53 protein-coding genes and 1 tRNA gene (1 of these 54 running past the window's edge) are annotated in these 57,335 nt (G+C 63.4%); 25 read left to right on the plus strand and 29 right to left on the minus strand.

Features of this window, described 5'->3' with window-relative positions:
- Positions 1-230, plus strand: a 230-nt coding sequence (locus tag K288_RS0120910) for an ATP-binding protein (protein ID WP_027581320.1), incomplete at its 5' end; no start/stop codon positions are given.
- A gap of 132 nt (positions 231-362) precedes the next feature.
- Here the strand turns inward: K288_RS0120910 and K288_RS0120915 are convergent.
- On the minus strand, positions 363-641 hold the full coding sequence (locus tag K288_RS0120915) for a hypothetical protein (protein ID WP_027581321.1): 279 nt from the start codon (positions 639-641) through the stop codon (positions 363-365).
- Positions 642-968: 327 nt separating this feature from the next.
- Between K288_RS0120915 and K288_RS0120920 the strand changes: the two genes are divergently transcribed.
- Positions 969-1,811 carry an alpha/beta fold hydrolase gene (locus K288_RS0120920; protein ID WP_244443192.1) on the plus strand — a complete coding sequence of 281 codons (843 nt, stop codon included), beginning with the start codon at positions 969-971 and terminating at the stop codon, positions 1,809-1,811.
- A gap of 278 nt (positions 1,812-2,089) precedes the next feature.
- Here the strand turns inward: K288_RS0120920 and K288_RS0120925 are convergent, their stop codons facing one another.
- From K288_RS0120925 to K288_RS0120935, 3 genes are all read right to left on the minus strand, one after another.
- A complete protein-coding gene (locus K288_RS0120925; RefSeq protein ID WP_027581323.1) occupies positions 2,090-3,565 on the minus strand; it encodes an HD domain-containing protein in 1,476 nt (491 codons plus the stop codon).
- A 15-nt stretch (positions 3,566-3,580) separates the two neighbouring features.
- Complete coding sequence (locus K288_RS0120930; protein ID WP_027581324.1) at positions 3,581-4,063, minus strand: hypothetical protein; 483 nt, start codon at positions 4,061-4,063, stop codon at positions 3,581-3,583.
- Between the two features lie 215 nt (positions 4,064-4,278).
- Positions 4,279-4,365 (minus strand) — tRNA-Leu (locus K288_RS0120935).
- Between the two features lie 154 nt (positions 4,366-4,519).
- Between K288_RS0120935 and K288_RS0120940 the strand changes: the two genes are divergently transcribed.
- Positions 4,520-5,509, plus strand: a complete 990-nt coding sequence (locus K288_RS0120940; protein WP_027581325.1) for a complex I NDUFA9 subunit family protein — start codon at positions 4,520-4,522, stop codon at positions 5,507-5,509.
- 119 nt (positions 5,510-5,628) lie between these two features.
- Here K288_RS0120940 and K288_RS0120945 read toward each other — a convergent pair whose 3' ends face one another.
- Positions 5,629-6,435 carry an undecaprenyl-diphosphate phosphatase gene (locus tag K288_RS0120945; RefSeq protein ID WP_027581326.1) on the minus strand — a complete coding sequence of 269 codons (807 nt, stop codon included), beginning with the start codon at positions 6,433-6,435 and terminating at the stop codon, positions 5,629-5,631.
- A 324-nt stretch (positions 6,436-6,759) separates the two neighbouring features.
- On the opposite strand from K288_RS0120945, the gene K288_RS0120950 reads away from it, so the two are divergent.
- The 4 genes from K288_RS0120950 to K288_RS0120965 all read left to right on the plus strand — a co-directional run bounded on the left by K288_RS0120950 (position 6,760) and on the right by K288_RS0120965 (position 12,350).
- Positions 6,760-7,452, plus strand: a complete 693-nt coding sequence (locus K288_RS0120950) for a glutathione S-transferase family protein (RefSeq protein ID WP_027581327.1) — start codon at positions 6,760-6,762, stop codon at positions 7,450-7,452.
- A complete protein-coding gene (gene queG, locus K288_RS46100; RefSeq protein WP_051334643.1) occupies positions 7,401-8,636 on the plus strand; it encodes a tRNA epoxyqueuosine(34) reductase QueG in 1,236 nt (411 codons plus the stop codon). The genes K288_RS0120950 and queG overlap by 52 nt, the downstream gene beginning before the upstream one ends.
- A 123-nt stretch (positions 8,637-8,759) precedes the next feature.
- Complete coding sequence (locus K288_RS0120960) at positions 8,760-10,688, plus strand: hypothetical protein (protein WP_027581328.1); 1,929 nt, start codon at positions 8,760-8,762, stop codon at positions 10,686-10,688.
- 45 nt (positions 10,689-10,733) lie between these two features.
- On the plus strand, positions 10,734-12,350 hold the full coding sequence (locus K288_RS0120965) for a PEP/pyruvate-binding domain-containing protein (RefSeq protein WP_027581329.1): 1,617 nt from the start codon (positions 10,734-10,736) through the stop codon (positions 12,348-12,350).
- A gap of 3 nt (positions 12,351-12,353) precedes the next feature.
- Here K288_RS0120965 and K288_RS0120970 read toward each other — a convergent pair whose 3' ends face one another.
- Both K288_RS0120970 and K288_RS0120975 read right to left on the minus strand, forming a co-directional pair.
- Entirely contained in the window at positions 12,354-12,824 is a 471-nt protein-coding gene (locus tag K288_RS0120970) for a nuclear transport factor 2 family protein (protein ID WP_027581330.1), read from the minus strand.
- A 129-nt stretch (positions 12,825-12,953) separates the two neighbouring features.
- Positions 12,954-13,769, minus strand: a complete 816-nt coding sequence (locus tag K288_RS0120975; RefSeq protein ID WP_027581331.1) for an alpha/beta hydrolase — start codon at positions 13,767-13,769, stop codon at positions 12,954-12,956.
- A gap of 226 nt (positions 13,770-13,995) precedes the next feature.
- Between K288_RS0120975 and infC the strand changes: the two genes are divergently transcribed.
- From infC to K288_RS0121015, 8 genes are all read left to right on the plus strand, one after another.
- A complete protein-coding gene (gene infC, locus K288_RS0120980) occupies positions 13,996-14,535 on the plus strand; it encodes a translation initiation factor IF-3 (RefSeq protein WP_064737340.1) in 540 nt (179 codons plus the stop codon).
- Positions 14,536-14,908: 373 nt separating this feature from the next.
- Positions 14,909-15,109 carry a 50S ribosomal protein L35 gene (rpmI, locus tag K288_RS0120985; RefSeq protein WP_027581333.1) on the plus strand — a complete coding sequence of 67 codons (201 nt, stop codon included), beginning with the start codon at positions 14,909-14,911 and terminating at the stop codon, positions 15,107-15,109.
- A 64-nt stretch (positions 15,110-15,173) separates the two neighbouring features.
- A complete protein-coding gene (rplT, locus tag K288_RS0120990) occupies positions 15,174-15,533 on the plus strand; it encodes a 50S ribosomal protein L20 (RefSeq protein WP_027581334.1) in 360 nt (119 codons plus the stop codon).
- A gap of 112 nt (positions 15,534-15,645) precedes the next feature.
- Entirely contained in the window at positions 15,646-16,728 is a 1,083-nt protein-coding gene (gene pheS / locus K288_RS0120995) for a phenylalanine--tRNA ligase subunit alpha (protein WP_027581335.1), read from the plus strand.
- Between the two features lie 188 nt (positions 16,729-16,916).
- Positions 16,917-17,351, plus strand: a complete 435-nt coding sequence (locus K288_RS0121000) for an endonuclease domain-containing protein (RefSeq protein WP_027581336.1) — start codon at positions 16,917-16,919, stop codon at positions 17,349-17,351.
- Positions 17,348-19,756, plus strand: a complete 2,409-nt coding sequence (gene pheT, locus K288_RS0121005) for a phenylalanine--tRNA ligase subunit beta (RefSeq protein WP_027581337.1) — start codon at positions 17,348-17,350, stop codon at positions 19,754-19,756. Before K288_RS0121000 ends, pheT begins: the two co-directional genes overlap by 4 nt.
- A complete protein-coding gene (locus K288_RS0121010) occupies positions 19,753-20,529 on the plus strand; it encodes a sulfite exporter TauE/SafE family protein (RefSeq protein ID WP_027581338.1) in 777 nt (258 codons plus the stop codon). The genes pheT and K288_RS0121010 overlap by 4 nt, the downstream gene beginning before the upstream one ends.
- Before the next feature lie 151 nt (positions 20,530-20,680).
- Entirely contained in the window at positions 20,681-21,625 is a 945-nt protein-coding gene (locus K288_RS0121015) for an MBL fold metallo-hydrolase (RefSeq protein WP_027581339.1), read from the plus strand.
- Between the two features lie 732 nt (positions 21,626-22,357).
- Here the strand turns inward: K288_RS0121015 and K288_RS0121020 are convergent.
- The gene (locus K288_RS0121020) at positions 22,358-23,782 is read right to left on the minus strand and encodes an NAD(P)/FAD-dependent oxidoreductase (RefSeq protein WP_027581340.1); all 1,425 of its coding nucleotides are present in this window, start codon (positions 23,780-23,782) and stop codon (positions 22,358-22,360) included.
- Positions 23,783-23,972: 190 nt separating this feature from the next.
- Here K288_RS0121020 and K288_RS46105 point away from each other — a divergent pair, with 190 nt between their 5' ends.
- Positions 23,973-24,869 (plus strand): YiiX/YebB-like N1pC/P60 family cysteine hydrolase, encoded by an 897-nt coding sequence (locus K288_RS46105; protein WP_084799670.1) that lies wholly within the window; start codon positions 23,973-23,975, stop codon positions 24,867-24,869.
- Here the strand turns inward: K288_RS46105 and K288_RS46110 are convergent.
- On the minus strand, positions 24,866-26,950 hold the full coding sequence (locus K288_RS46110; RefSeq protein ID WP_084799674.1) for a TonB-dependent receptor: 2,085 nt from the start codon (positions 26,948-26,950) through the stop codon (positions 24,866-24,868). The two genes, K288_RS46105 and K288_RS46110, sit on opposite strands and share 4 nt — an antisense overlap.
- A 261-nt stretch (positions 26,951-27,211) precedes the next feature.
- On the opposite strand from K288_RS46110, the gene nikR reads away from it, so the two are divergent.
- Positions 27,212-27,652 carry a nickel-responsive transcriptional regulator NikR gene (nikR, locus tag K288_RS0121035; protein WP_027581341.1) on the plus strand — a complete coding sequence of 147 codons (441 nt, stop codon included), beginning with the start codon at positions 27,212-27,214 and terminating at the stop codon, positions 27,650-27,652.
- A gap of 164 nt (positions 27,653-27,816) precedes the next feature.
- Positions 27,817-28,566, plus strand: a complete 750-nt coding sequence (locus K288_RS0121040; protein ID WP_027581342.1) for a sulfate transporter family protein — start codon at positions 27,817-27,819, stop codon at positions 28,564-28,566.
- A 1-nt stretch (position 28,567) separates the two neighbouring features.
- Here K288_RS0121040 and K288_RS0121045 read toward each other — a convergent pair whose 3' ends face one another.
- The 3 genes from K288_RS0121045 to nth form a co-directional block, all read right to left on the minus strand.
- Positions 28,568-30,196 (minus strand): MFS transporter, encoded by a 1,629-nt coding sequence (locus tag K288_RS0121045; protein ID WP_027581343.1) that lies wholly within the window; start codon positions 30,194-30,196, stop codon positions 28,568-28,570.
- Positions 30,183-31,346, minus strand: a complete 1,164-nt coding sequence (locus K288_RS0121050; RefSeq protein ID WP_027581344.1) for an HlyD family secretion protein — start codon at positions 31,344-31,346, stop codon at positions 30,183-30,185. Before K288_RS0121050 ends, K288_RS0121045 begins: the two co-directional genes overlap by 14 nt.
- A 71-nt stretch (positions 31,347-31,417) precedes the next feature.
- Positions 31,418-32,182 (minus strand): endonuclease III, encoded by a 765-nt coding sequence (nth, locus tag K288_RS0121055; RefSeq protein WP_027581345.1) that lies wholly within the window; start codon positions 32,180-32,182, stop codon positions 31,418-31,420.
- A 22-nt stretch (positions 32,183-32,204) separates the two neighbouring features.
- On the opposite strand from nth, the gene K288_RS0121060 reads away from it, so the two are divergent.
- Both K288_RS0121060 and K288_RS0121065 read left to right on the plus strand, forming a co-directional pair.
- Positions 32,205-32,723, plus strand: coding sequence for a DUF2244 domain-containing protein (locus K288_RS0121060; protein WP_027581346.1), 519 nt, complete (start codon positions 32,205-32,207; stop codon positions 32,721-32,723).
- A gap of 54 nt (positions 32,724-32,777) precedes the next feature.
- The gene (locus K288_RS0121065) at positions 32,778-33,674 is read left to right on the plus strand and encodes a bifunctional helix-turn-helix domain-containing protein/methylated-DNA--[protein]-cysteine S-methyltransferase (protein ID WP_027581347.1); all 897 of its coding nucleotides are present in this window, start codon (positions 32,778-32,780) and stop codon (positions 33,672-33,674) included.
- Between the two features lie 133 nt (positions 33,675-33,807).
- On the opposite strand, the gene K288_RS0121070 is transcribed toward K288_RS0121065, so the two are convergent.
- The 14 genes from K288_RS0121070 to dnaK form a co-directional block, all read right to left on the minus strand.
- On the minus strand, positions 33,808-34,338 hold the full coding sequence (locus K288_RS0121070) for a GNAT family N-acetyltransferase (protein ID WP_244443193.1): 531 nt from the start codon (positions 34,336-34,338) through the stop codon (positions 33,808-33,810).
- A complete protein-coding gene (locus K288_RS0121075; RefSeq protein WP_027581349.1) occupies positions 34,335-34,958 on the minus strand; it encodes a 2,3-bisphosphoglycerate-dependent phosphoglycerate mutase in 624 nt (207 codons plus the stop codon). Before K288_RS0121075 ends, K288_RS0121070 begins: the two co-directional genes overlap by 4 nt.
- A gap of 68 nt (positions 34,959-35,026) precedes the next feature.
- A complete protein-coding gene (gene dapB / locus K288_RS0121080) occupies positions 35,027-35,842 on the minus strand; it encodes a 4-hydroxy-tetrahydrodipicolinate reductase (RefSeq protein ID WP_027581350.1) in 816 nt (271 codons plus the stop codon).
- A gap of 130 nt (positions 35,843-35,972) precedes the next feature.
- Positions 35,973-36,923, minus strand: coding sequence for a M23 family metallopeptidase (locus K288_RS0121085; protein WP_152535606.1), 951 nt, complete (start codon positions 36,921-36,923; stop codon positions 35,973-35,975).
- A gap of 80 nt (positions 36,924-37,003) precedes the next feature.
- The gene (locus K288_RS46115; protein WP_152535607.1) at positions 37,004-38,248 is read right to left on the minus strand and encodes a helix-turn-helix transcriptional regulator; all 1,245 of its coding nucleotides are present in this window, start codon (positions 38,246-38,248) and stop codon (positions 37,004-37,006) included.
- A gap of 44 nt (positions 38,249-38,292) precedes the next feature.
- Positions 38,293-39,657: an HlyD family type I secretion periplasmic adaptor subunit gene (locus tag K288_RS0121095; RefSeq protein ID WP_027581352.1), complete on the minus strand. Its 1,365-nt coding sequence runs from the start codon at positions 39,655-39,657 to the stop codon at positions 38,293-38,295.
- Positions 39,654-41,414, minus strand: coding sequence for a type I secretion system permease/ATPase (locus K288_RS0121100; protein ID WP_084799672.1), 1,761 nt, complete (start codon positions 41,412-41,414; stop codon positions 39,654-39,656). The genes K288_RS0121095 and K288_RS0121100 overlap by 4 nt, the downstream gene beginning before the upstream one ends.
- Before the next feature lie 85 nt (positions 41,415-41,499).
- Positions 41,500-42,798: a calcium-binding protein gene (locus K288_RS0121105; RefSeq protein WP_051334646.1), complete on the minus strand. Its 1,299-nt coding sequence runs from the start codon at positions 42,796-42,798 to the stop codon at positions 41,500-41,502.
- Between the two features lie 390 nt (positions 42,799-43,188).
- A complete protein-coding gene (locus K288_RS0121110) occupies positions 43,189-43,485 on the minus strand; it encodes a DUF1330 domain-containing protein (protein WP_027581355.1) in 297 nt (98 codons plus the stop codon).
- A 21-nt stretch (positions 43,486-43,506) separates the two neighbouring features.
- Positions 43,507-44,217: an orotidine-5'-phosphate decarboxylase gene (gene pyrF, locus K288_RS0121115; protein ID WP_027581356.1), complete on the minus strand. Its 711-nt coding sequence runs from the start codon at positions 44,215-44,217 to the stop codon at positions 43,507-43,509.
- Between the two features lie 6 nt (positions 44,218-44,223).
- A complete protein-coding gene (locus K288_RS0121120) occupies positions 44,224-44,802 on the minus strand; it encodes an NAD(P)H-dependent oxidoreductase (RefSeq protein ID WP_027581357.1) in 579 nt (192 codons plus the stop codon).
- A gap of 130 nt (positions 44,803-44,932) precedes the next feature.
- On the minus strand, positions 44,933-45,535 hold the full coding sequence (locus K288_RS0121125; protein ID WP_027581358.1) for an rRNA adenine N-6-methyltransferase family protein: 603 nt from the start codon (positions 45,533-45,535) through the stop codon (positions 44,933-44,935).
- A gap of 292 nt (positions 45,536-45,827) precedes the next feature.
- Positions 45,828-46,958, minus strand: coding sequence for a molecular chaperone DnaJ (gene dnaJ / locus K288_RS0121130; RefSeq protein WP_027581359.1), 1,131 nt, complete (start codon positions 46,956-46,958; stop codon positions 45,828-45,830).
- A gap of 142 nt (positions 46,959-47,100) precedes the next feature.
- Positions 47,101-48,999 (minus strand): molecular chaperone DnaK, encoded by a 1,899-nt coding sequence (dnaK, locus tag K288_RS0121135; protein WP_027581360.1) that lies wholly within the window; start codon positions 48,997-48,999, stop codon positions 47,101-47,103.
- A gap of 419 nt (positions 49,000-49,418) precedes the next feature.
- Between dnaK and K288_RS0121140 the strand changes: the two genes are divergently transcribed.
- Positions 49,419-50,354 (plus strand): hypothetical protein, encoded by a 936-nt coding sequence (locus K288_RS0121140; RefSeq protein ID WP_027581361.1) that lies wholly within the window; start codon positions 49,419-49,421, stop codon positions 50,352-50,354.
- A 67-nt stretch (positions 50,355-50,421) separates the two neighbouring features.
- Here the strand turns inward: K288_RS0121140 and grpE are convergent, their stop codons facing one another.
- Entirely contained in the window at positions 50,422-51,024 is a 603-nt protein-coding gene (grpE, locus tag K288_RS0121145; RefSeq protein WP_027581362.1) for a nucleotide exchange factor GrpE, read from the minus strand.
- 209 nt (positions 51,025-51,233) lie between these two features.
- Positions 51,234-52,322: a heat-inducible transcriptional repressor HrcA gene (gene hrcA / locus K288_RS0121150; protein ID WP_027581363.1), complete on the minus strand. Its 1,089-nt coding sequence runs from the start codon at positions 52,320-52,322 to the stop codon at positions 51,234-51,236.
- A gap of 159 nt (positions 52,323-52,481) precedes the next feature.
- Here hrcA and rph point away from each other — a divergent pair, with 159 nt between their 5' ends.
- From rph to hemW, 3 genes are read left to right on the plus strand one after another with little or no spacing between them, the layout of a single operon-like run.
- Positions 52,482-53,195, plus strand: coding sequence for a ribonuclease PH (rph, locus tag K288_RS0121155; protein ID WP_027581364.1), 714 nt, complete (start codon positions 52,482-52,484; stop codon positions 53,193-53,195).
- A 10-nt stretch (positions 53,196-53,205) separates the two neighbouring features.
- Positions 53,206-53,835: an RdgB/HAM1 family non-canonical purine NTP pyrophosphatase gene (gene rdgB / locus K288_RS0121160; protein WP_027581365.1), complete on the plus strand. Its 630-nt coding sequence runs from the start codon at positions 53,206-53,208 to the stop codon at positions 53,833-53,835.
- Positions 53,828-54,985, plus strand: coding sequence for a radical SAM family heme chaperone HemW (gene hemW / locus K288_RS0121165; protein WP_027581366.1), 1,158 nt, complete (start codon positions 53,828-53,830; stop codon positions 54,983-54,985). The genes rdgB and hemW overlap by 8 nt, the downstream gene beginning before the upstream one ends.
- A gap of 78 nt (positions 54,986-55,063) precedes the next feature.
- Here the strand turns inward: hemW and K288_RS0121170 are convergent, their stop codons facing one another.
- Positions 55,064-56,281 (minus strand): penicillin-binding protein activator, encoded by a 1,218-nt coding sequence (locus K288_RS0121170; RefSeq protein ID WP_027581367.1) that lies wholly within the window; start codon positions 56,279-56,281, stop codon positions 55,064-55,066.
- A 290-nt stretch (positions 56,282-56,571) separates the two neighbouring features.
- Between K288_RS0121170 and rsmI the strand changes: the two genes are divergently transcribed.
- Positions 56,572-57,335, plus strand: the 5' portion of a protein-coding gene (rsmI, locus tag K288_RS0121175) for a 16S rRNA (cytidine(1402)-2'-O)-methyltransferase (RefSeq protein WP_027581368.1). Its footprint extends 190 nt past the window's final position; the window shows 764 of its 954 coding nt (coding positions 1-764); the start codon lies at positions 56,572-56,574; the stop codon falls past the right edge of the window.

The raw sequence follows: 57,335 nt of genomic DNA on the forward strand, positions 1-57,335 counted from the left end.
AGCGGCGAGATCTACTGGAAATCCTCGAGGACCGCCATGGCCGTGCCTCCACCATCATAACCAGCCAACTCCCCGTGGACACATGGCACGAAGTTATCGGAGATCCCACGCTCGCCGACGCCATTCTGGATCGCCTCGTCCACAACGCTCACCGCCTCGAGCTTGCCGGCGAAAGCATGCGAAAACGCAACGCCAAAACCATCACCCTTGACGAGCAGCCGAAACGCTGACCCTATCACCGCCTCGGCCGGAGCGAGTTGCTCACGATCGTCTGAATTCAGCGCTCATGATCGCGCGAAATCGCTGCTCATCATCAGTGAAATATGCAGACCAGCGTCTACAACGTGGATCGTGGGCTCCGGTCAGACAGGATAACGCCATTTCAAAGCGCGGCGAAGAAGCAGAATGGTCGCGAGGATTACGACGACGGTAGCCCAGAAGAAGGTAGGGATCGGACTTTGGTGGTGAATGCGGGCCATGTACATCACGAGCCCCAGAAGGGTGAACGTGAGGAGGTTTGCCGCCCAATACAACGGCGAGCGTAACAGTCCGGCTGCGGCGTGCTCAGCAGCCCTTTGACGAGCCCTTCTCACGAACCAAATCGCGAGTGCAATATAGGCGCTGACAAACAACCACGTCATGAGGCTTCCCGCTGCCGCGCGAAGGTAGAGGCAGTACGTTTAAGAAACGTCATGCAGCAACGGCAAATTGAATTCAATCCATGTCGGCAAGGGAGTACCGCTCTGGAAAATCCGCCCCGCGTTGTGTACCGCTTTCGCTCAGATTAGTTCTGGCGCAATAGTGCCGATTGTGATGGGGGCCGCCGGGTGCGCAGAACATTCTGGGCTTGCGCTGTCATCTTCTGTTGTTTGGGCTCGGCGGTACAGGCGGCCGGCATCCAGCTTCTCGATTCCAACCCCGCCCTTTCGGGCGCCATCTGGTATCCATGCGCGTCCGCAACGCAGAAGGTGCCGCTCGGCACGCTTGCGGTGCCTTTTTCCGATCCACTTGAAGGCGTGAAGGATTGCCGTGTCACGGGGACAAAACTGCCGCTGATCATCGTCTCGCACGGCCGTGGCGGCTGGTTCGGGCTGCACCGTGACGTCGCCGAAGCCCTGGCCGACGCCGGCTTTGTCGTTGCAGCCATCAATCATCCCGGCGACAACGGCAACGACTCATCGAAACGAGACACACTGCCCCTCTGGCAGACACGCCCGGAGGACATGGTCCGCCTGCTCGACTTCATGCTGAACGACTGGAACGACAAGGCATCCATCGATCCCACCAGAGTAGGCTTCTTCGGTTTTTCTTTCGGTGGCTATACCGGCCTTGTGCTGGCGGGAGCCACGCCGGACTTCGGCAGGTTCGCACACTTTTGTAAGGACAAGACCGGCCCTTGCGCGCAGCTTCACAACGGCGAGACTCCACCCAGCCCACCGCATGATGCGCGTATCCGGGCTGCGGTGATTGTCGATGCGCCGAGCGAAGTCTTCACGCAGGATAATTTGGCCGCGATCAAGATCCCCCTCCAGTTCTGGCGTTCCGAGCGGGGAGGCGGAGGCGTGGGTCCGTCGGGCACCGAGCGCGTTGCCGGCAGCCTGCCGGGCAAGCCGGAGGTTCACGTGGTGCCGGCCGGCCACTACGCCTTCCTTCCACCATGCTCACCCGAACTCGCGACGAACCTGCCGCGCTTCTGCACCGACCCGGACGGCTTCGACCGCTCAGCCTTTCACCGCGAATTCGATGCGAGCATTGTCCGGTTCTTTCAAGCGCATCTCGTTGGTGGTGCGGCGGCCCACTCAGCACCGTAGCCCGGGTGAAGCGCGAGCCTAACCCGGGGCCGCTGCCAACGCGGCCGCAGATGTCCCGGGTTGCGCGTTCCGCTCCACCCGGGCGACGGGGTTGGCACTCAATCACACTGAATATGCTTAAGAGTCAGCTGCCGAGAGTCTATCCCTCGTGCGGCATTGGCCAGCAGCACAGGTCCCCGAAAAGTAACGATGTCGGTCTCTAAGGAAGGCGATGGTACCCAGGAAGGGATTGTCATTGAGGGCACGAGAAACCCGCCTTGGGTCAGCCGAGAGGCCTCTCAAGGTGAAAAGGGGAAATCAGGCAACTCGCGCTGAAAGTAAGACCTGATTTCATTCCTCAAAGAGCTGGCATCTTCCGGCAAATGAACGAACAGCCGGACAGCGTAGTAGCGCGACTGAGACATTTGCTTCATTACTGCGTAGTCCAACTCTACCAGCGGGATGCTCTTGCTCGCCGCATCGCGCGAACTGGTCGTCATTATCCGAACTGACTGAGAAGCCTCCTCTTCGAACGAATCGGATGCCGCTTCACTCAATGGAACACGAGACCCAATCTTCGTCAGGCCCAAGGAGGTCTTCCATAAATGCCAAAGCTCCTGCGGGATCCCGAAGTGGGCCGCTGCTTGAACCATTTTCTCTCGCAGCTGATGAGCTAGATTCTTGTGCGCTGTGCGGGCTGACTTTTCCGAGGGAGCGATCGCCTCGTATGAGGCCACTAGTTTGGGTGGTCGTCGGTTAAGAACGGCTCCTATCTTCACGAAGAGAGGGTCTTCCGGCTTCAACGCGCGCTGGGCGTCTCGTATTTTCGAGATCATGTACTGATCATCGAAACTCGCAAATTCTCCCTTCGTGATCATTTCCTTCATCGCGCGACCGGAGCAATCCAGAAGCTTGCACTCCAGAAGCTGCGCAATGACGTCCCTAAGCACGAGTTCCATCGCCACGACGGTCTTATGGAACACGAGCTGGGTATAGTCGTAATACCTTGAGATAAGTAGATGATCTGCGGCTCTCATGGCCTTCTTTGTCAGGCAAAGATGACCTTCAGAATCGACGCACATCTGGGAGGTTATGTACTCGATATCGACCATCCCATAAGGCAATCCAGCGCAATGAGCGGTGCGTATGAGATAGTCGAGACGGTCGCAGTCAAGGTCGGAGCTAACAAGATTCGTTAGATGGCTCGGATTCTCGCGGCTCAAGACAGCCTTTAAGTCGCTACTTTGGATGCCATGCTTCTTTAAGACACGAGCGATATGAACGTCGTAATCAAGTACAGCCCTGCCGAGTGGCTCATGATGGTAAGCTGGAGGCGGGAGGTCGGAGTTCGCTCCCTGGCTGCTTTCTTTCGGCTCCCCCTCTTCCTTCGTCGATTCATCGTCAGGCGCTAAGAACGCTTCCTGCTTGTAATAGTCGAGTGCTGCAAACTCCATCGCGTGCGAGAAGGGATAATGCCCAAGGTCGTGAAGCAGCCCAGCAAGCCTGTACATCTGGACGTCATCTTCGGAGTACTGCTTGTCGCAATTCTGGTTGATACCTCGCATCATCCGCCCGGCGATGTGGCAAGCCCCAAGGCTGTGTGCAAAGCGCGAGTAGTCCGCGCCGGGATAAACTAGATGAGCCAACCCCAACTGACGAACGTTGTGGAGACGCTGGAACACCGGCGTCGAGATGATATCCGACTCCAGCTCGCTGATACCAAAGGTGCCGTGAACGGCGTCTGAAATTCTTCCGTAATGAAATCTATCCGGCATACATGCCGCTTCTCGTTACAAAAGATGCTGTTCCTGCAAACGTGCTGCGGCTGCTGGAATGAACGGGAGCAGGTTCGGCTTCTGCCGCTCCATCACTTCGCGCGCGCGCGCCTGATCGAACCGGTTGACCTTAAGCAAATAATGCCAAGAAGCGAGTAGCTCCATCCAATCAGGCTTTGGTAAGGCAACCCCGTTAGGGACCTCGAAGAGGCAGGCCAGATTATGAAGCTTTTCCCTTATGTCTCCCTTTAACTTCTTATTTTCAGGCGCCGTGTCGCCACCCGCAACCGCTTCGGACAACGAATAGTAGTCGCGTGTAAGGTCCGTCGAGTACGGCCCCTTTACATACCAACTATATCGGTAGCCAAGATCGCAGCCCGCAACTTGGCCGAGATAAATTGCCTTCTGTATTCGCTTGCGCTGGTCGAAGCTCGATATCTTCCCGTCTTCACCTAGAGCTTCCATGACCTTCTGGAGAACCAATAGACGGCCGTCCATCTTTCCCTCCGAGCGGATTCCCGATTCGTTCTTGCACCCGTTTGAATCAGATCCCTGGCCCGCTGTCACGGGCCATTTCCGACTCAGGTTACGGGTATGACAGGTTAGATAGGCATTCGTTAGCGTTTTGTTAGGGCCCTGCCCCGATTACCTCACCGGGACTTAGCTCTTCGATAGGCCGAAACCTGCCGAACGCATTGGCCCGCCAGACCAAGTGGTGCCCAGGAAAGGACTCGAACCTTCACGGCCGTGAGGCCACTGGCACCTGAAGCCAGCGCGTCTACCAATTCCACCACCTGGGCACGTGGCGGGGTTAGTAAGGAGCGGTCGCGCGCTTGTCAAATAGACGATTGGAAACTCAAATAGTCTGTACAGGGTGACCGCGATGGCGTATCGCGACATCCGGCTCAACAGGCCCCAAAATCGCACCTATTTCGACCCGCAGGAACTGACCCCATGGCATCGAACCTGGAAACGCTCGTCACGGTTTTCGGCGGATCGGGCTTCCTGGGGCGGCACGTGGTCCGGGCGCTGTGCAAGCGGGATTACCGCGTCCGCGTCGCCGTCCGCCGGCCGGAACTGGCCGGGTACCTGCAGCCGCTCGGCAAGGTCGGCCAGATCCACGCGGTCCAGGCCAATCTGCGCTACGCGGACTCGGTGGCCGGTGCGATGCGTGATTCGCATGTCGCCATCAACCTGGTCGGCATCCTCGCCGAGAGCGGCGGGCAGACCTTCGAGGCGGTACAGGCCAAGGGGGCCGAGGCGGTGGCCGCGGCCGCGAGCGCCGAGGGCGCCCGGGTGGTGCATGTCTCGGCGATCGGTGCCGATGCCGATTCGGCTTCCGCCTATGCCCGCGCCAAGGCGGCCGGCGAAGCGGCGGTGCTGGCGGCCTCGCCATCCGCCACCATCCTGCGCCCATCGGTGGTGTTCGGACCGGAGGATCAATTCACCAACCGCTTCGCGGCGATGGCCCGGATGTCGCCGGCCATCCCGCTGGTCGGCGGCGGCCTGACCAAGATGCAGCCCGCCTTTGTCGGCGATGTCGCCACCGCGGTGGCCGATGCCGTTGACGGCAAGACCAGGCCGGCCGCGACCTACGAGCTGGGCGGCCCGGAAGTGCTGACCATGCGCGAGATCATGGAGACGATTCTTGATATCACCGACCGCGACCGCGCGCTGGTCTCCCTGCCGTTCGGCCTCGCCAGATTCATGGCCGCGTTGCTGCAATTCGCGCCGGGCGCGCTAAAGCTCACGGCGGATCAGGTCGAGCTGTTGCGCAAGGACAACGTGGTGTCTGATACGGCCAAGGCCGCCGGCCTCACCTTCGAAGGGCTGGGCATCGCGCCCGATTCGCTGGAAGCAATCGCCCCGCAATATCTCTGGCGCTTCCGCCCGGCCGGCCAGTTCGAGCGCAAAAACGCATATCGTCCGCCGTCCCAGGCTTGAGCAACCATAACCACAAGCTTGTAGCCCGGATGGAGCGAGGCGCAATCCGGGAACACCGCAGACGCTGATCCGCCGATCCCGGATTACGCTTCGCTCCATCCGGGCTACGAAACTGCCCCCTACATCCCTAGCGCCAGTGCGATCAGGCCGAGCGTGCCGACGATCACGCGCCACCATGCGAACAGCGTGAAGCCGTGGCGGGTGACATAGGAGAGAAAGGTCTTCACCACGACCACCGCGGTGACCAGCGAGACCACGAATCCGATCGCGACGATCCATAGATTGTCCGTCGTCATCTCGGCGCGGTTCTTGTAGAAATCATAGGCGAACGCGCCGATCATGGTCGGGATCGCCAGGAAGAACGAGAACTCCGCCGCCGCGCGCTTGTCGGAGCCGAGCAGCATCGCCGCGACGATCGAGGCGCCGGAGCGCGACACGCCCGGGATCATCGCCACGCACTGCGCGATGCCGATCCACAGGTACATCAGGAGCGGATATCTCGTCGCGTCATGTTCGCGCGGCTTGAGCTCGAGCTGATCGACCCACAGCAGGATAGCGCCGCCGACGATCAGCGAGAAGCACACGACCCACGGATTGAACAGCACGCTCTTGATGTATTTGCCGGCAATGAGGCCGACGACGACCGCCGGCAGGAAGGCGACCAGCACGCCGATGACGAAGCGCCGGTCATCCGCATTGGAGAACATGCCGAGCGCGACCCGCCACAGTTTGCCGAAATAGAGTCCGACGATCGCAAGGATCGCGCCGAGCTGGATCAGGACGGTGAAGCTGTCCCAGAAGGCGCCCTCACCGAGCCCGAAGAATCGTTCCGCCAGCAGGAGATGCCCGGTCGATGAAACGGGCAGAAATTCCGTGACGCCTTCGATTATGCCCAGAATAACCGCCCGCAACGTATCGGTCATCATGATGTGGCCTGCTTTTGCTGGAGAAATCGGGTTCTTCTCGCCTATTCCCCGTTTTGCTGCAATCGCTAAAAACGCCAAACATAGCTTGCCTGATTCGTCTGATTGGCTAGAGCATGATCCGCAAAAGTGGGAACCGGCTTTCGAAAAGATCATGCTCAAACTGAGAGCATGATCCGGAGAAGTGGCAGGCCGGTTCTGCGAAAAGATCATGCTCAAACAAAGACCTGGGACCATGATCCGATTTCATCTGATCGCATCGTGAACTAGTGTCCCCGATCTGCCGCGGCTTCGACAAGATCAGGCCGTGAACTGCTGAAGGACTTCATGTACACGCTGTTTCATCATCCGTTCTGTCCGCATTCCCGTTTCATTCGTCTGGTGCTTGGCGAATACGGGCTTGATCTGCGGCTGGTGGAGGAACGGGTCTGGGAACGTCGTGAGGCCTATTTGGCGCTCAATCCGGCGGCAACGACGCCGACCTTGATCGCAGATGGTTTCCCGCCGGTTCCCGGCGTCGGCGTGATCGCCGAATATATCGACGAGGCGCATGGGCTCGATGCCGGCGACCGGCGCCTGATGCCGACCTCGATGGCCGAACGCGTCGAGGTGCGCCGGCTGATGTCGTGGTTCAACGACAAGTTCTTCGAGGAGGCCTCCAATCCGCTGGTGACCGAGCGCATCTACAAGCGCTTCATGAGCGAGGAGGACGGCGGAGGTGCGCCAAACGCGGAGGTGCTGCGCGCGGGCAAGGCCAATGTGCGCTATCATCTGACCTATATCGGCTGGCTGGCGCGGACGCGGAACTATCTCGCCGGCGACCGGCTGTCTTACGCGGATCTCGCCGCCGCGGCGCATATCTCGGCGATCGACTATCTGGGCGACGTGCCATGGAGCGAGGACGACGCAGCAAAGGCGTGGTACGCGCGGGTGAAATCCCGCCCGTCGTTCCGCCCGCTGCTCAGCGAATGGCTGGCGGGCGTGCCGGCGTCGCGGACCTATGTGGACCTCGACTTCTGAACCCACCGACCAGGCTTTCACCGGCTGATCTCAAATCCGCGCTCGAACACGAAGCCCGGGCGCTCGGCTTCGACTGCATCGGAGTCACCGATCCCGGCGCGACCAGCGGCGCGGCCAAATATTTCCACCAGTTCCTCGCCAGCGGCGGCCATGGCGACATGGATTGGCTCGCAGCGCATCCTGAGCGCCGCAGCGATCCGTGCGTGCTGTGGCCCGGCGTGCGCTCGATCATCATGCTCGGGGTCAATTACGGGCCCGACGAGAATCCGCTCGAGATCCTGAAGCGCCGCGACCGCGGCGCGATCTCGGCCTATGCGCAGGGCGATGATTATCACGATGTGATCAAGAAGCGGCTGAAGGCGCTGGCGCGATGGCTGGTCGCGGCCAGCGGCGATGAGGTGAAGGTGTTCATCGACACCGCGGCCGTGATGGAAAAGCCGTTGGCGCAAGCCGCCGGTCTCGGCTGGCAGGGCAAGCACACCAACCTGGTGTCACGCGACTTCGGCTCATGGCTGTTCCTCGGCGCGATCTTCACCGCAAGCGAGCTGCCGCGCGATTCCGCCGATATCGATCATTGCGGTTCCTGCACCGCCTGCCAGGACATCTGCCCGACCGCGGCATTTCCCGCGCCCTACAAGCTCGATGCGCGGCGCTGCATCTCCTATCTCACCATCGAGAACAAGGGGCCGATCCCGCGCGAATTCCGCAAGGCGATCGGCAACCGCATCTATGGCTGCGACGATTGCCTCGCGGTGTGCCCGTGGAACAAGTTCGCGCAAGCCGGGCGCGAAGCGAAACTCGCAGCGCGCGAGGAGTTGCGCGCCCCGGTCCTTGCCGATCTCGTGCGGCTCGACGATGCGGCGTTCCGCGCGCTGTTCTCGAAATCGCCGGTCAAGCGCATCGGCCGCGACCGCTTCGTCCGCAACGTGCTGATCGCGATCGGCAACTCCGATGATGCCGCTTTGGCCGGCGAGGCCGAGCGCCTGCTCGCCGACGCAAGCCCGCTGGTGCGCGGTGCTGCCGTCTGGGCCTTGTCGCAACTGATGGAGCCGCAGGCATTTGCCGAATTGGCATCGCACGCGATCGATGCGGAGATCGATGACAGCGTTCGCGAGGAGTGGCGCGCGTCGGCACCCGTGCCAGTCCCTCATCCCGAGGAGCGCGAAGCGCGTCTCGAAGGATGACGCCACCGAAGATATGGCGGGCATCAGGTCGAACATGACAATCATATGAATGATCTAGCGCAAGGAGGGAACTCCGCGCACCGGGCATAGAGGCACCAATGATGTCTCGCGCCCGGTGGTGTCATGAAAGCTCAGATCATTAGAGAACTCGGACAGGCCGATATCCTGTTGCCGTCGCTCGTTGCCGAAGGCCTCGCTGCCAACGACCGCATCAAGGTCCGCTTGAGCGCGCTGCAGGCCGCCGCCGAACATGCGCGGCAGCCCGATCACCCGATCAACGAGCTTGCCGTCGAAAGCCACGCCGCAGGCATTGCGCCGGCGTCCATCGCCTCGCTGGTCCGCGGCGCGCACATGATCGGCGACTGCCGCCTCGGTGCACCCGCGCTCGCGAAGCTGATGAAGGAGATCCAGGACGACATCGCGACCATGATCCGCGCGGTTAATGCCGGCAGCGTGGCGGACGGCGAGAGGGCGAATGCACGGCTCGACTCGATCCGCGCCGGCGGCCTGCTGGATGCATCCGGCGAGATCGAGCTTGCGCGGATCGCGCGGCTGACCGGTGTCGGCGAGGATTCAGGCGCCAGCCTGCACCGGCTGGTGATGGAATTGCACAAGGCGCTCAACAAACTCGCTGCCGGCTGCGCTGAAGAGGTTATTGCCGGCGCCCATGTGTTCGGCCTGCACGGCGAGGACCGCGCGCCGGTCGAAAGCTTCATGAAGGGCCTGAACGAGACGCGCGGCCTCAAATTCGATCACCCCGGCCTCGACACCATGGCGACGCGGTCCGACGGCCGGCTCCTGATCCAGAACGATATCGGCACCACCGACGCGCATGTCCTGGTGATTGCGGTCAGGAAGAACGCGGTCACCGTCACCTATAGCGACGTGCATCTGGCGCGCGCGAAATTCTTCATCTCGCTGTTCGACAAGTTCGAGGCAAAGTGGAGCGGGCTCGACCGCCATTCGGCTGATGGGCTTGGCGAGGACAGCGCCTTCTTCCTCGTCACCGGCCAGTTCGAAGGAGAAGGCGCCGCGGACCGCAACGATTTCCTGGCCGCGGTCGGTGCCGCGCTGGTGTTTCTGATCGACTGGAACAAGGCGCGCAAATTGCTGCGGAGCTGGGTCGCCAAGGATGATGCGGCGCGGATCCTGGAATGGGCGGCGCGGCACCGGATCGGCCACCGCGCCTTCCTCGAACTTGGCGGCAATGAACTGCTCGGCGCCGCCGTGCGCAATGCCGCGCCGAACCGCATCGGTTTCGGCGAGCGCCTGGACAAGGCGCTTGGGCGCGTGGCCGCGATCGATTTCCTGAAAACCGTACTGCGGCTTTCGACCGAGGCGCTGCTCGCCGGCCAATCGGTCAGGATGGTGCGTGACCAGATCGAGGCCGATCTGGTGCGGCGGCTGGAACGTGTCGAAAGTGCGCTGCTGGCGATGGTGCTGCGCCAGGTCGGACTGGCGCACGATCTCGTCGCCGCCATCTCACATTATGTTGCGACCCTGCAGGCCAACCAGGCCGCCGACGGCAAGGCGCTCGCGGCGCGCGCCAGCCATATCGAGCAGAAGGCCGATCGCCTCGCCTTCGAGGCGCGGCGCGAAGTCACCCGGCTCGATGCGCGCCCCGTCATCGGGCAGTTGATCGACCGCGCCGAAGAAGCCGTCGATGAGCTCGAACAGGCGGCCTTCGTCGCATCGCTTACGCCTGCTGGCTTAAACAAATCGCTGGTGTCTGCGCTCGCCGAACTCTGCGCGGTTGCGATCACCGCGACCGAAGCCGCCGCCAGCGGGCTTGCCGCTGCGATCGAAGTGCCGGAGGGCCGCCGCGCCGATTCCGAGGATGCGCTCGCCGCCGTCGTCCGCCTGGTCGACGCCGAGCACGCCGCCGACACCTGCGAACGCGCCATCACCGCGCTGGTGTTCACCGGCGGCCACGATGTCGCGACTTCGCTGTCCACACTCGAACTCGCCCGCGCCGTGGAGCGCTCGACCGACCGCCTCGCCGGATTCGGACACCTCCTGCGGCGGCACATCATGATCGATCTGGCAGCGTGAGGTTTTCCGACAAGATCATGCTCAGTTAAAAAGGGGGAGCGTAAGATGCAAATCGTCCGTATCGGCGGCGATGAGACCGTCTGTCACCCGACTGAGGAGATCGGCGCCAAGGCTGCGAACCTCGCGCGGATGGCGGCGCTCGGCCTGCCCGTGCCGCCGGCCTTCGTGCTGCCCGTGAAACTCTGCGCGGACCTTACCGACAGGCATGCTCATGCGGAGCGGCGCTTGCGCGACCGGCTGAAGGAAGGCATCGCGTTCCTCGAAAGCGTCACCGGCAAGCGTTTTGGCGATCACCGGCATCCGCTATTGCTCTCGGTGCGCTCAGGCGCAGCGCGCTCGATGCCCGGGATGCTGGAGACGGTGCTCAATGTCGGCTGCACCTCACGCGCGGTGCACGGCCTGATCAGAGCGACGGGCCGGCCGCGACTGGCATGGGATTGCCGCCGGCGTTTCCTGGAAAGCTTTGCCGAGACCGTGCTCGGCTTCGACCTTGCGCCATTCGCGGCGCGGATCGCCGAGCTCACCGCGGAAGAAGGCGTTGCGACCGACCGCGAGCTCGACAGCGAGGCGATCGAACGGCTCGCCGCTGACGAGCAGGCGCTGATCGAGGATCGCGACGACGGCTGGCTCGAGGATGCGGAAGCGCAGCTCGAACGCGCCGCCCGCGCCGTCTATCAATCCTGGATGAGCGAGCGCGCGCAGACCTATCGCCGGCTGCAGAAGCTCGAAGATTTGAAGGGCACTGCCGTGACGGTGCAGGCCATGGTGTTCGGCAATGGCGGGCTCGCCTCGGGTGCGGGCGTTGCCTTCTCGCGCGATCCTTCGAACGGCGCGGCGCGGCCGATGATCGATCTCGTGCTCGACGCGCAAGGCGAGGACGTCGTGTCCGGGCGTCGCACGCCCGACAATGAAGCGACGATCGCCCGCGCACTGCCCAGGCTCACGAGCGAGCTCGGCGACATCCTGAAACGGCTGGAGCGGGAATTTGCCGACGTCCAGGACGTCGAGTTCACTGTCGAAGATGGCAAATTGTGGATCCTGCAGACCCGCTCCGCCAAGCGCACACCGCGCGCCGCACTAAGGATCGCGATCGACCTCGTGCATGAGGGACTGATCACGCCGAAGGAGGGGCTCGGCCGCATCGCCGAGATCGACCTCGCCTCACTGGTCGAAGTCTCGCTGGCAGCAGTGGAGGATCCGGTCGTCACCGGCATCGGCGCCTCCGGCGGCATTGCGGTCGGACGCGCCGCCTTCGATTCCGAAAGCGCGCAGCGGCTGGCTTCGGATGGCGATCCTGTGATCCTGATGCGCCCGGACACCAGCACGGCCGATGTCGCCGGCTTTGCGGTGGCGGCCGGCATCGTCACCGCCGTCGGCGCGCGCACCGCCCATGCCGCGCTGGTCGCACGCCAGATGGGCAAACCATGCATCGTCGGATGCGCCAACATGACGATCGACGCGGCGGCCGAACGCGCCTCGCTCGGCAAGGCGCCCATTCTGGCCGGCGACTGGATCACCATCGAGGGCGACGGCGGCAACATCTATCTCGGACGGCGCGAGACCATCGTGAAGCGGCCGGAGGCGGAGCTCGCGGAAATCGCGAACTGGCAATCTCATGGCGGCAGCATGCGGCCACAGGCCCGCAAGTCAGCCCCGGCCTGACGCTCACGTCAGCAGATGCCGCGCCATTTCCGGGCGCGCCTTCAGCGCGGCGCCCTGCTTGGCGACGATCTTTGCGATTCGCTCCGGCGCAAAATGCATATCGAGGAAGGCAGGCGCGGTGTTGGCGACCTCGTGATATTGCGCGATGCGGCCATCGCGAAGGGTCATGATCGCGACGCCCTCGAACATCGCCCGCGCGCCACCAGCCTCCGGCAGCGTCGAGCGGTAGCTGAACGTATATCGCGCATACAGCGTTCGGCCGTCGCTGACCGGGTCGTGCATGTCCCAGCGAAAATCGGTCGCGGTGCGATAGAACATATCGTCGATCATGTTGGCGATCTCGGCATGCCCCGTGAACGCGCCGTAGAAGACGTCGTGATACACGCCGTCTTCCGTGAACAAATCAGCGAATGCAGCGCCCTTCCGCTGTTCGACAGCGTCGCAGAACGCGCGGAGCAGGCTGGTTGTGTTCATGGCGTTTCTCCCCACTCTCTTTGTCATGCCCCGCGAAGGCGGGGCATCCAGTATTCCACAGCGGTCGTGACACATCGATGGGCCGCCGCGTACTGGATCATCCGCCTTCGCGGATGATGACGGCGGAGGCTACCCCATCTCCTTCACCGCGGCGATGATCCGGGCGATGTCCTGCGGGCGCGACAGGCGGTGGTCGCCGTCCTGGATCATGGTCAGCACCACGTCCTCGCTCGGCAGCCGGTGCGCCAGCGCGAACGCGTGTTGCCAGGGCACGTCGGGATCCTGCGCGCCCTGCAGGATGCGCACCGGGCAGCCGACATCGATCTTGGCTCCGAGTAACAAATGATGGCGTCCCTCCTCGATCAGCGCCCGCGTGATCGGATAGGGCGTATCGCCATATTGCGACGGCCGCAGCCAGACCCCCTTGGTCTCGATCTCAGCCCGAATCTCCGGAGAAAAGCCCTTCCACATCAGCTCTTCGGTAAAATCCGGCGCCGGCGCGATCAGCACCATCCCAGCGAGGGAGGCGCTGTTCTCGGCGCGTTTGGCAAGCTCGCGCGCCAGCAGCAGCGCCATCCAGCCCCCCATTGAGGACCCGATCACGACCTGCGGCCCGCTGCAGAACTGCGTGAACACCGCGACACTCTCCTCGAGCCAGCGCCCGATGGTGCCGTCGATGAACTTGCCGCCGGATTCGCCATGGCCGGAATAATCGAACCGGACAAAGGCGCGTTCCTGTTCCACGGCCCACGCGTCCAGCGCGACCGCCTTGGTGCCCTTCATGTCGGAATTGAAGCCGCCGAGCCAGAATAGCCCAGGACTATGCTCGGGACCGCGCACATGGCTGCGACCTCTGCGCGCACGCACCGCAATTCGGCGGCTTTCGGCGCCGTTCCCTACCTGGATGAACTCTGGTTCCGGGTCGACTGTCGTGAGGGTGGTCATGGGATCGTCATTCTCATCAGTACGTTTTCGATAGAGGACACGGTCAAACCGTGAGCAGGGAAGGTATCTCTCCTTGTAGAGTATTCGCTCACCAAATATCTGATGCATCGCGTGACCCAAATGCCGCGCATTTGATGCTTTTGAGCTGCGACTTGCGAGCACGCTTGCCCGTTGCCACGTATTGCTTCAAAATATCGGCTTCCTTCACAACTTTGGAGAGTTACCCATTCGCCGTCCCAATAGAGCCCCGCCCACTGTCGCCAAAGACGGGCCGCGCACCAACGATGAAATCCGCAACGCGCAGATCCAGCTGATCGACCAGAACGGTACCAATCTGGGCACCGTGGAAACCATGTTGGCCATCAAGATGGCCATGGAAGCAGGCATGGACCTGGTCGAGATTTCACCGAATACGGCTCCTCCCGTCTGCAAGATCATGGACTACGGGAAGTACAAATATTCTGCGCAGAAGAAAGCCGCCGAAGCCCGCAAGAAACAGAAGGTCGTCGAGATCAAGGAGATCAAGCTCCGTCCGATGATCGACGATCACGACTACGACGTGAAGATGCGCGCGATGCAGCGCTTCTTCGAGGAAGGCGACAAGGTCAAGATCACCTTGCGCTACCGCGGTCGCGAAATGGCGCACCAGGAGATCGGCACCAAGCTGTTGGACAAGGTCAAGGCCGACGTCGCGCAATACGCCAAGGTCGAGCAGGACGCGAAGTTCGAAGGCCGCCAGGTCGTCATGGTGCTGGCGCCGCGCTGAGGCGAATTTTCGATCGATGAAAGGAAGCGCCCGTCGGACCGATCCGGCGGGCGTTTTCGTTCGACCCTCGTAGCCCGGGTGAAGCGCAGCGCAACCCGGGACACCTGCATCCGCCTGGCAAACGGCCCCCGGGTTACGCTGGCGCTCCACCCGGGCTACGGTCTTCCCGCAACAGTTCCGGGATTGCCAATTCGCCCCTACTCTGCCATAAGCCCAACCTTCGCCGCCCGGCTGATCAAGGGCTGCCGTGGCGACGTTCTGTGCGGGTTGTTTCGTTTGCGAAAAACCTGAGCACATTCAACGCTCTAACGAGCATTTTAGCCGGCCGGCGCCCCTCGCGGGGCGGTTTTGTGCTGGCGTTAAGGAGAGCCAAATGCCCAAGCTGAAGACCAAATCGGGCGCCAAAAAGCGCTTCAAAGTGACCGGTACCGGCAAGGTGATGCACGCCCAGCGCGGCAAGCGCCACGGCATGATCAAGCGGACCAACAAGCAGATCCGTCAGCTCCGCGGCACCCGCGTGCTGTTCAAGACCGACGGCGACAACGTCAAGAAGTACTTCTTGCCGAACGCTTGAGTTGCTTGAATCCGGCCGCCAGCGCGGCTCCCGTCACCACTTCAGATAGTTAAGGATTTCAGTCATGTCTCGCGTCAAACGCGGTGTGACCGCCCACGCCAAGCACAAGAAAGTCTACAAGGCCGCCAAGGGCTATTACGGCCGCCGCAAGAACACCATCCGCGTCGCCAAGCAGGCGGTCGAGAAGGCCGGCCAATATGCGTTTCGCGACCGCAAGCGCAAGAAGCGCACCTTCCGCGCGCTCTGGATTCAGCGCCTCAACGCCGCCGTCCGCCCGTTCGGCATGACCTACAGCCGCTTTATCGACGGGCTCTCCAAGTCGGGCGTCGTCGTCGACCGCAAGGTGCTGTCGGATCTCGCGATCCACGAGCCGGCCGCGTTCCAGGCGATCGCCGAGAAGGCCAAGGCCGCGCTCGCGGCCTAAACCACCGCCGCGTTCGCCTTTCTGCGAAGTTTCTCGAAGTTGTCATGCCCGGCCAGTCCGGGCATGCCGGGCTGGGAGCGCCGGCTTGGTATCCTGGCCAAAAGGGATTGCCATGACCGACCTCGCTCAACTCGAATCTCAGATCCTTGCCGATATTGTAGCTGCCGGCGACGAACCGGCGCTCGAAGCTGTGCGCGTCGCCGCCCTCGGCAAGAAAGGCTCGATCTCGGCGCTGCTTGCCACGCTCGGCAAGATGTCGCCGGACGAGCGCAAGACCCAAGGCGCAGCGATCAACCTCGCCAAGGACAAGGTTGCGCAAGCGCTCGCCGAGCGCCGCGAGCTGCTGAAGGCCGCCGCCCTCGACGCCCGGCTCGCCTCCGAGACCATCGATGTCACGCTGCCGTTGCGCGAGGCGCCGGCGGAAGCGGGCCGCATCCATCCGCTCAGCCAGGTCTGGGATGAGCTGACGGCGATCTTCGCCGACATGGGATTTTCGGTCGCCGAAGGTCCTGACATCGAGACCGACGACTACAACTTCACCAAGCTGAACTTCCCGATCGGCCATCCCGCGCGCGAGATGCACGACACCTTCTTCTTCAATCCGAAGGAAGACGGCTCACGGATGCTGCTGCGGACCCACACCTCGCCGGTGCAGGTGCGCACGATGCTGACGCAGAAGCCGCCGATCCGCGTGATCTGTCCCGGCCGCACCTACCGCATCGATTCGGACGCGACCCACACGCCGCAATTCCACCAGGTCGAGGGTCTCGTGGTCGACAAGGCGTCGCATCTCGGCCACCTCAAATGGATCCTGCACGAGTTCTGCAAGGCGTTCTTCGAGGTCGACCACATCAACATGCGCTTCCGGCCGTCGTTCTTCCCGTTCACCGAGCCGTCGCTGGAAGTCGACATCCAGTGCCGCCGCGACAAGGGCGAGATCCGCTTCGGCGAGGGCGAGGACTGGCTGGAGATTTTGGGCTGCGGGATGGTGCACCCGAACGTGCTGCGCGCCTGCGGCCTCGATCCCGACGTCTACCAGGGTTTTGCCTGGGGCATGGGCATCGATCGCATCGCGATGTTGAAATACGGCATGTCGGATTTGCGCCAACTGTTCGACAGCGACGTCCGCTGGCTTAGCCACTACGGCTTCAAGCCGCTCGATCTCCCGACCCTGGCGGGGGGGCTGAGTTCGTGAGTCACGTCGGCAACCCCTGGGTGGATAGAGCCCCCACCCTGCCCCTCCCCCGCAAGCGGGGGAGGGAATAGATGGAGCTGGGCTCGTGCCACAAGGATACGTTCGCTCCATCCCCACGAAAGGTGGGACTCCCTCCCCCGCCTGCGGGGGAGGGTTGGGGTGAGGGTCTCTCCACAACGGGGCTGCCAATGGTCGATCCCGAACATCCGGAATGGAAAGTTTCGGACAGACTGCGCGCCAACGCGCGCGCCCTTCGACGCAACTCAACTGATGCCGAGCGCATCCTGTGGTCGGAGCTTCGCGATCACCGACTGAACGGAATCAGTTTCCGACGTCAGGTCCCGATCGAAAACTATATCGCCGACTTCGTCTGCCATGCCGCGAAGCTGGTTATCGAACTCGACGGCGGACAGCATTTTTCCGATCAAGGTGAGCGCGCCGACGCGGCACGCTCCGCGGTGATTGAAGCAAAGGGCTTCAAAGTCCTGCGCTTCAGCAACCTCGACTTCATGACAAATCGCGCTGGGGTACTCGAGACAATTGCCGCTGCCGTTGCGGAGAGAGCCCCCACCCTGGCCCTCCCCCGCAAGCGGGAGAGGGAACAAGAGAAGCAAAGCAAATGAAATTCACCCTCTCCTGGCTGAAGGAACATCTCGACACCGACGAGCCATTGGAAAAGCTCGCCGACAAGCTCACCATGATCGGGCTCGAAGTCGAGAACATCGACGACAAGGCGAAGGCGCTGGCGCCGTTCACCATTGCGCGGGTGATCTCGGCCGAACAGCATCCGAATGCCGATCGTCTGCGGGTCTGCATGGTCGACACCGGCAACGGTGCTGCGCCGGTGCAGGTGGTTTGCGGGGCGCCGAATGCGCGCGCCGGCCTGATCAGCGTGTTCTCAGCCCCCGGCACCTTCATTCCCGGCAAGAACATCACGCTTGGCGTCGGCACGATCAGGGGCGTCGAGAGCCGCGGCATGCTGTGCTCGGCGGCTGAACTCGAAATTTCCGACGATCATGACGGCATCATCGAATTGCCCACTGATGCGCCCGTCGGCCAAGCCTATGCCGAATGGGCCGGGCTCGGCGATCCCGTGATCGAGATCAACCTGACGCCGAACCGGCAGGATTGCACCGGCGTGCACGGGATCGCGCGCGATCTTTCCGCCGCTGACATGGGCAAGTTCATCGATCCCGCGATCAAGCCGATCAAGGGCGAATTCCCCTCGCCTGTGCAGGTGACGGTGGAAGACGCCACGCTCTGCCCGGGTTTCGCGCTGCGGCTGGTGCGCGGCGTGAAGAACGGCCCGTCGCCGGAATGGCTGCAGAAGCGCCTCGCTTCAATCGGTCTGCGGCCGATCAATGCGCTGGTCGATATCACCAACTTCATGACCTTCGACCGTGCGCGTCCCCTGCACGTGTTCGACGCCAGGAAGGTGAAGGGCAATCTGGTGGTGCGCCGCGCCTGCGACGGCGAGACGCTGCTCGCGCTCGATGGCCGCACCTACACGCTCGATTCCTCGATGTGCGTGATTGCTGACCAGGCCGGCGTCGAATCGCTCGCGGGCATCATGGGCGGCGAGGCCTCCGGCTGCGACGAGAACACCACCGACGTGCTGATCGAATCGGCGCTCTGGAACGAGATCAACATCGCGCAGACCGGACGCAAGCTCGGCATCAATTCGGATGCGCGCTACCGCTTCGAGCGCGGCGTCGATCCGGCCTTCATGGTGCCAGGCCTCGAGCTTGCGACCAAAATGGTGATGGAATTGTGCGGCGGCGCTCCGTCGGAAAACATCGTCGTCGGCAATCGCTTCGGCGACGACCGCGTGATCGATTTCCCGCTCACCGAGGTCAAGCGCCTCGCCGGGATTGAAGTGCCGCTGGTCGAGATGAAGCGCATCCTCACCCATCTCGGCTTCATGGTCGCGGGCACCGGCCCGGTGGTGAAGATCGCGGTGCCGTCCTGGCGCACCGATGTGCATGGCAAGGCCGATATCGTCGAGGAGATCGTCCGCATCGTCGGCGTCGACAAGGTGCCGGAGACGCCGTTCGATCGCGGCGAGGAACCTCGCAAGCCGGTGCTGACGACGATTCAGCTCCGCACCCGTCGCGCCAAGCGCGCGCTGGCGGCGCGCGGCATGGTCGAGGCGGTGACCTGGTCGTTCATCTCAAAGCCGGCCGCGGAATTGTTCGGCGGCGGACAGGCCGAGTTGGCGCTTGCCAACCCGATTGCGTCCGATCTCTCGGACATGCGGCCGAGCCTGTTGCCCGGCCTGGTCGCGGCCGCGCAGGCGAACATCAACCGCGGCTATCCTGATGTGGCGCTGTTCGAGGTCGGTCAGGTGTTCAAGGGCGACAGGCCGGAAGACCAGTTCGTGGCCGCTTCCGGCGTTCGCCATGGCTTCGCATCGTTGGAGGGCCTCGGGCGCAGCTGGTCCGGCTCGTCCGCCGCTGACGCATTCGACGCCAAGGCCGATGCGTTCGCGGTGCTTGCTGCCGCCGGCGCGCCGATGCAGGCACTGCAGATTGTGCCCGGCGGTCCCGCCTGGTTGCATCCCGGACGGTCCGGCACGATCCAGATCGGACCGCAGAACGTGCTTGGCCATTTCGGCGAGTTGCACCCGCGCGCGCTGGAGGCGCTCGGCGCCGATGGCCCGATGATCGCATTCGAGGTGATCCTCGACCGCGTCCCCGAGGCCAAGCGCAAGCCGACCCGCGCCAAGCCCGCGCTCGAACTGTCTGCGTTCCAGCCGGTGTCGCGCGATTTCGCCTTCATCGTCGATCGCAGCGTCAAGGCGGGTGACATCGTTCGCGCCGCGCTAGCCGTGGACAAGAAGCTGATCACTGATGTCACCGTGTTCGACGTCTATGAAGGCAAGGGCATGGAAGACGGCAAGAAGTCGATCGCGATCGCGGTCACCATTCAGCCGCGCGAGAAGACGCTGACCGACCAGGAGATCGACGCGGTGGCGGGCAAGATCGTCGCCGAGGTCACGAGGAAGACTGGCGGCACTCTCCGGGGATGAGTCCGGCTGGTCTCATCCCTTCGGACGTCAGCTTCAACGTTGCGCTGGCAATCTGTGCCATCGCCCTCGTCTCGGGCTTGGCACGGGGCTTTTCCGGTTTCGGCTCCGCGCTGATCTTCATGCCGCTGGCGAGCAGCATCGCCGCACCCCGCCTGGTGGCGGCGCTGCTCTTGATCATCGATTTCGTCGCCGCCATGCCGCTGCTGCCGAACGCCTGGCAGAAGGCCGAGCGCGGCGCCACCGCGATCATGGTGCTCGGCGCGCTCATCGGCGTGCCGATCGGGACCTATTTTCTCAACGTGCTCGATCCCGTGACCACGCGCTGGATCATTTCCGGCTTCGTCGCCGCGCTGATGGCATTGTTATTGTCGGGGTGGCGCTACCGCGGCAAGGACCACGCAGCGCTCTCAATTGGCATCGGCGGCCTCTCCGGTTTCTGCAGCGGGCTCGCGCAGACCGGCGGCCCGCCGATCGTCGGCTACTGGCTCGGACGCCCGATCACGCCTGCGGTGGCGCGCGCCAACATCGTGCTGTTCTTTGGCGCCTCGGATTTCTTTTCCGTCGTGAGCTATTTCTTCACCGGCCTGATCACCGCCGACTCCGTCAAGTTCTCGCTCGTGGTCGGCCCGGTCTACGCCATCGGCATCTGGTTCGGCGCCTCCCTGTTCGGCAAGGCCAGCGAACGTGTCTTTCGCGCCATCTGCTACGCCCTGATCGCCGCCGCCGTCATCGTCGGCCTGCCCGTCCTCGACGGCGTGCTGCGCGGGCGCTAGAGCATTTTCGGTTCTGATTGAATCAGAACCGAAGCTCTAGATTCTTGTTTTGACGCGTTTTCTTCACGCGAACCGGTATCCACTTCGCTCGAAAACGCTCTAGAATTCCGACGTTGAACCGGGCACGCAAAAAGGCCCAAGGGAGGAATCCATGATCGATCGCCGGAATGCGCTCAAACTGGCGCTCGGCGGCGCAGCCGCACTCGCCGCACCGGGCGTGCTGGCGCAGGCCGCAAAGCCGCGGACGCGGATCGTATTTCTGGGCACCAAAGGCGGCCCGCGCGTCGGCATCGGCGCTTCAAATCCTGCCAATGTCGTCGTGGTCAACGACACGCCGTTTGTCGTCGATTGTGGCATGGGCGTGAGCCGTCAGCTCGTGAATGCGGGCATTCCGATCCCTTCCGTCAAGTACATCTTCATCACCCACCATCACTCGGACCACAATCTCGAATACGGCAATCTCTTCTACAATGCCTGGGCCGCCGGGCTGTCCACGCCGATCCATTCGTTCGGTCCGAAAGGGATCGAGGCGATGACAAAGGCGTATTGGGAGCTGAACAAATTCGATGTCGAGACCCGGATCGAGGATGAAGGCCGGCCCGATCCGCGGAAATTGCTGATCGCGAAAGATATCAGCGACGACGGTGTGGTGTTGAAGACGTCCGACGTGACGGTCACGGCCTTCCGCACACCGCATCCACCCATCGTCGACAATTTTGCCTACAAGTTCGAGACGCCTGATGGCACGGTCGTGTTCTCCAGCGATACCGCCTACAATCCGAAGCTCGCGGAGTTCGCCAAGGGCGCCGATGTGCTGGTGCATGAATGCATGTATCTGCCCGCCGTCGATCGTCTGGTCGCCAAGACGAAGAACGGAGCAACGCTGAAGAAGCATCTTCTCGAAAGCCACACCACGACCGAGGATGTCGGCCGCATCGCGGCCGCTGCGGGAGTCAAGGTGCTGGTCATGAGCCATTTCGTCCCCGGAGACGATCCGCTCGTCACCGACGACAATTGGACCGAAGATGTGAAGAAGAATTTTTCCGGCCGTATCGTGGTCGCGAAGGATCTGATGGAGTTGAAGCTGCCGGTGTGAATCACATCGCAATCACTCTCGTGGCGGCCATGACAGGCGTTGTGCTGTTCGCACGATTTTCTTCAACCCAATCAAGGTGATTTGCCCTGTCCAGCCTTGCTGCGAAAAACATTCCGCTTCCGTCGTCGGGCAAATCAGCACTATGACCCTGCGCGTCTCACCCGGATGAGGGGCGGCTCGCGATCGTCACGAACGTTGCGGTGAGATGCGGTGGACGTGATGGTTGTGACTGACGAGCACAGGCGTCACGGACGGCGAAGTCGTGTGGTCCTGGCGCCCCGACGCTGGCGCTAAGCTCGCGAGCAGCAAGAGCTGCCGCGGGTGACGGTGGCAAAAAGCCCGGTCACCGGGGGAGAGCACGAAGTAAGCCGTACACCATCGCGCAGGGAAAGCCGGAATGCTTCGGTTGAACCTGTGGTCCTACCCCCGTGCTTTTTGTTGCACGGGACCCACGGGTGCAACCAGCACCCGGCTTTCCCTGCGCCCTCTGTTCAATGAGAGGGCGGAAAGTAAAGCAAAGCTCGGGCACAACATGCCGCGAGAACGCGAACGCATATCCGCTGTTTGATCAGACGTAGGATGGGTAGAGCGCAGCGAAACCCATCATTCACGCCGCTTGCTCCATCGCGATGGGTTTCGCTGCGCTCTACCCATCCTACGGTATCGCTGTTTGAAATTTGAATCGGAAGATATGCAATGCGAACGCCCTGCCCTTGCCGCTGGGCCGTGGCATCAGTCGAACAGCCCTCGCGGCTGGGCCGATTGCGCCGGCCGTGCGCGCCTGCGCTGCTTCTGGGGCGGCGGTGCTGCCGCCGCCGGTGCTGCCGGCAACGCACCGATCCGACGCAGCGCCGCTTCCGCGGCCCGTTCGCCGCTCTCCCAGGCGCCGTCGACCGTCCCCCACAAGGTGTCGTGCGTGGCCTCGCCGGCGAAATACATGCAGCCGACCGGATCGATCAGCGCGCGCCGTGCGGCCTGCCCGCCAGGCGCGGCCACCGACATCGCACCTAAAATATGGGGCGAAGCGTTCCAGCGTGTCGCACTCGACTTCTTGATGCCGGCCACCGCATCGCTGCCGAACAGCTTCTTCAGCCACTCCGTCGCGAATGCGATCATCGCCTGCTCGCCCTCCGCCGACAGATCGCGTCCGAACGAGCCCGCGACGTCGATCGTGCACAAGGATGAACCGCCGACATTAGCGTAGAGCAGTGCGGTGCGTGTCGAGGTGCTCTGCTCTATCAGGACATCATCGCGCGCGAGGCCAAGCGGATTGCCGGACATCTGCAGCGCGATGCGGTCGTAGCTGCCGAGGCTGAGCTTTGCGACGGCATCGCCAATGCGCCTGGGAAGCTCGGAATCGAACTTGAGCTTGCCGGCCGCGAGCACATTGGTCGATACCGTGATGATGGCGGCGCGCGCGAGTATCTTGCCCGAGGGCGTGTTCACCTCGACGTCGCGGTTGCTGTAGGAAATACGGTTAGCGGGCGTCGACAATGCCACCGGCAACTGCGCACCGAGCTTTGCGATCAGCGTACCGAGCCCCTGCCGGCAGGCAATTGCATTGTCGCGGTCTTGCGCCCGCGCCTTGTCGACGACCGACACCTCCTTGAGGTCCTTGCCGGTGAAACTGGCGCCGAGCACGAACTCCGCCGTGCCGGCCCAATCGCCAAGCTCTTTTGGCAGCACCGAGGCGCAGGACACGTCGCTCCGGCGCGCGGCATCGTCGATCGCGCGGTTGGCGCGGACCAGCGCGGCCAGGAACTCCTCGGTCTCGCCGGGACGCGCGTTGCGGCGGCCGATCCGGATCTTCTCGCCCTGTGGTGCGGGCATCAGTTCGAGCCCCGCGGTCCGCGCGAGGCGGATCATCGGATTGGTCTCGGGATTGTGCACCCAGCGCGCGCCGCGGTCGAACGGCACCTCGAAGGTCGAACTATCGGTCTGGCAACGGCCGCCGATCTGGCTCGACGCTTCCAGCACGATCACCTTGCGGCCCGCCGCCAATACTCGCCGCGCCGCAGCAATACCCGCAGCGCCCGCGCCGATGACCACGACGTCGGCGTCACGCGCCGGCGTCGCGGCTCGTACGCGGCCGGCAAGCAGCGGAGTAGCGGCAATGCCTGCGGACGCCGACAGGAAGTTGCGGCGGGTGATTGTCATATCATGGTTTCCGCAGGCTGAAGCAAATGGGAACAGCCCGCGAACCTTGCCGCATCTCATGCGGCGCAGCAACCATCATGGTGAATCAATCATGATTGATCGGCCGCGCCGATGAACCAAATTGCAACGGCTGGCGACCATGATAAGGAACCAAAAAGCGGAAGGGCAAGCCGCGCAGGGGGAAACTTTCATGGGCGTCGTGCTCGACACCATCGGCAAGGTGATCGCGGGCTACCTGCAGAAGGAGATCCCGGGTTACGAGCCGTTCACGCCGAGCGATCCGGAGCACCTGCTTGGCGTGATCGAGCCAGGCGATGTCCTGCTGATCGAAGGCAACAACCGCATTTCCGGCATCATCAAATACCTCACGCAGTCGACCTGGTCGCATGCCGCGCTCTATGTCGGTCCGGTCGACGGTGCCTGCGAGCCCGACGGCGAGCCGCATGTGCTGATCGAGGCCAATATCGGCGAGGGCGTGACCGCCGCGCCGCTGTCGAAATATTTCCCCTATCACACCCGCCTCTGCCGCCCGGTCGGGCTGTCCCACGAGGACCGCGAGACGGTGTGCCGCTATGCCATCAACCGGATCGGCTTCGGCTACGACACCAAGAACATCGTCGACCTCGCGCGCTACCTGTTCCCGATGCCGGTGCCGCAGCGCTGGCGGCGGCGGATGATCGCGCTTGGCTCGGGCGATCCCACCAAGATCATCTGCTCCGCGCTGATCGCACAGGCCTTCGATGCCGTGCGCTATCCCATCCTGCCCAAGATCACGCGCACCTCGAGCCGCAGAGCGCGGCGCGAGATCCTGCATATCCGCGATTCCTCGCTTTACATGCCGCGCGACTTCGACATCTCGCCCTATTTCGAAGTCGTCAAACCCACCATCGTGCACGGCTTCGACTACACCGCCCTGCACTGGGCCGACAAGCAGAAGCCGCTCGAGGAGGTGGCCGGCGAATTCAGTGTGTTTCAGGAAAAATCGCCGCCGCTTGTTCCTGAAACGATTGACCAGGAAGCGCCGCTTCCGCCTGCGCCTGAGGCTACGGAAGTGAAGGCGCCGGAGCTCACAGCTCAATCTCGCTAGAAGCGCGCAGCCAGCGTCAGGCGGACCGCGAGCGGTTCGGCGGGGTGGATGTGACGGTCGGCGACGCCTTCGATCGGTTCGCCCGGCAGCCGCGACAGGTAGTAGTATTCGATCTGGTTGGTGTTGGCATTGAAGAGATTGAGCACGTCGAGCTGCAGCCGCATGCCGTTGTCGAACTGGTAGCCGGCGCGAGCGTTGAAGATCAGCGAAGATTGCGAGCGCACGCTGTCATCCTCGATCAGCGGACGCGGCCCGAAATAGCGCGCGATCAGGGCGCCGAACCAGCCGGTCTCGCGGCCGAACGTCACCGCGCCGCTCGCGACCCAGGCCGGCGCACCCGGAATGAAATTGCCGACGGGATCGAAGTCGGTGAAGCGGGCGCGGGTATAGGCAAGATCGAGATCGACCTTCATCCACGGCAACGGCTTGTACTGGTTGGTCCACTCGACGCCGACACGCCGGCTCGGACGGCTCGCCTCGGTGGTGCCGGCGTCGCCGACGAACAGGAGCTCGGAATCGAAATCGAGCACGAACACAGCGAGCGAACTGGTGAGGCCTTCGACCGCCTTGGTTCGGATTCCGACCTCGGCGCCCTTGGAGCGGACCAGCAGCGGCACGCGATCGAGCGGGGTCACCTTGTCGGTGGGATCGACGGTGATCGTCGCGCCGCGGATGTCGTTCGAGTGCAATCCATAGCCGGCATTGCCGTAGAACTCGGTCTTGTACCAAGGGCCCAGCACGATGCCGGCCTTCGGGCTCGTCATCGCAGCCTGCGCATTGCCGGAATTTTGCGGCGTGTCGCTGAAGACGTGGCCGGCAAAGAAATCCTCGCGGAGGCCCACCGTGGTGCGCAGCCAGTCGGTCCAGCGCGCAGTGGTGTCGGCCCACAGGCCGATATTGCCTTCCTGCACGCGGTCCTCGCGCACGGTCGACAACTCCTGACGCTGGAAGGTCTTGAACAGGCCGACCTCGATATCGTCGCCGCGGGTCTGCAGGCCGACACGGGTCTGCGTCTCGATCCCGGCGACGCGCGCATCGAAGGCGTGGCTGGCGTCGAAGCCATAGACGGTGCGGCGATCGAGCTGGCTGAACTGGTCGCCATTGACGGGGTCGTCGAGGAAATAGGTGAAGTTGTTGAACAGCCGCAGCGACGAACGGATCACATAGGCATTCGCCCGGGTCTGGCCGTAGTCTCCGGATTGTGCCCAATTGCCGGACAGGCTGAAGCGGCTCGAGGTGCCGCCGTCGGTCGGATCGAGCGTGCCGAACCGGTCGATCAGGCCTTGGTCGATGGCGCGCTGCGCCACCTGGTCGGTCGACGTCCAGCCGTTGGAATAGGCCATCGCCGACAGCGTGAAGCCATCGGTCAGTGTGCCCTGGCTGTAGCGCAACACGCCGCTCACCTTGCGCACATCATCCGGCACGTCCCACGGGCCATCATATTTGTTGGCGACAATCGCGCCGAGCAGCGTACCCTCGCCAACCGCCGTCGAGCCCGCCGCCAGCGCGCGCTGATAGCCGAAGCTGCCCACGGTCACCTGCGCGAGGTTCTTCGGCAGCCGGTTGAGATAGTTGATGTCGACGCTGCCGGCAGAGGAGAAATCGCCGGTGTCGGCGTAGTACGGCCCTTTGCGGACGTTGATGGACTGGATCAGTTCCGGGATCAGGAAATTGATGTCGGCATAACCCTGCCCATGACCATGCGTCGGCATGTTGACGGGCATGCCGTCGACCTTGATCGCAAGATCAGTGCCGTGGTCGAGATTGAAGCCGCGCAGGAAATACTGGTTGGCTTTGCCCTCGCCGGAATGCTGGGTGACGATCAGGCCGGGCACCACTTCAAGGACCTCGCCGACACGCGATACCGGCAGCGCGTTGATCTCCTCGCCGCTGATACGCACCTCGCTTGCCGCGGTGGGTAGAAGATTGGCCACGCCCACCTGCCCCGTACCTGGCACGGCGCCATTCGCGGCCGATACAGGCTGGTTCGACTGGGCTACCGAAGTGCTGCGGCCGCTCCGCGGGTGGCGAGCTGGCTGAGCCCGCTTGATCCGCTTCGGTGGCGGCGTCTCCCGCGACATCACCGTGACCGGCGGAAGTTGATTGGCAGGCCCGGCGGCGACAGTTTGCGCCTGCGCCGTAGACGTAACGACAGCAAGCGAGGCGGCGGGAAAAATCCACCGGACAAATTCACGCAACGCCCCTACTCCCGCCTGGCGACCTGCTACAATTGACAGGCAACCGCACCAACTTCACCTCAACCCGGCACGGTGAGGCATACCAATCGAGTATGATGTTAAGATAACAATATCATACTGGCGAGACCCCAATCGGAAATTCCAATGCAACGGATCACCATCACCATCGAGGACGATTTGCTCGGCGAGATCGATGCCGCGGCAGAGGCGCGCGGCTACCAGAACCGCTCGGAGATCATCCGCGATCTCGCCCGTGCGGGATTGCAGCAGAGCGCGGAGGACGCGGCGCCTTCAGGGCAATGCGTGGCTGCGCTGGTATACGTATACGACCATGCCGCGCGCGACCTTTCGAGGCGGCTGGTGCAGAACTTCCATGGCCACCACGACTTGTCGCTGGCGACGTTGCATGTCCATCTCGACGACGACAGTTGCATGGAGGTGACGGCGCTGAAGGGCGCCGCCGGCGACGTCCGTCATCTCGCCGAGCACATCATCGCCGAGCGTGGCGTGCGCTATGGCCGGGTCGTGATGATCCCGACCGCACCGGACAAGAAGCCACACAAGCACGGGCACCGGCACGATTGAACCGTAGCCCGGATGGAGCGCAGCGCAATCCGGGGCCCCGGATGCCGGCGATGGTTTCCCCGGGTTGCGCTGCGCTTCACCCGGGCTACGACTGGCCACGCTCTTGCCGAGGCCACAAACCATGTCTAACTCTCGCGGGGGCTTTCGGGAGAGGTGAACCCACGATGTTAGATGCCGCCGTCAAGGCGCTCACGCAAATCCTGTCGCCGCCGATGCGCTCGATCCTGTGGCGCTCAATCGCGGTGGCGCTGGTCTTGGTGACGGTGCTCGCGATCGGATTGCAGCGGCTCTTGAGCTGGTTTGCCGACTATGGCGAGGTCTGGGCCGAGGGCCTGCTCGGCCCCAACTTTCACTCCACGCTCCACGTGCTTTCCTGGATCGTGTCAATCGCCGCCGGCCTCGGCGTGGTGCTCGGCGGTATCTTCCTGATGCCCGCGATCACCTCGCTGGTGGCGAGCCTGTTCGTCGACGAGGTCGCCGACCATGTCGAGTGTGAATATTATCCTGCCGAGCAGCCCGGGGTCGCGCTGCCGTTCAACGTCGCCATGACCGAGGGCGTCAAGACCGCGCTGCTGACCATCCTGGTCTATCTGGTCGCGCTTCCGTTCGTGTTCTTCGCCGGTGCCGGGTTCCTGATTTTCTTCTTCGCCACCGCCTGGCTGCTGGGCCGCGAATATTTCGAGCTTGCGGCGATGCGGTTCCGGCCACCGGCGGAGGCCAAGGCGATGCGCCGCGATAATGCGGCGACCATATTCACCGCCGGCCTGTTCATCGCGGCCTTCGTGTCGATCCCGATCGTCAACCTTGCGACGCCGCTGTTCGGCATGGCGTTCATGGTCCACATGCACAAGCGCCTGTCGGGCCCGAGGCCGGAATTGCTGGAGCCACGGCGGCAGGGAATGTCGGTACGTTGATCTAGGCCACCGACATTCCGCACTTGCGCATCACCATCTTGGCAAAGCCGAACGGCTCCGGCGTAAACGGTCCCGGTGGTGCGCGGGTGATCAGGGTCACGAAGAACAGCGCGGCCATCGCAAGCCAGAAGCACAGCCAGAAGCCGTCGATATAGGCGAGCACGTTGGCCTCGCGCTGCACCAGCGCCGCCAACGTTCCCACCGCACGCGCCTGGGCGAGGCCCACGCCATGGGCGGCGAATTGGTCGGCGAGCTGCTTGAGCATGCGCACGACATTGACGTCGCCATTGGCGACGTGTTGCCCGATATAGTTGGAATGGATCTGCTCGCGGACGCGCAGCCACGTGCCCATCAGCGCCACGCCGATCTCAGCGCCGCCAAGCCGCATGATCTGGATATAGGCGGCGAACGCCGTCGCGCGGCTCGGGTCGGAATTGGACAGCGCCGTGATGATGATCGGCAATAGCGTCAGCGACTGCCCGATCGATTGGAGGAGGACGATGCCGACAAAGTCCTCCCGCGCCCAGTCGTGCGTCAATTGCGTGCCCCAGAGATTGGCGGCCGCAAACGCCGAGAATCCCAGGACCACCACGGTGCGCGGATCGAAATGCCGGAGCAGATAGATCGAGATCGGCACCAGCACGAACATCGGCAGCGCGCCATAGGTCAAGAGCAGGACGCCGCTCTGCTCCGGCCGCATCAGCGCGATCGTGCCGAGGAAGTTCGGCACCAGCGTCGAATTGGACAGGCTGGTGAGGGTGTAGAGCAGGATGACGACCAGCGAGAGCCCGACGTTGCGCGAGAACAGCACGTTCACATGCGCCCAAGGCTGCCGCACCACGGCCTCGTTGACCAGGAAGACGACGAAGAGCGCGGCGCCACCCAGCAGCAGCGCCATCACAGTGCCGGATTCGAGCCAGTCGAGCCGGTTGCCCTGGTCGAGACCGGCATAGATCATCGACACCGAGGTGCCGAGCAGGAGCATGCCGCCCCAATCGGCATCGCGAAGCAGGCTCCTGTTGACGGGTTCATTGGGTGTGCCGAGATACACCATCAGGCCCATCAGGGGCGCGATGACGACGCCTTGCCAGTACACCCACTGCCAGCCGAGATGGTCGACATAGAAGCCGACCAGCGAGGTGGACGTGTCCAACGCGAAGCCGACGCGGATCGAGTAGATCGATATCGCGGGAATCCACCAGCGGATCGGCAGATTCCGGAACACGATCATCAGCGTCGCCGGCACGAAGGTGCCGAGCAACAGGCCATGGACGATGCTGAGCGCGAGCAGCGTGGGGTAATGGTCGACGAAGGGGATGATCAGCGACACGCCGGCATACACGAGGCTCGGGATGCCCAACACGCGGCGCAGGCCGAACACCGTGGCGAGCCAGGCGACTGCCGGCGCGATGAAGATCTGCGAGCCGATTCCAGCGGTCGAAAGCCAGGCGCCCTCGTCGAAACCGAGCGAGAAGGCGCCGCGCAGGTCCGGCAGGCCGACCGTGGTCAGCCGGCTGTCGACATTGGCAAGGAACGCGCCGAGCAGCACAGCGGCGACCGCAAACAGCGGCTGCCGCGCGATGCCGCCCTGCGAGACCGGTCCGTGGCCGGCGTCATCATTTGCCGTCATTCGTACCTTCATCGGCAGTGTTGATCCTGGTGATCACGGACATGCCGGGCAACAGCCGCGACAGCAGCGGCTGATTTTCGTCGAACCGGATGCGGACCGGGATGCGCTGCACGACCTTGGTGAAATTGCCGGTGGCATTATCTGGCGGCAATAGCGCGAATTGCGAGCCGCTGGCCGGCGCAATGCGCTCGACGCGACCGCGCAATTTCTCACGCGGGAAGCTGTCGACGGTGATCTCGACGGCTTGGCCCGGCCGCACCCGTGTGAGCTGGGTTTCCTTGTAGTTGGCGATGACATAGACGTCTGGCAGCGGCACGACGTTGATCAGGTTGGTGCCGATATTGACGTAGTCGCCCGGCTGCACCTGCCGCTCACCGACAACGCCGTCGAACGGCGCCACGATCCTGGTGTAGCCGAGCCTGAGCTTTGCGGCGGCGAGCTGCGCCTTGGCGGCATCGAGATCGGCCGCACGCTGCTTCTTGGTCCCCTGCAGCACTTCGAGCTGATGGCGCTGCGCAGCGACCACGGCGCGGCTCGCACGCACATCGGCCTGGGCTTTTGCATAGGCGGCGGTTGCCTGCTCCAGCCTCTGTCGCGTGCCCGCGTCGGTCTGCGACAGCGATTGCTGGCGCTCCTGCTCCTGGCGCGCCTCGACCTCGAGCGCCGCCGCCGACACTTGCGCGGCCTCGGCCTGCGCGATCGTCGCGTATTGCAGTTCGACCTGGTTGTTCAGATTGTCGAGCGCGGCCTGCGCGGCGGCAACGCCAGCCTCAGCCTGCGCGACCTGGGCCTGGTAATCGGCAGGATCGATCTGCACCAGGAGGTCGCCAGCCTTGACGTGCTGGAAATCCTTCACGGCCACCGTCAACACCTCGCCGGAGACGCGGCTGCTCAGCCGTGTCAGCTCGGCGCGGACATAGGCGTCGTTGGTGGTCTGGATCGTGGCGGCGCCGACCCATTCGTCCCAGCGCAGCGTGGCGAGCGCAATGAAGGCGAAGGCGGCGAGCACGGCGAATACGGGAATCGCCAGCCGCCCCAACGTATCAGATGGTGCAGCCGCTGGCTTCGGCGGCGGAGCCGTCGGGGCCGGAGCCGGCGCCGGCGCAATCCTGTTCAGCGGTGCCGGGGCGATTTGGTTCTGCTCACTCAATGTACATTCCCCAGGTCATCCTTCTCACGCAACTTCCGAGACAGCGGCCGGCCGAGGGCCGCCATCATCGCTCAGACCGTTTTTTCCGGCCACCGGCAAAGATCGTTGATCAGGCATACCTCGCAGCGCGGTTTGCGGGCGAGACAGGTGTAGCGGCCGTGCAGGATAAGCCAGTGATGCGCGTGCAGCATGAACTCGGCGGGGATCACTTTCTCCAGTCCGAGCTCGACTTCGAGCGGCGTCTTGCCGGGCGCAAGCCCCGTGCGGTTGGCGACACGGAACACATGAGTATCGACCGCCAGTGTATGTTCGCCATAGGCCATATTGAGGACGACGTTCGCCGTCTTGCGGCCGGCGCCGGGCAGCGACTCGATTTCGGCGCGGGTGCGCGGCACCTGGCCGGCGAAATCCGAGATCAGCTTCTCGGATAGCGCGATGACATTCCTGGCCTTGGTGCGATAGAGGCCGATGGTCCGGATATAGTCGCGCAGTTCCTCCTCACCGAGCGCGAGCATTTTCTGCGGCGTGTCAGCGACGGCAAACAGCGCGCGCGTCGCCTTGTTGACGCCGGCATCGGTCGCCTGCGCGGAGAGCACGACAGCGACCAGCAGTGTATAGGGGTTGAGATGCTCGAGCTCGCCCTTCGGCTCCGGATTGGCCTTGCGGAACCGCTCGAACGCTTCGCGCACTTCGGCCGGGGTCCAAGGTTTTTGAGCCTTGAGTGATCTCTTTGCCGCGCGAGCGGGTGGCTTGGCCACCGGCTTCTTTGCCGATTTTTTCGGCGACGATCGAACGGTGGGTTTCCTGGCGCGTTGAGCGCGGATGATTTTGGCCATGATCGGCATATACTGGTAGGCCATGACAGCTAGCAACGACTTTGACCCCGCAGTTGAACCAGAGCTGTTCTCGGCGCTGCTGACGCCGCACCGCTCGTTCAGCCGCACCGGTTTCATCGTGTTGATGAGCATTGTCAGCGTGGTCAGTTTTGCTGCCGGCGCCGTGTTCTTGTGGATGGGCGCCTGGCCGGTGTTCGGCTTTTTCGGCCTCGACGTGCTGGTCATCTACTGGGCCTTCCGCGTCAATTTCCGCACGGCTCTGGCCTGTGAGGAAATCACGGTAACGACATCGGAATTGCGGGTGCGCCGGGTCAGCCATCGCCGCCATGTCGCGGAATGGGTGCTCAATCCGCTCTGGGTGCAGTTCGAGCAGCAGGTCGACGCCGAGTTCGGCATCGAGCGGCTCTATCTGGTTTCCAGGGGACGCCGCATCGACATCGGCAGCTTCCTGGGTCCCGACGAAAAGGCGAGCTTTGCCAATGCCTTAGTGGCCGCACTGAATGCCGCCAAGCGCGGACCGACCTATAATCCGATCCATTGAGGGTTGTCGGAAAACGGGTGGTTGGACAGCCGCATGTGCCCTAAATCAGCCCCCATGATGACACTCGCCATCCATGACCAGCGCTTGGCCAGGTCGGGCCTCGAGAGCGCGGCGCTGCGCGACTACGATTCGGTGCGGCGCGCGATCGCCTTCATCTCCGAGCGCTGGCGCGCGCAGCCGACCATCGAGGCGGTGGCGGATGCCGCCGGCGTGACGCCGGACGAGCTGCACCACCTGTTCCGCCGCTGGGCCGGGCTCACGCCAAAGGCGTTCATGCAGGCGCTTACCCTCGACCATGCCAAGAACCTGCTCCGCGATTCCGCCAGCGTGCTCGATGCCGCGCTCGATTCAGGGCTCTCGGGCCCGGGACGGTTGCACGATCTCTTCGTTACCCATGAAGCAATGTCGCCGGGCGAATGGAAGAATGGCGGCGCCGGCATGACGCTGCACTACGGCCTCCACCCCTCGCCATTCGGAACCGCGATCGTGATCGCCACCAGCCGCGGCCTGGCCGGCCTTGCCTTCGCCGATCCCGGGGACGAAGCAACCGCATTTGCGGACCTGCGCCGGCGCTGGCCGAATGCGACCTATGTGGAAGACTGCGAGGGCACGGCTCCGATTGCGCAGCGCGTCTTCGACACCAAACTGTGGCGGCCGGACCAGCCGCTGCGCGTGGTTCTGATCGGCACCGACTTCGAAGTGCGCGTGTGGGAGACGCTGCTGAAGATCCCGATGGGGCGCGCGGTGTCCTATTCCGACATCGCCTGTACGATCAACAATCCGAAAGCCTCACGCGCCGTCGGCGCCGCGGTCGGTCGCAACCCCGTGTCGTTCGTGGTGCCTTGCCATCGGGCGCTCGGCAAGAGCGGCGCGCTCACCGGCTATCATTGGGGCATCACCCGCAAGCAGGCGATGCTCGGCTGGGAAGCCGGGCAGCTCGGATTGCAGTAGCGTAGCTGCTCGTAGGATGGGTAGAGCGCAGCGAAACCCATCGCGCGCTAAGACCGCGGCGACGTCCATGATGGGTTTCGCTGCGCTCTACCCATCCTACGAACGTCCTTTTGTCGCGGAGTAATCGCCGCAATCAGCGATCCAGTCGCTTCCAGAATACCGCGGTATCGCAGAGTCGACCGTCGGGAAACAGCGCGTAATTCGGAATGATCCCGCTCTCGGTCCAGCCGGCGCGCTTGTAGAGGCGATAGCCGTTTTCACCCGGCACGGTGTCGAGCACGAGCAGCCAGCGGCCACGCCTGATGGCTTCGACTTCGATCTGCGCCATCAGCCCTGCGCCGATGCCGTGCCCGCGCGCTGAACGGTGTACCAGCATCTTTTTCAGATCGGCGCGGTGCGGCTGGTTCGGCGGCGTGTCGAGACCCAACTGGACCGTGCCGACTATCTTGCCATCGAGCTTTGCTGCAAGCAGCACGGCTTCGCCTGACGCGACCGCGTCAGCGACTTTACGAAAGTACCCAAGCCCATCGGCTTGCGAGAATGGCGCCATGAAGCTGACGCTGGCGCCACCGTCGACGCAATCGACGAGGACTGCCGCCAATTGCACGAGTGCCGCCTCAGGGATCGGCGCGTCGAGAGCGGAAATCTCGACGCCGCCGTTCACGACGTCAAGTCGAGTTTCGAGGCGACGGTGGAGTCGGCGTTGAGGCGGTAGATGATCGGTGCGCCGGTCGCCAGTTCGCGCTTCAGGATCTGCTCGGGCGACAATTTCTCGAGCACCATGATCAGCGCGCGCAGCGAATTGCCGTGAGCGGCCACAAGCGTGCGCTCGCCGCGCAGCACGCAGGGCAGGATCTCCTGCACATAGTACGGCAGCGCGCGCGCCAGCGTATCCTTCAGGCTTTCGCCGCCGGGCGGCGATACGTCGTAGGAGCGGCGCCAGATAAGGACCTGGTCCTCGCCCCACTTCTTGCGGGCGTCGTCCTTGTTGAGACCGGAGAGATCGCCGTAGTCGCGTTCGTTGAGCGCGAGGTCCTTGAGCGTCTTCAACCCGGTCTGGCCGATTTCGGCGAGCGCCAGATCCAGCGTATGCTGCGCGCGCTTCAGCACCGAGGTAAAGGCGATGTCGAATGACAGCCCTTGCGCCTTCAACTTGCGGCCGGCCTCTTTCGCTTCGGCAATGCCCTGCTCGGTGAGATCGGGGTCTTTCCAGCCGGTGAAGAGATTCTTCAGATTCCATTCACTCTGGCCATGGCGCACCAGCACGAGAAGACGATCGCTCATTCCAAGTTCCGTTCTTGTTTGAGCATGATCATTTCAGAAAACCGGTTCACGCTTTTCCGGATCATGCATTAGAGGTGGGAGAGCCCCAGCACATCCATCATGGAGTATAGCCCGGGCTTCTTGCCATGTGCCCATAGCGCCGCCTTCAGCGCGCCATGCGCAAAGATCATGCGGTCCTCGGCATGGTGCGACAGCGTAATGCGCTCATACGGGCCGGCAAAGATCACGCTGTGATCGCCGGTCACGGTGCCGCCGCGCAGCGACGCAAAGCCGATGTCGCCGGTGCGGCGCGCGCCGGTGTGGCCATCGCGGCCGCGCGCCGAGTGCCTGTCGAGCGCAATGCCACGGCCAGCGGCGGCAGCTTCGCCGAGCAGGAGGGCGGTGCCGGAGGGAGCGTCGACCTTGGCCTTGTGATGCATCTCGACGATCTCGATGTCGAAGGCATTGTCGAGCGATTTCGCGACCTGCTGGACGAGGGCCGCCAGGAGATTGACGCCGAGGCTCATATTGCCGGACTTCACCACCACAGCACGGTTGGTGACGCTTCGGATCACCGCATCATCGGAAGCCGACAACCCGGTGGTGCCGATGACATGGACGAGGCCACGCTCGACCGCGATCGCGACATTGGCGATCGTCGCCGCCGGAACGGTGAAATCCAGGATGCCGTCGGCATTGGCCGCGAGCGTCCAAAGGTCTGCCGACAATTTGACGCCGTTGGCCGGCAGGCCCGCGAGCACGCCGGCATCCTGCCCGAGCAGCTCGGAGCCGGGCGCTTCCAGCGCACCGGCCAGAACCGCGCCTGATGTCTCCGAGATGGCGCGCGTCAGGGCGCGGCCCATCCGGCCGCCGGCCCCCGCAACGATCAAGCGCATATCGGCCATGACTTTTCCTCTCCACGGCTATAGCGGGCGCGGGCCATTCCGGCAACCGAGTTCGTCTCGGGCGTCGTCTTGGATGATGTTCCAGGAGGTGCGCAAGAGCCGGGATCGCCCGGCCCAGCACGAGGCGCGGCTATAGCGCTAGTTCCAACTGCTTTTCGAAGACGACCTGGCCGGCGCGTTCGACAGTATAAGTCGCCTTGTAGGTGCCATGGTTCCAGCCGTTTGGCGGGCGCTTTTTTCCCGCAAACAACATGTACTGCGCCTTGTTGCTCTCAAGCGGCGCAGCTCGATTTTCGGCAAGGACCTGTCCTTGCGGGTCCTTGATCACCAGCCCCTGGGTATCCCCCGCTTTCAGGCCGATGGCACGGACAAAGGCGACGAGCGCGGGGGAGTCGGCGGACACGGACTGCCCGTTCGGACTTGCCTCCTCAATCAGTTCCATGGTCGGCGGCCCGCTCATGAAGCCGCCGTTCAGGACCGCTCGTTCCTGATAAGCAAGCCGGGCGCGGAGCGCGGGCTGCCAGAGGGACTCGCCGCTGCCGCATGAGCCGGGAGCGGCGCCATAGGCGAAGGGATCTACGGTTGCTCCTTTGTACCTGACGGTGAAATGCAGATGAGGATATTCGGTCAGACCGGAGAGACCTATGCGGCCGAGCCGCTGCCCACGGGCGACGTCGTCGCCGGGCTTCACCGCCAGGCTGCCATTCGCCATATGGCAGTATTGGGTTTCCCAGCCGCCGGGATGTTCGATGACGACGCCGTTGCCGCATTCAACGTCGCGCACGACCTCGCGTGCTGTCCTGCTGAACGCGCCATCGGGCACGCCGTCGCGCGTGCGAAGAACGCGGCCGCTTGCGGACGCGAGCACGTCCACTCCGGACTTTTGCACCGCGAGCGAGGGTACACGAAAGTCCGTTCCGTTATGTGCGTCGTATGTGAGCGTGCCGCATTTATAATCGCGGCTCGACGGCGAGGGGTCGTCATCAACATAGTTCTGGATATAGCAGGTCTGGCCAATCTCGCAGCCAACGGGCATTCCGAGCTCGATGTTCTCCGCGCAAGCGGAGCCGGCAAAACCCATTGCCGCCGCAATTGCGGCGACGGACCGTGTGAATCCCGGAGACATGATGAACAACCTGGATTTCATCTGGCGAAAGCTTATCAGCTTTCCAGCCCAGGATCATTTCCTTTCGACTGCAATTCGGACAGGACACGGCTCGTCGCCTTCTCACGCCTGCCCGCACCGAAAGGTGATTGCGTGAGATGATAGAGCAAAAAGAACTCGGACTGTCGATTAATTCCCAACTTTAGCATGATGCGCTTGGTGTAGGTCCTGACGGTCGCTTCGGTCAGACGCAGGTCGGCACCGATGTCGCGCGGACATTGGAACTGAAGGATCCGCGCGATAATTCTTTCTTCGGCCCAGTTCAATCCGAACGCGGCTGCGATGCGCTGCGCGCCGAGCACTTCATCGAATTGCGGCACGATCACCAGAGCCTTCCGCGCATCGCGATTCGTCGGCACGGCGCCGACCTTGGCAAAGGCGAACTGCTGGCGTTCGGTCGACAGCGGCACCGTACGGTCGAACGAGACCTGCCCGGAGCGCGTCATCAGCGCGTCTCGAACCGCGCGCCCCAAGCCGTCGGTTACCGAGCCGCTTGCGCCCACGAGTTTGCCGCCCTTTATCTTGAGAAGCTCGCCTTTTGCCAGCAGCGCGCGTCCGCCACGATTGACCCCGTGGATATTCAGGCCTTCGTCGGTGACGACCGCGGGAAATGCCAGCTCTTCCAGCAAGACTTGAGCATCCACATCCGGAGTCAGCGACTGCCGCGCGCTCGCACCGACCGTTTCCCAGAGCGTTCGAACTGCGCGTACAAGGCAGGGAATTTCGGCTTGGACGAGCGGCACCGGTCGCCATCCCGCGACGAACACGACCGTCGTCCGCTCGCGAGAGGCGAACCGCCCGATCACCGAATGACTTTTCGATCCCGGTTCGGGGCCGATCAATTTGCGCACGAATGCGGTGCGCGCATTGATCGGCTCGAGAAGCGCGCAATCCGCACCAGCGCCTTTGCGCGCAATACGAGCCATTGTCGTCGTGCACGACGGATCGATCGTGGCATTTCCGACGCGGACCTCTTCCAGTTGCCCCCCGGTCGAGGGAGACATGATTGCGACATAGCAACTGCTGCAATTAAGCAATTCCGCGACAGCCCTGCCGAAATGCTCCATGATCCTGTGGTGAGGACTCGGCTCAAGAAGACCTGGCTCAACAGGACTCGGCTCAAGAGTATCTGACCCACGCGGTTCGATCGAAAGGTTCTCGGCATCGAGAAGCGGTTGAGATTCGGTGTGATCGGAATGCCCTGTCTCCCTGAAAGGTGGTACTTTGCTGATCTCATGCACGGGCGCCTCCCGCTAAAAGGTTTCAGCCGGCACTGCGCCAGCAACTAATTCTCCCTGAACGCGCGGCTGACACGCAGCGCCATTGGCTGCAGCAAGTACTCCGCGAAGGTTCTTTCTCCCGTCTCGACGAATACTTCGACGGGCATTCCAGGCAGCAATGACGCCAGGTAGGGAGCCGTCGGTGCGTGCGGATCGAGCTCAACCTCGGCCATGTACGTGTTGACGCCAGTCTTGGGATCCGTCAGGGCGTCCGCAGCAACCGCGATGACCCTGCCCTCGAGCATAGGTCTGCGACGCATATTGAGGGCGTGAACCCTCACGCGCGCCATCTGGCCGATATATACCTCTTCCCGGTCCGTTGGCTTCAATGTAGCCTCTATGACAAGGCGATCTTCCGTTGGGACAATTTCCAAAAGTGTTTCGCGAGGTCCAAGCACGGCACTGAGGTCTCTCGTGTTGAGACCGACGATCCTTCCGCTTTCCGGGGCACGTAATTCGGACCGTCTAAGCTGATCGCGCAACGCGGCGATTCGATGTCGAAGGTCGCCAATCTCTTCGCTCGTGGCGTGCAGTTGCTTGGCGACGTCCTGATCCTGATTGAACCCAAGTTGCCGCCGCTTATCCTCCAGTTCCGCAATCTTGCCCTGCGCTTCCGCGATCAAGGCCAGGTTGCGGGCGATCTGGCCCGTGGTGTCGGCTTCGGCCCGCTTCAGGGCCAGGACACGTGGTTTTCGCGCAAGGCCCTTTGCCAATAGGTAGCTTGTGTCTGCGATCTCCTCCTGCAGCAACGAAAGCTGCTGCTGGAGACCTTTGGTGTTGCTTTCCAGGCCGCGAATGGAATCTGTCGATTGCGCGATCTGCTGGTCGATCACCTTGCGTTCGTTCTCGATCGCGGCCAGTCGCGCGGCAAATTCACCGGCCTGGGTTTGCATGGCGATGCGCGCAGCGGTGCGGCTTACATTCTTTTGCAGCTCATCCGGAAACTGGATTGCTCCGGCGCCGGCTTGCTCGGCCGTCAGCCGCGCCTCCATCGCCAGATCGGCAAAGAGCTTTGTCTCGAGCGAGCCGAGCGTTGCCTCGATCTGCGCGGTTTCGAGCCGGGCAATCACCTGACCGGATTCGACACGGTCATTCTCCCTGACGTAAATCGAATTGATGATGCCGCCTTCGAGATGCTGCACGGCTTTGCGCTTCGAATGAACCTTTATGAATCCGGGCGCCACAACGGCGCTGCGGAGCGGGACGGTCGTTGCCCACACGCCGAAGCCGCAGAACTGGAGGACGAGCAACACGCATCCCAATCCTATGATCCATCGAATACCGGACCGCGGTCGCTCGCGCGCGATCGGCGAGCGACCGCTGCTTGGCGTAAGCCAGGAGGCCTCGGCGCTCTGCAGTTTCTGGGTCATCGCGCAGTCCCCCTTACTGGGAGCTTCTGGGGCGTCGCCTCGCGCCGGATCACGCGGCCCTCCGACGCTGTCGGCACGCGAAGGACATCGAACGGCGCGCCGAAGGCAAGTTGCTTGCCGTCCCTCAGCAGCAGCACTGCGTCTGCAATGGTGAGCAGGCGCGGCCGGTGCGTGACGACAACCAATGCCGCGCCGCGCGCTTTCGCCAGTTCGATCGCCGAACACAGCGCCTGCTCGCCGTCCGGATCGAGGTTCGCATTCGGCTCGTCCAACAGGATCAGCTTGCGATTGCCGAAGAATGCACGCGCAAGACCGATGCGCTGGCGCTGGCCTCCGGAAAGCTTGTTGCCGTCGCGGCCGATCTCGGTCTGATAGCCGGCGGGAAGGGACAGGATCATGTCATGGGCTTGCGCAAGCTGGGCCGCGGCGACGATGTCCTGATCGCGCGCATGCTCGTCGAATCCGGCGATCGCTTCGGCGACAGTGCCGCCCAGTAGCTGCACGTCCTGCGGAAGATAGCCGACATATTGCCCGAGTTGGTCGGGTTCCCAGTTGGGAAGGGCGGCGTGATCCAATCGGATCGTACCGCCGCTCGGTCGCTCCAACCCCGCCATCAGGCGCAGCAATGTCGATTTCCCGGCTCCCGTCGGTCCGATCACCACAACCATTTCCGCAGGGCGACACTCGAACGTCACGCCTGCCAGGATGGCCCGATCGGACCCGGCGGTCCGGAATGTCACCCGCTCGACCTTGATCCTCCCGGACGGCGAGGGAAGCAGCGTCTTTCTCTTTCGTGCAAGGACCGGAATTGCTGCCGCCTGGACCTGCTTCCATGCCTCATGGGCGGATGTCAGCGCACGCCACGCCGAGATCAAGCCTTCCATCGGCTGCAGCGTGCGGGCAATCAGGATCGAACTTGCGATCAAGCTGCCGGAGAGCACCTCGTTCTGAAGCACGAGCCAGGCACCGGTGCCGATCGCGGTGATCTGCAGGATGGTTCTCACCATCCGCGCGATTGCGGCAATGGTGTAGACCCGTTCGCTGGCGCGGACCACCGGCGACAGTGCCTCGTCATTCAGATCCATGAACTCGCGGATGGCGCCGCGGGTCCAGCCCATGGCCCGCACCAGGTCGGAATGCCGCACGATCCCGTCGAGGGCCGCTTGCGTCGTTTGTGCCGCTTGCGTCGCCTGCCCGACTTCCATCCGCGCAATCCGATGGCTTACGGCGCCCAGCACGAGCAGGATCGCGGTTCCGATCAGGGCTATCACGCCGTACCAGGGATGCAGGAAGAAGAGAATGAGGACGAAGCCCGGAAGGAACGGCGCGTCGATCAAGGATCCGACCGGTCCGCCCGACAGGAAGCTCCGGAGCTCACGGACCTTTACGAGGGCGTTTGTCCTGCCGTCGTTCTGCCCGGCAGTTCCCATGATCGTGCCTTCAAGGACGATCGGGGCGAGATGACGTTCGAACCGAACGGCAAAGCGACTGAGCAGGCGGTTGCGCAGAGTCTCGAATGCGGCGCTGAAGATCAGTGCGGTCGCGGCAATGAGACTGAGGCCAACCAGGGTCTCGACGCTGCCGCTGCTGAGCACCCGATCGAACACTTCGATCGAGTAAAAGGGCACGACGAGCAGCAGCATATTGATCGACACGCTGAAGGCGACGATCCAGACAAAAGTAGTCCGTCCCGGAATCGATCCGAGCAAAAATCGTTGGCCAGACGCTGGAATCTCACGATGGCAGCGCAAATACATGACCGGCCGAAATATCACTAAGAACTGCGTACTTCAGAATGCGGCAGCGGGGCGGCGGCTGGCCGCCGTCCCGCTGAAGCTAGCGTCATGTCACGGTGATAACATCATATCCCGCGGCATCGTTGATGTCGGTGATCGATTCGAACGGCGTCCCTCCACCCGTGATACCGTCGAGCTGGATGGTGCCGAAGCCGAAGTCGAGCACGGTATTGGTTCCATCGTCATCGACAACTATCGTGGTCGGATCGAAGTCGTCAGGCGCGTCGACATTGACGACGTCACCGTCGGCAAAGCTCAGATCGGTGATTTCATCATCGCCGAATTCGGCACCCGTGCCGTCGCCGAAGTTGTTCGTATCGGTGCCGGCGCCGTCGGTGATCAGATCATCGCCTTCGCCGCCGTCGAGGGTATCGGCACCATTGCCGCCGTCCAGCTCGTCATCGCCGGCAGAGCCGTTCAGCGTATCGTTTCCGGCACCACCGGCCAGCTCATCGGCGCCCTCGCCACCGTCCATCGTATCCGCTGCGTTGCCGCCATCGAGTATGTCGTCGCCGGCATCGCCATTCAACGTGTCGGCGCCGTTGCCGCCGCTGACTTCATCATCACCCTCGCCGCCACTGACGTCGTCGACCCCATCACCTCCGGCCAGGATGTCGTCGCCGTCGCCGCCGGACACCGTATCATCCCCGGCACCGCCATCCGCGTTGTCGGCTCCGTCGCCGCCGTCGATGGTGTCGTTGCCGTCGTCGCCGGCCAGCGTATCATTGCCGTCGCCGCCGTTGAGCACGTCATTATCGTCGCCGCCGCTCAGCGTATCATCGCCAAGACCGCCGTTGAGCGTATCGTCGCCGGCATCGCCGTTCAGCGTGTCATCGCCGAGGTTACCATTGAGCAGGTCGATGCCGTCGCCGCCGTTCAGGGTGTCGTCGCCCACTCCGCCACTCAGCGTATCGTCGCCGGCATCGCCCGACAGCGTGTCGTCTCCCGCAGCGCCGGTGATCGTGTCATCGCCTTCGCCACCCGCGACCGTGTCATCACCCGCATTGCCGTTGAGCGTATCGTTGCCGTCGCCGCCATCGATGTTATCGTCGCCAGCGCCGCCGCTTATGGTGTCGTCGCCAGCGTCTCCGGACAGCGTGTCTATCCCCGCGCCGCCATTGATCTCGTCATTGCCATCACCACCCACGATGGTGTCGTCGCCGGCATTGCCGTTGAGAGTATCGTCGCCGGCGCCACCGTCGATGTTGTCGTCTCCAGCGCCGCCGCTTACGGTGTCGTCGCCTTCCAATCCGGTGATGGTGTCGTTGCCTTGCAGACCGAAGATATCATCGGGGTCCGCTGTGCCGACGAGTACATCGTCGTTTGGTGTGCCAATGATAAGCATGGTTTCCGCTCCCTATACATAGACGTTAGCGGGTCGGTTTCCGTCCCGCGATGGACGTCTCGATTGCTGAGCCGGCTTACTTCACTGTCCATCACCGATTGATGTGGACGTCGACAGATGCAACCTTGGATGAAAGGAGGGTGTCGTCGCAATCCCCATTTGGATACAAAAGAAACGCAGCGTGCGTGTGAACACGCAGCATCAAGACGCGCCAATTCGTCGCGCTTGTTCCATCACGATGAAGACGAGGATGTAGTCACGCGATCAGCGGATGATCGCGTGAAATAATGTCATTTGATACTAGCGGCAGCGCAGACTTGCGATCACGACGCAAGACATTTCTGTAACAATGCGGGAGCGCATCCTCTTGCGAACAACGCTCACTCTGAACTACGGCGCGTCGTGGCCTTCTATGATAATGAGATCGGCGATCGAATTTGGCTGCCGAACCTTGATGTTGGCTTGGTATTCCGGCGAACGATAGCAAGCCAGTGCTGTTTCGTAGTCGGGAAACTCGATCACGACGTTGCGGGAACGGCTCTGGCCTTCGACTGCGGTGAACTTGCCGCCGCGCACGACAAACTTGCCACCGAATTTCTGGAAGATGGCCGGGTTGGCCGCCATGTAGGGCTTGTAGGCTTCCTCGTTGTGAACGTCGACGCGTGCGATCCAGTATCCCTTGGCCATCCGTTCTTCTCCTTTGTTAATTTATCCTAGCGCCTGCGCGATCTCAGCCTGGATGGCCTCGGCGGCGGCTTTGGGGTCGGCGCCTTCCAGGATCGGTCGGCCCACCACCAGATAGTCGGCGCCGGCGGCGATTGCACGTGACGGCGTCATGATGCGCTTCTGGTCGCCGCTTGCGGAACCGGCCGGGCGGATGCCGGGTGTCACCAGCCTCATCTGGTGCCCGACGATCTTGCGTAATGAGGCCGCCTCCTCCGGCGAGCTCACGAGTCCGTCGACGCCGAGCACCTGCGCCTGCTGCGCGCGCGCTTCAACGAGATCGGCAACGCTGAAGCGATAGCCTGCGGCGTGGAGATCGTTGTCGTCATAGGAGGTCAGCACCGTGACCGCGAGGATCTTGAGATTCGATCCTGCGCGCGCTTCGACGGCGGCCTTCATGGTCTGCGGATAGGCGTGCACGGTGAGGAAGGTCGCGCCAAGCGTCGCGATGCTCTCGACGCCGCGCGCGACCGTATTGCCGATGTCGTGCAGCTTGAGATCGATGAAGACTTTCTTGCCGGCAGTTGCGAGCGCGCGCGCCAGCGGCAGGCCGCCGGCATAAGCGAGCTGATAGCCGATCTTGTAGAAGTTCACGCTGTCGCCGAGTTTGTCGATCACCGCTTCCGCCGCGGTGATGCCGGGCAAATCGAGCGCTACGATCAAGCGGTCCTTCGGCGCGATATCGGCTGGCTGCATGTCACCTCACATCATGCGTTGAGAAAGGTCGATCAATTGCCGCACCATGGCCTGCATCGCCTCGACATCGGCGGGATGCCGTAAGCGATCCATATCGTCATAGGCATGTTCGGCAAATGACAGCGCGAGCTGGTTCGGGATCACAGTGGCGTGGCAAGCGGACAGGATGAGGCGCAGTGCCGCCAATGCACGGCTGCCGCCGAGCCGGCCGCCTGAGGCGGCGGCGGTGGCGAAGACACGATCGCGAAACACCTGGCCGCGAACCTCATGCGGATCCTGCACGCGGCTCACCCAGTCGATAGTGTTCTTGACCAGCGGCGGCACCGAGGAATTATATTCCGGCGTCACGATCAGGACGCCATGATGCGCGCCGATCATGCGCTTGAGATTGACCGCGTTCTTCGGCACGCCGGATTTCGCCTGCAGGTCGCCGTCATAGATCGGCAGCGGAAAATCGGCGAGCGAGATGCGGCTGACCTCGGCGCCCGCCTGCGCGAGTTCATGCGCCGCAACGGCCGCGAGCTTCGCGTTGAGCGAGCCTGATCGCAGCGACCCCGGGATCACAAGTATTTTCAGCGCAGACATTATTTTTGAATCGTGTCCGGCAGACCCGCCGCGCGATGCGCAGCGAGCATTTTCGCAGAAAATGCTCTTAGCCAATAAATTGCGCGTATTCTACGCGCAAAACCGGCGTCCACTTTTGCGGAATACGCGCCTACCGCCCTTTGCGATACACCCAGACCCGCGCGGGCGGAAGGTTCATCCAGATCCGCTCGGAAGCTTCCGTGGACACGCCCGGCAGCGATTTCGGGATCGGCGGGACGACCGAATAGGTGAATTGGACGAAGGGAGCACCCGGCGCCAGCGCCGCGAAAGCATCGCGGATCAGCCTTAGGCGGGTGATCATCGGTTTGGTGACCAGCGGCAGGCCGGAAACCATCGCTGCGGCCGGCGTGGGAAGTACGTCCCAGAGCGAGTCCCGAAGCTTGTAAGCGTCGCCCTGCACGACCTTGGCCTGCGGATAGCGCTCGCGCAGCAGCGCGCAGAAACCGGGATTGTATTCGACCAGTACGAGACGCTTCTGATCCACGCCATGTTCGATCAGCGCGTTGGTGATCGCACCGGTCCCGGGACCAAGTTCGACGACAGGACCTTCCGATCTGACATCGACATATTGCGCCATCGTGCGCGCCAGCAACCGGCTCGACGGCATCACCGCGCCAACATGCAGCGGTTTTTCGATCCATGACCGGAGGAAGCGGACCTCGTCGTCCAGACGGGGCTTCTTCAACGGACGCACGGACGATTGCAGGGGCATGTCGCTACCAGGCGGGACCGCACGAGCGGCTGTCAGAAAACAGTCACAAAGAGGTATAGGGCGAAACCGTTATGGTCAAGCAGATCGGCCGCACATCTGTTCCACCGGACCGCAACGCAGTTCGGTGATAAGGCCATGCATCGATTTGGATTTCAGCGCCATCGCGCGCCACTGCCGAGACTGCTTCTGCCACGCTCATGATCCGATGAGACGAGATCGGATCATGATCTCATCTCTTTGTTTGAGCATGATCTTTTCGGAAAACCGGTCGCCACTTTTCCGGGATCATGCTCTAGGTGCCGGTCCGGGTACCGAAGAAGTCCTTGACCTTGGAGAAGAAACCCACCGCCTCCGGTTGCGTCGCACCGGAGGAGAGCTTTTCGAACTCCGTCAGCAATTCCTGCTGCTTCTTGGTCAGATTCTGGGGCGTTTCGACCACGACCTGGACATACATGTCGCCGGTCTGGCGCGACCGCAGCACCGGCATGCCCTTTGATGCGATGCGGAATCGGCGACCGGATTGCGTTCCGGCCGGCACTTTCACCTTGGTCTTGCCCTTGTCGATGGTTGGCACCTCGAACTCGCCACCCAAGGCAGCAGTGACCATCGAGATCGGCACGCGGCAGTGCAGGTCGGCGCTGTCGCGCTGGAAGAATACGTGTTGGGTCAGCGACAGGAAGATATAGAGGTCGCCCGGCGGGCCGCCGCGGACGCCGGCTTCGCCCTCGCCCGCAAGCCGAATGCGGGTGCCGTCCTCCACGCCCTGGGGAATATTGACCGACAGCGTCCGGTCGCGCGTCACCCGGCCGGTGCCGGAGCAAGACGGACAGGCGTCCTCGATCATCTGGCCGCGGCCCTGGCAGCCGGGGCAGGTGCGCTCCAACGTGAAGAAGCCCTGGGCCTGACGGATGCGGCCGGCGCCGCCGCACATCGAGCAGGTCTTCGGCTTGGTGCCGGCCTTGGCGCCGGTGCCGGAGCAGGATTCGCAGGTGACGGAGACGGGAATTTCGATCTGCGCGGTCTTGCCGAGATACGCCTCTTCAAGCGTGATCTCCATGTTGTAGCGAAGATCGGCGCCGCGCTCACGGCCACTGCCACGACGCTGCCCGGCCATGCCGAACAGGTCTTCGAAAATATCGGAGAAGGAAGATGCAAAGCCGGCGCCAAAGCCCGGACCGCCACCGCCCATGCCCTGCTCGAACGCTGCATGGCCATAACGATCGTAGGCGGCGCGCTTGTCGTTGTCCTTCAGGACCTCGTAGGCTTCGTTGATTTCCTTGAACCTGACCTCGCTCGTGGCGTCGCCGGGATTGCGGTCCGGGTGCCATTTCATTGCGAGCTTGCGGAAAGCCGATTTCAGCTTGGTTTCGTCCGCATTCCGCTCGACCTCGAGGGTCTCGTAGTAGCAGCGCTTGGTAGACATCAGTCAAACCCGCCCGAATTCATCCTCTTGCCGAACCATGCGTGGGGCAAGATGCAGTGTTCGGCTTAAAGAAAAATGACCCCCATCCATGGCGACGCTTCGCGCGCTCTTGGCATGGGGGTCATCATCCTACGCCCGCGTCTTAAGCAGACTTCTTGTTCTTGTCGTCGTCGACCTCGGTGAACTCCGCGTCGACGACATCATCCTTCGCAGCGTCCTTGGCGGCATCGCCTTCGGCCTGCTGCTTGTACATGGCTTCGCCGAGCTTCATCGAAGCCTGCGCGAGCGCATTGGTCTTGGCCTTGATCGACTCGGCATCGTTGCCCTTCAGCGCTTCCTTCAGGTCGCTGACGGCGTCCTCGATGGACCGGCGCTCGCTCTCGGCAACCTTCGAGCCATGCTCGGCCAGCGCCTTCTCAGTGGAATGCACCAGCGCGTCCGCATGGTTCTTGGCGTCGACCGCCTCGCGCCGCTTCTTGTCCTCGGCCGCGTTGGCCTCGGCGTCCTTGACCATCTTCTCGATGTCGGTTTCGGAGAGCCCGCCGGATGCCTGGATCCGGATCTGCTGCTCCTTGCCGGTCGCCTTGTCCTTGGCCGAGACGTTGACGATGCCGTTGGCGTCGATGTCGAAGGTCACCTCGATCTGCGGCATGCCGCGCGGGGCCGGCGGAATGCCCATCAGGTCGAACTGGCCGAGCATCTTGTTGTCGGCCGCCATTTCACGCTCGCCCTGGAAGACGCGGATGGTGACCGCGTTCTGGTTATCCTCGGCGGTCGAGAACACCTGGCTCTTCTTGGTCGGGATCGTGGTGTTGCGGTCGATGATGCGGGTGAACACGCCACCCAGCGTCTCGATGCCGAGCGACAGCGGGGTCACGTCGAGCAGCAGGACGTCCTTGACGTCGCCCTGCAGCACGCCGGCCTGGATCGCAGCACCGATGGCGACGACCTCGTCCGGGTTGACGCCCTTGTGCGGCTCCTTGCCGAACAACTGCTTCACCACTTCCTGAACCTTCGGCATGCGGGTCATGCCGCCGACCAGCACCACCTCGCCGACTTCAGCGGCGGTGAGGCCGGCATCCTTCAGCGCCTTGCGGCAGGGCTCGATGGTCTTTTGGATGAGTTCGTCAACCAGCGCCTCGAACTTGGCGCGGGTCAGCTTCATCGTCAGATGCTTCGGGCCGGTCTGGTCAGCGGTGATGAAGGGCAGGTTGATCTCGGTCTGCGTCGTCGACGACAATTCGATCTTGGCCTTCTCGGCGGCTTCCTTCAGGCGCTGCAAGGCAAGCTTGTCGTTGCGCAGGTTGATGCCCTGCTCCTTCTGGAATTCGTCGGCGAGATAGCTGACGAGCCGCATATCGAAATCTTCGCCGCCCAGGAAAGTGTCGCCGTTGGTCGACTTCACCTCGAACACGCCATCGCCGATCTCCAGGATCGAGATATCGAAGGTGCCGCCGCCGAGGTCGTAGACCGCAATCGTGCCGGACTTCGTCTTGTCGAGACCGTAAGCGAGCGCGGCCGCGGTCGGCTCGTTGATGATGCGCAGCACTTCAAGGCCCGCAATCTTGCCGGCATCCTTGGTGGCCTGGCGTTGCGCGTCGTTGAAGTAGGCGGGAACCGTGATGACGGCCTGATCGACCTTCTGGCCGAGATGCGCTTCCGCGGTCTCCTTCATCTTCTGCAGGATGAAGGCGGAGACCTGGGAGGGCGAATAGGTCTTGCCGTCGGCCTCGACCCAGGCGTCGCCGTTCGATGCCTTGACGATCTTGTAAGGGACAAGCTTCTTGTCCTTCTCGACCATCGGGTCGTCATAGCGGCGGCCGATGAGGCGCTTCACCGCAAAGAATGTCCGTTCAGGATTGGTCACCGCCTGGCGCTTGGCCGGCTGACCGACGAGGCGCTCGCCATCATCGGTGAAGGCGACGATCGACGGCGTCGTCCGCATGCCCTCGGAATTCTCGATGACCTTCGCGTTCTTGCCATCCATTACAGCAACGCACGAGTTCGTGGTGCCGAGGTCGATCCCTATGACCTTTCCCATGGTTCTGATTTCCTTCTTTCTAAGGCAGGTTGGCTGGGCCCTGGCGGCGCACCGAACCGAACCCCCACACGTTCAAATGCTCGCGATATTGCGACGATGAGCCTCATATAGGAGGGGGGGTAAGGCCTGCAAGGACTGGACGCAACCTTGAGGCCTGAAAAGACTGGCGTTTGAAAGATTGTGTCAGTCCGGGCCGGGACCGGCTTGGTCCCAGCTTGGTCTTTGGGTCCACATTAACGGAAGCGCAAGAAAGCTGCGACATTGCACCCTGAGCCGCCAGGCGGCATGAAGCCGCCCGCCCCTGTCGCCGGGCCATCAAAACCGCTAAAAGCGGGCCGACGGAACGGGCCCGACAGCTTGCGGCCCCGCGGGGGCCGCCCAATGAACGGCTTCAATGCCAAACCCGGTAGATCCTTGACATGAATCCCATTCGCCTCCTCGCCGCGGTCTTCCTGTTCTTTGCCGCCGCATCTCCCGCCTTTGCCGCGGACGTGGTCTTTCCGCCGGGCGCGAGGGTCGGGATGAAGCCGCTGGTGGGGCTTAGTCGCGCAAAATCCTTCACCGGCTTCGAGACCGAGGACCAGAGCGTCAAGGTGCTGGTGACCGACCTGCCGGCGGAGGCCTATGGCGAGGTCGCCAATGCCTTCAAGGCGAACCCGGGCGGCGCCGGCGGGATCAAGCCGGAGAGCATCGAAACCTCGGCCGGCCTTGCCTATTACACGGTCGAGAATGCCAAGGATGGCGCCGGCAGCGTGCGGCGCTACTCAATGATCCTGCCCGGCCCGACCTTCTCCGGCTACATCGCCATGCAGGTCCCGGAGAATGCCGCCAGGATCTATACCGACGACGCCGTCCGCCAGATGTTTTCGACCGCCGCGATCCGGGATCAGGTTCCGGTCGACGAGCAGCTCGGGTTGATGCCGTTCAAGATAACCGAGCTGGCGAACTTCAAGAATGTCCGCACGCTGGCGCCCGGCGCCGCGCTGATCGTCGCCGATGGCGACGAGAAGAGCGGGTTCGAGGCGGCGCCCTTCATGATCATCGGCATCATCGGCTCGACTGCCGCCTCTCCCGATGACCGCGGCCGTTTTGCCCAGCAGATCGCGACCACGATCCCTGGCGTGCGCGACGGACGGATCACGATGTCGGAGCCGATCCGCATCGATGGCCAGCCTGGCTACGAGACACGGATCGATGCGGTCAGCGGCAAGGACAGCACGCCGGTTACCATCGTGCAGTGGCTGCGGTTCGGTGCGCAGACCTCGCTGCGCATCATCGGCTCCTCGCCGCGCGATCAATGGTCGAGCGCGTTCCCGCGCTTCCGTACCGTGCGCGACGGGATTCAGCCACGCTAAACACCGGCCTTCGTCGAGGCCGGCACTAACCGCGTTCCGTCAGCCGACGCGTTGAGCAGATTCAGTTTTACTGTGCGGCGGAGGCCGGCGCGGTCTTTGCGCCGCCCTTGGAGACACCGACGAGCGCCGGACGCAGCACGCGATCGCCAATCGTGTAGCCGGCCTGCACCACGTGCACCACCGTGCCCGAGGGCACGGACGGATCGGGAACCTCGTACATCGCCTGCTGGAAGTTCGGATCGAACTTCTCGCCGGTGGGATCGAACTTCTTGACGCCGTTCTTCTCCAGCGTGGCGTGCAGCGAACGCTCGGTCAGTTCGACGCCCTCGATCAGGGCCTTCAGGCCGGGATCCGCGGCCGCCTTGGCCTCCGCCGGGACGGCATCGAGTGCACGCTGCAGATTGTCGGCGATGTCGAGGATGTCGCGGGCAAAGCCGGTGATGCCATAGGCGCGCGCATCCGCGATCTCGCGGCTGGTGCGCTTGCGCAGGTTTTCCATCTCGGCCAGCGTGCGCAGCGTCCGATCGCGCGCTTCGCCAAGCTCCTTCGCCAAGGCCTCCACCGATCCCTGCTCGGGATCGTCGGGCATGACGTAGGGCTTCGAGACCACGGGCTCGCCGCTCTGCGCCGGGTTCTCGGCGTTGTCGTTCGGCCGGTTCGGATCGGTCATGGCTTGCCTTTTCGAGAAATCGCGTCTGGTCAACATTTAAGGGATTGGCTGGCCCGGATATCGTGCTTTGGGCAAGGAAAATCAAGCGCAACCCGCCCGGTTTCGGGCCGAGATCATGATCCGATGAGACGGAATCGGATCATGATCTCATCTCGTTGTTCGAGCATGACCTTTTCGGAAAACAGGTTTCCACTTGTCCGGTCCGTGCTCTAACCGCCCAGGATCCTGCTGACGAGGCGCGCGGCATAGTCCACGGTCGGGATCACCCGCGCATAATTCAGCCGGGTCGGCCCGATCACGCCGAGCACGCCCACGAGACGGCCCGCGCCGTCGCTATAGGGCGCAACGATGGTCGAGGAGCCCGACAGCGAGAACAATTTATTCTCCGACCCGATGAAGATCCGCACGCCATCGGCGCTTTCCGCGCGACCCAGAAGGTCGATCACGCCGCGCTTGGTCTCGAGATCGTCGAACAGCGACTTGATGCGCTCGAGATCCTCGAGCGCATGCAAATCCTCCAGGAGATTGGCGTGCCCGCGCACGATGAGCTGCCGGTCCTCATTGTCGCCGCCCGACCAGCTCGCAAGCCCTGCCGAGATCACCTTTTGCGTCAATTGATCGAGCTCGACACGCCTTTGTGCCAGCGCGGTCTCGAGCTCGAGCCGCGCTTCGGCGAGCGTACGCCCGAGGATGCGCGCATTGAGGAAGTTGGTGGCCTCGATCAGCGCCGAGGATGGAACACCCGGCGGCAAGCTCAGCACCCGGTTTTCGACCTGCCCGTCCTCGCCGACCAGCACCACCAGCGCACGTTCCGGCTCCAGCCGCACGAACTCGATATGCTTGAGTCGCGCGTTGGATTTCGGCGTCAGCACCACGGCGGCGGCGCGGGTGAGGCCGGATAGCCGGATCAGGGCCTCGTCGAGCGCTGCCTCGACCGACTGCGCGCGGCCGACGGAAGCCAATTGGCTTTGGATCGATTGCCGTTCCGCCTCGGTGAGGTGGCCGACCTGCATCAGCGCATCGACGAAGAAGCGCAGGCCCAATTCGGTCGGCAGCCGTCCGGCGGAGGTGTGCGGCGCGTAGATCAGGCCGAGCTGTTCGAGATCGGACATCACATTGCGCACGGAAGCCGGCGACAGCGGCAACGCGATCAGGCGCGAGATGTTGCGCGAGCCGACCGGCTCGCCGGTCGCCAGATAACTTTCGACGATCTGACGAAAAATATCGCGAGAACGCTCGTTGAGCTGGGCAAGCCCGGCGTGCGGCGTGATCAAACCGACGGGTTCGTGTTGAGCCACCAGTAAATTCCCTCACAACTGCCTCTAATTTGACCATCCACACGCCCGGTGACAAGCGTGCATTACCGCCCCTGAGCCGGCCAAAAAGCTTGCCGCTACGCCTGCCCGCTCCTACAAGCACCGCCAGCCATATTCGCTCGAATTCCCGGAGGATTCCCCATGCGGCCAAGCCGCCGTGCACCCGACGAACTGCGCCCCGTCTCACTGGAACGCGGCGTGGTCAAATATGCCGAGGGTTCCTGCATGGTGAAATTCGGCGACACCCATGTGCTGGTCACTGCGACCCTGGAGGACCGCCTGCCGCCGTGGCTGAAGGGCCAGGGCCGCGGCTGGGTCACCGCCGAATACGGGATGCTGCCCCGCGCCACGCTGGAACGAACCCGGCGCGAGGCCTCCGCCGGCAAGCAGGGCGGGCGCACCATCGAGATTCAGCGCCTGATCGGCCGTTCGCTCCGCGCCACCGTCGACCTGGAAGCGCTGGGCGAGCGCCAGATCACGGTCGATTGCGACGTGCTGCAGGCCGATGGCGGCACGCGCACCGCCTCGATCACCGGCGCCTGGGTCGCGCTTGCCGACTGCATCAACTGGATGAAGACGCGCAACATGCTGAAAACCAACGTGTTGCGCGACCACGTCGCGGCCGTCTCCTGCGGCATCTATAACGGCACCCCGGTACTTGATCTCGACTACGCCGAGGACTCGGAAGCCGAGACCGACGCCAATTTCGTGATGACCGGCGACGGCCGCATCATCGAGGTGCAGGGCACCGCCGAAAAGACGCCGTTCTCGCAGGACGAGTTCCTGGCGCTGATGGCGCTGGCGCGCAAGGGCGTCACGAGGCTGGTCGACTTGCAGAAGATGGCGGTGGCGTAGTCAATAGGCCATGCACCGCCGAATCACAGGAAAGCTCGTGGTGGCGACCCACAATCCCGGCAAGCTTGCCGAGATGCGCGAATTGCTGGCGCCGCATGGCGTGGAGGCGATCTCGGCGGGCGATCTCGGTCTTGGCGAGCCCGAGGAGACCGGCGACAGTTTTCGCGCCAATGCCGCGATCAAGGCGATTGCCGCAGCCAAGGCCGCCGATCTTCCGGCATTCGCCGATGATTCCGGGCTGGTGGTCGACGCGCTGGACGGCGCTCCCGGCATCTATTCGGCGCGCTGGGCCGGCGACAACAAGGATTTCACCGCCGCGATGACGCGGATCGAGCGGCTGTTGCAGGAACGCGGCGCAGCCGCGCCCGACCGCCGAAGCGCGCATTTCGTCTCCGCACTGTGTGTCGCCTGGCCGGACGGGCATATCGAGGAGGTCGAGGCGCGCGCCGATGGAACCTTGGTGTGGCCGCCGCGCGGCACCGCCGGTTTCGGCTATGATCCCATGTTCCTGCCGGATGGCCATACCCGGACCTTCGGCGAGATGACGAGCGTCGAGAAGCACGGGCTGCCGCCGCTCGGCCTTGGCCTGTCGCACCGCGCCCGCGCCTTCGTCAAGCTGGCGGAGATATGCCTTGACTGACCGCGACCAGGCAGCATTCGGCGTCTATGTGCACTGGCCGTTCTGCCTGTCGAAATGCCCATATTGCGATTTCAACAGCCATGTCAGGCACGCACCGATCGATGAGGCGCGGTTTGCCCGCGCCTTTGCGCGCGAGATCGAGACGACCGCGGCGCGCGTCCCCGGCCGTGAAGTCTCCTCGATTTTCCTCGGCGGCGGCACGCCGTCGTTGATGCAGCCCCAAACGGTCGGCGCGATCCTGGATGCGATCGGCAAACATTGGCGTGTCGCTTCCGATGTCGAAGTGACTCTGGAAGCCAACCCGACGAGCGTTGAAGCAACGCGGTTTCGCGGCTATCGCGCCGCCGGCGTCAACCGCGTATCGCTCGGCGTGCAGGCGCTCGACGATGCTTCGCTGAAAGCACTGGGGCGGTTGCACACTGCGCGTGAAGCGCTCGACGCGGTCGCCATCGCCCGCCAGGCCTTCGATCGCTATTCATTCGACCTGATCTACGCCCGGCCGGATCAAACTCCCGCGATGTGGGCCGACGAGCTGAAGCATGCGATCGCGGAAGCCGCCGAGCATCTCTCGCTCTATCAGCTCACGATCGAGCAAGGCACGCCGTTCTTCGGCCTGCATGCCGCAGGCAAATTGCAGACGCCGGACGAGGCGCTCGCGCGCGCGCTTTACGACGTGACGCAAGAAGTCTGCGCGCAAGCAGGCCTGCCAGCCTACGAGATTTCCAATCACGCGCGCTCCGGCGCGGAGTGCCGACACAACCTCGTCTATTGGCGCGGCGACGAATATGCCGGCATCGGCCCAGGCGCACATGGCCGCCTCGACATTGACAGCCGCCGTCACGCCACCGCGACGGAGAAGCGGCCGGAAGCCTGGGTGATGCGGGTCGAAACCAATGGCAGCGGTGTCGTCACCGACGAGGTGCTCAATAGCGAAGAGCGCGCCGACGAATTCCTGCTGATGGGGCTCCGTCTCGCCGAAGGCATCGACCCCGAGCGCTATGCGTCACTCTCGGGCCGCGAACTCGATCCGCGCCGCATCGCTCTGCTGCGCGAAGAGGGCGCCATCGCCATCGACGCCAACGGACGGCTACGCGTGACCACGTCGGGATTCCCGGTGCTCGATGCCGTGGTGGCGGATCTGGCCGCATAGCGCAAATCCGGGCCTCTCGAGCCGCTCGCGGAAAAATCCCGGGTTGCGCTCCGCTTCACCCGGGCTACGGCTGCTTGATTAAGCCCCAAAACTCTTCGGTGACCCTGCGACCGCCTGGGCGCCACCGGTGGCAACCTTCATCACCGCAAGTCCACGCTCATTGGTGCCGTCGGCGCGGAAACGGAACAGGCCGTCAATACCGGCAAAGCCGGAGGGGTTGGTCAGCGTTTCCTGCTGGAAGCGCTGAGCGCCTTGCGTCCGCGCCAGTGCGGCGACCAACGCCACGGCATCATAGGCGAGCGTCGCGGTGCGCACCGGCTCGGAGCCGTACTTGGTGCGGTAGCGACCGGCGAAGGCGCGGAAGCCGGACGGGTCCGGCGCAGCAAACAGGCCGCCCTGCAGCGCCTGGCTCGAGAACACGCGCGGATTGTCCCACAGGCCGGTGCCGAGGAGCTGGATGTTGCGCAGATTGGCGCCGGCTGCGGTCAGCGCGTCCGCCGTCGCCACCACCGAATCACCGTCATCGGCGAGCAACAGCGCATCGGCCTGGCCGAGCGACTGCGCCACGGTACGCGCCGGCGTGGCGCGATCGGCGCCGTATTTTTCGAACGCGACAACGCGGCCCTTGCGGCCGGCCACCTGCTTGAATGCCGCCTCGACCACATTGCCATAGGCATTGTCGGGGACCATCGCGGCGAAGGAGCGCTTTCCGATGCTCGCTGAATATTCGACGATCCGATTGATGTCGGACTCCGGCAGGAAGCTCAGGAGATAGACGCCGCGTCCGGCCACGCTCGAATCTGTCGAGAACGCGATCACCGAGATACCGCGCCCGCGCGCCACCTGGGCGACGGCCGGCACCGACTGCGCGAACAGCGGGCCGAGGATGATCTCCGCGCCCTCGCCGATCGCTTGCTGCGCGCCCTGGGAAGCGCCCTGCGGACTGCCGCCGTCGTCCTTGATCAGGAGCTGGATGTTCGGATTCTGGAATTCCGCCAGCGCCAAGTCAGCGGCGTTCTTCATTGACTGTCCGGCGAGGCCGGCATTGCCGGCCGCCGACAGCGGCAAGATCAGTCCTACTTTGACCTGCCCGTTACCGATCGCCTGCGGCTGCTGTTGCGGACCCGCGGGTGACTCCGGCTGCGACGAGGTCGAAAACTGGCTAAGGGTCTGCTGCACCCCCGAGCAGGCGGCCAGCAGCGGAGCACCCAGCATCAGGCCGAGTGCGGTCCGGCGGGTCGCGGCGGAACCTTGCGGACCCGAGGATTGCGGTTTGCGGCTATGCGAGCCCACCATCTCGTCTCTTCTCTTGACCGACCGTGCCCGGCCGGGACTCCAACCACTGAACAAATGGAGGATGGAATCAGGCATATTGTCGGCGAATAGTTAACCAAAACAAAGGGATTATCCCCATGGTGAATTGCCGGCTGTGGACCGCGAACCCCTCACCCACTGCGCAGCACAGTCGCCCCCACTCTGCAAGACGCAAGCACGTTACGGCGCCGGTACTTCCCCACTCCTCGTTCGAGCACGATCTTTCGGAAAACCGGTGTCCACTTTTCCCGATCATGCTCTAAATTGACACTATGCGCGCAAAAGCCAGCTCAAGATACGGCGCCGACGCCGGAATGGACGTCCCCAACAGGACATTTTCCGTCGCCGGCCATGTGCTGAGCGCGCCAAGGCCGGTTCCCGGCCTCCATCTGGTTGCGACGCCGATCGGAAATCTTGCCGATATCACCCTCCGCGCGCTGGAGACGCTGGCCGGCGTCGACCTGATCGCCTGCGAGGACACCCGCATCACCCGCCGCTTGACCGAGCGTTACGCGATTACGGCGGAGCTGACCCCCTATCACGAGCACAATGCGGCCCAGGCGCGGCCAAAGATCCTGCAGCGGCTGGCCGAGGGCGCCGCGATCGCGCTGGTTTCCGATGCCGGCACGCCATTGATTTCCGACCCCGGCTTCAAACTGGTGCGCGAGGCCTGCGCCGCCGGGCATCAGGTGATCGCAGTGCCCGGGGCATCATCGGTGCTGACGGCGCTCTCGGTCGCGGCACTGCCGACCGACCGCTTCTTCTTCGAGGGCTTCTTGCCTGCGAAGGAACAGGCCCGGCGCACGCGCCTGTCCGAGCTCGCCAGGATCGACTCGACGCTGGTGCTGTTCGAATCCGGCAGCCGCGTGCAGGAGACGCTTACCGACCTCGCTGCGATCATGGGCGGGCGCGACGCCGCGATCTGCCGCGAACTGACGAAACTGCACGAAGAGATCAAACGCGCCCCGATCGCCGAACTGGCCGCGGGAAAGGATACGCTGGAGACGCGCGGCGAATTCGTGCTGGTGATCGGTCC

Origin of the sequence: Bradyrhizobium sp. Ai1a-2 (genome assembly GCF_000426245.1) — a bacterium.
Taxonomy (GTDB): domain Bacteria; phylum Pseudomonadota; class Alphaproteobacteria; order Rhizobiales; family Xanthobacteraceae; genus Bradyrhizobium.

Bases quoted from the DNA above. Each gene is read 5' to 3' on its own strand.
- K288_RS0120915 (WP_027581321.1), bottom strand. From the start codon at position 641: ATGACGTGGTTGTTTGTCAGCGCCTATATTGCACTCGCGATTTGGTTC.
- K288_RS0120925 (WP_027581323.1), bottom strand. From the start codon at position 3,565: ATGCCGGATAGATTTCATTACGGAAGAATTTCAGACGCCGTTCACGGC.
- K288_RS0120930 (WP_027581324.1), bottom strand. From the start codon at position 4,063: ATGGACGGCCGTCTATTGGTTCTCCAGAAGGTCATGGAAGCTCTAGGT.
- K288_RS0120940 (WP_027581325.1), top strand. From the start codon at position 4,520: ATGGCATCGAACCTGGAAACGCTCGTCACGGTTTTCGGCGGATCGGGC.
- K288_RS0120945 (WP_027581326.1), bottom strand. From the start codon at position 6,435: ATGATGACCGATACGTTGCGGGCGGTTATTCTGGGCATAATCGAAGGC.
- K288_RS0120950 (WP_027581327.1), top strand. From the start codon at position 6,760: ATGTACACGCTGTTTCATCATCCGTTCTGTCCGCATTCCCGTTTCATT.
- queG (WP_051334643.1), top strand. From the start codon at position 7,401: ATGGCTGGCGGGCGTGCCGGCGTCGCGGACCTATGTGGACCTCGACTT.
- K288_RS0120960 (WP_027581328.1), top strand. From the start codon at position 8,760: ATGAAAGCTCAGATCATTAGAGAACTCGGACAGGCCGATATCCTGTTG.
- K288_RS0120965 (WP_027581329.1), top strand. From the start codon at position 10,734: ATGCAAATCGTCCGTATCGGCGGCGATGAGACCGTCTGTCACCCGACT.
- K288_RS0120970 (WP_027581330.1), bottom strand. From the start codon at position 12,824: ATGAACACAACCAGCCTGCTCCGCGCGTTCTGCGACGCTGTCGAACAG.
- K288_RS0120975 (WP_027581331.1), bottom strand. From the start codon at position 13,769: ATGACCACCCTCACGACAGTCGACCCGGAACCAGAGTTCATCCAGGTA.
- rpmI (WP_027581333.1), top strand. From the start codon at position 14,909: ATGCCCAAGCTGAAGACCAAATCGGGCGCCAAAAAGCGCTTCAAAGTG.
- rplT (WP_027581334.1), top strand. From the start codon at position 15,174: ATGTCTCGCGTCAAACGCGGTGTGACCGCCCACGCCAAGCACAAGAAA.
- pheS (WP_027581335.1), top strand. From the start codon at position 15,646: ATGACCGACCTCGCTCAACTCGAATCTCAGATCCTTGCCGATATTGTA.
- K288_RS0121000 (WP_027581336.1), top strand. From the start codon at position 16,917: ATGGTCGATCCCGAACATCCGGAATGGAAAGTTTCGGACAGACTGCGC.
- pheT (WP_027581337.1), top strand. From the start codon at position 17,348: ATGAAATTCACCCTCTCCTGGCTGAAGGAACATCTCGACACCGACGAG.
- K288_RS0121010 (WP_027581338.1), top strand. From the start codon at position 19,753: ATGAGTCCGGCTGGTCTCATCCCTTCGGACGTCAGCTTCAACGTTGCG.
- K288_RS0121015 (WP_027581339.1), top strand. From the start codon at position 20,681: ATGATCGATCGCCGGAATGCGCTCAAACTGGCGCTCGGCGGCGCAGCC.
- K288_RS0121020 (WP_027581340.1), bottom strand. From the start codon at position 23,782: ATGACAATCACCCGCCGCAACTTCCTGTCGGCGTCCGCAGGCATTGCC.
- K288_RS46105 (WP_084799670.1), top strand. From the start codon at position 23,973: ATGGGCGTCGTGCTCGACACCATCGGCAAGGTGATCGCGGGCTACCTG.
- K288_RS46110 (WP_084799674.1), bottom strand. From the start codon at position 26,950: ATGTCGCGGGAGACGCCGCCACCGAAGCGGATCAAGCGGGCTCAGCCA.
- nikR (WP_027581341.1), top strand. From the start codon at position 27,212: ATGCAACGGATCACCATCACCATCGAGGACGATTTGCTCGGCGAGATC.
- K288_RS0121040 (WP_027581342.1), top strand. From the start codon at position 27,817: ATGTTAGATGCCGCCGTCAAGGCGCTCACGCAAATCCTGTCGCCGCCG.
- K288_RS0121045 (WP_027581343.1), bottom strand. From the start codon at position 30,196: ATGACGGCAAATGATGACGCCGGCCACGGACCGGTCTCGCAGGGCGGC.
- nth (WP_027581345.1), bottom strand. From the start codon at position 32,182: ATGGCCAAAATCATCCGCGCTCAACGCGCCAGGAAACCCACCGTTCGA.
- K288_RS0121060 (WP_027581346.1), top strand. From the start codon at position 32,205: ATGACAGCTAGCAACGACTTTGACCCCGCAGTTGAACCAGAGCTGTTC.
- K288_RS0121065 (WP_027581347.1), top strand. From the start codon at position 32,778: ATGATGACACTCGCCATCCATGACCAGCGCTTGGCCAGGTCGGGCCTC.
- K288_RS0121075 (WP_027581349.1), bottom strand. From the start codon at position 34,958: ATGAGCGATCGTCTTCTCGTGCTGGTGCGCCATGGCCAGAGTGAATGG.
- dapB (WP_027581350.1), bottom strand. From the start codon at position 35,842: ATGGCCGATATGCGCTTGATCGTTGCGGGGGCCGGCGGCCGGATGGGC.
- K288_RS0121085 (WP_152535606.1), bottom strand. From the start codon at position 36,923: ATGGGTTTTGCCGGCTCCGCTTGCGCGGAGAACATCGAGCTCGGAATG.
- K288_RS0121095 (WP_027581352.1), bottom strand. From the start codon at position 39,657: ATGACCCAGAAACTGCAGAGCGCCGAGGCCTCCTGGCTTACGCCAAGC.
- K288_RS0121100 (WP_084799672.1), bottom strand. From the start codon at position 41,414: ATGTATTTGCGCTGCCATCGTGAGATTCCAGCGTCTGGCCAACGATTT.
- K288_RS0121105 (WP_051334646.1), bottom strand. From the start codon at position 42,798: ATGCTTATCATTGGCACACCAAACGACGATGTACTCGTCGGCACAGCG.
- K288_RS0121110 (WP_027581355.1), bottom strand. From the start codon at position 43,485: ATGGCCAAGGGATACTGGATCGCACGCGTCGACGTTCACAACGAGGAA.
- pyrF (WP_027581356.1), bottom strand. From the start codon at position 44,217: ATGCAGCCAGCCGATATCGCGCCGAAGGACCGCTTGATCGTAGCGCTC.
- K288_RS0121120 (WP_027581357.1), bottom strand. From the start codon at position 44,802: ATGTCTGCGCTGAAAATACTTGTGATCCCGGGGTCGCTGCGATCAGGC.
- K288_RS0121125 (WP_027581358.1), bottom strand. From the start codon at position 45,535: ATGCCCCTGCAATCGTCCGTGCGTCCGTTGAAGAAGCCCCGTCTGGAC.
- dnaJ (WP_027581359.1), bottom strand. From the start codon at position 46,958: ATGTCTACCAAGCGCTGCTACTACGAGACCCTCGAGGTCGAGCGGAAT.
- dnaK (WP_027581360.1), bottom strand. From the start codon at position 48,999: ATGGGAAAGGTCATAGGGATCGACCTCGGCACCACGAACTCGTGCGTT.
- K288_RS0121140 (WP_027581361.1), top strand. From the start codon at position 49,419: ATGAATCCCATTCGCCTCCTCGCCGCGGTCTTCCTGTTCTTTGCCGCC.
- grpE (WP_027581362.1), bottom strand. From the start codon at position 51,024: ATGACCGATCCGAACCGGCCGAACGACAACGCCGAGAACCCGGCGCAG.
- rph (WP_027581364.1), top strand. From the start codon at position 52,482: ATGCGGCCAAGCCGCCGTGCACCCGACGAACTGCGCCCCGTCTCACTG.
- rdgB (WP_027581365.1), top strand. From the start codon at position 53,206: ATGCACCGCCGAATCACAGGAAAGCTCGTGGTGGCGACCCACAATCCC.
- K288_RS0121170 (WP_027581367.1), bottom strand. From the start codon at position 56,281: ATGGTGGGCTCGCATAGCCGCAAACCGCAATCCTCGGGTCCGCAAGGT.